The organism is Alkalicoccus urumqiensis, assembly GCF_002993335.1.
Lineage (GTDB): Bacteria > Bacillota > Bacilli > Bacillales > Salisediminibacteriaceae > Alkalicoccus > Alkalicoccus urumqiensis.
This window is the reverse complement of sequence record NZ_PVNS01000010.1, coordinates 57,672-113,191: the sequence shown is the minus strand read 5'-3', so window position 1 is coordinate 113,191 and position 55,520 is coordinate 57,672. Positions and strand designations below refer to the sequence as shown.

Genomic DNA, 55,520 nt, shown 5'->3' with positions numbered 1-55,520 from the left:
GAAAAGGATACAGCAAAAGCGAACGAACTGTTCGTGGAAGCGACCAGCAAGATCGACAAAGCAGTAAACAAAGGGCTGATGCACAAAAATGCAGCTGCCCGCAGAAAGTCGAAGCTGCAGAAATCTCTGGATTCTCTGTCTGCATAAGACGCAAGTTCCGCTCCGGTCATGACCGGAGCGGTTTTTTACTGTCAAAATCGCTTCGTTAAACAGACGCGTGCCTTTCCTCTCAGAGCCCTGCTTCTCTGCGGTTTCTGGATAAAAGAAACCACTCCACTCCAAACTGTTCCTCTACCCCACCTGTTTTTATCCGGAAATCCAGCTCAGCGAGTTCATCAAGAATGCGCAGGAGGTAGCTGCTTTCAAACGATCGGGCCTGCCTGGCTGCCAGCTTTACCGGGTAAGGATGCAGCTTCAGCCTGGAAGCGATCATTTTTTCTCCGTATCCCTGCTGCATAAGCTGCTTGACCTGATAAAGGATCCGGAACTGGCGTACCATCAGTGCTGTGATTTTCAGCGGCGATTCTTTTTGTTTCAACAAATCATGATAGATGCGTACAGCTGTTGTCACATCCTGCTTCACGACGGCATCAACAAGTGCAAAAATATCCTGCTCAAGTGACCTTGCTGTAAGTTCTTCTACATGGCGCCGCTCGATCGGTCCGTCCCCAGCTCTTATCGCAAGCTTATTCAATTCGGATGACAGCACGAGCAGGTTGGTTCCTGCCAGTTCCAGAAGGCGCTGTGCTGCTCCCTGACCCAGGGAGGCTCCTTCTTCTTCCACGCGGCTTGTCATCCATCGCTGAAGTTCGCTTTCCTGAAGCGGCGAAGCATCGAGAACAGCGCCGTGCTTCCGCAGGAGCTTCACTGCTTTTTTCCGCTCATCCGGTTTTTCTGCCGGGACCTGGACAATGAGTACAGTCTCCTCCGACGGTGATGCTGCGTAATCAGCCAGCTTCTGTACCGTGTGCTCTACCTGTTCTTTTCGTTTCTGCCCGGTCAGGAAATAAGCATTTTTTAAAATAACAACTTTTCTCGCTCCAAAAAAAGGAAATGTGTAGGCCTCTTCCACTGCGAGATCAACCGGTGTCTCCTCCATATCCAGACGAATGAGGTTCATTTCCTCCTCACCCTGTTCCAGCGAGTTCCGGATGATACGCTGAGTAATATCCTCCACCAAGTAAGACTCCGTCCCGTAAAGCAGATAAAGTGGTTTAATTTCGCCGCGTTTCAACTCTTTGACCCTTTCCAGGTATGACATACCCTGTTATCCTCCCTGTTTCTGAACGTTATAATCAATGCAGCTCATTCTTTCTCCAGCATACCACATATTTCGTTTCACACGGGAGCAGCCCCAGAGATTCCGTGTTTTTTTCAGTGGAATCAGACAGCGTGAGGATTCCGTTTGGAAGAGCATCAGGCTGGCGGCCGCCCTCGTTTTTTACTTTTTCGGCACAGATGAGGATGAGTGTGGATTTTTCTCGGTTCATCGATTATACTGATGGAAGATAGGAGGGATTTCGATGAATGAGTTCGAAAAGGACGTACAGTCCAACCGCAACGATGCGATCGACAGCGGCATCGGGTTTGTGGCTTCCTTTGTATTTTTTATGCTCATTTTCTCGGTAGCGCAGGCTGTGGATCTATTTTTCTAAAACGTGCGCTTCCCGGAAGGGCGGACTGTCTGCAGCTGCAGACAGTCTTTTTTATAGAAAGAATGTATAAAATCTGAATGCTGTTTTACATAGGTACGTCAAGAACTGCAGCAGTTAAAACTATTGTTAATTTCATCGTTACTTTCTATTGATATAGCTTCTCCGCTTTGCGAACTCCCTCCAAAAAGCGTACGGCGCAGGTTCAGGCAGAAAGCAGTAACCCATTCAATAAACCTCACTGTTCTTTTAAGGCCAGGCGGGCTCTGTGTGGTTTTTCTTCACGTTCAGGACCATTTTTTATTCTCCAGTGAAGCTGCAGCTGCTTCACTGGAGAAATTGTTCATACATCGCAGGCTTCCTGCTGTATCCCTGGAACTCCAGCTGTTCATCCAGCTGGAGCGTGAGGGTTCCCGATTCATCCGTGCGGTAGACCGTAATCCCTCTCTCAAAAAAGCGCCGGAGAACTTCCTCATCCGGATGGCCGTACCGGTTATCCCTGCCGGCTGAAATAACCACAGCTTCTGGCAGTGCTGCGTCAAGAAAGCCTTTTGTGGAGGAAGAACTGCTGCCGTGATGGGCTGCCTTCAACACGTCGACTTCCGGAATTCTTCCGGCTTCGACAAGAGCGGCTTCTGCTTCTTCCTCAATATCTCCGGTCAGCAGCACACGTTTGCCTTTATGCTGAATCAGTGTAAGGATGGATTGGTTATTTACATTCTCAAACAGTCTGTCAGGTGGCAGCAGCTGAAGCAGCCCGGCCTGCATGTCTTTATCCACGGGATAAACAGCTGTCCCCTCTCCTGCCATTTCAGCCGTCATTTCAGAAAGAAATGCCCCCGCCGGAGCCTCCGGTATGTACAACGCATCGATCCGAACGAGTCTGCTTAAGCAGCGGAGACTTCCGTAGTGGTCCACGTGGTCATGCGTAATGATAACTCCATGAAGCACAGCGGCACCCCGGCCTTTCAAAAACGGGGCGGTATTTCTGTGGCAGTATGTATCATCCAGTTCGGGTTCGTCTCCCCCGTAGCGCACTCTTCCTCCGGTATCCACCAGATAGTTTTTTCCGCTCTCTCTATCCTCAATGAAAACGGCATCTCCCTGACCCACATCCAGAAAATGAATGTACAGGTTATTATCCCATGGCCGGATCATCCCCGCTGTCAAGATAATGAATAACAGCACAAGAGACAGCACCCGAATCTTTTGACGTTGAAAGGTTTGGAAGACAAATACCACCGCAGCTGCGGATACCGGAGCCAGAAGCCCCGGAAAACCGATCGTCCACATCGTTCCTGGAATCCTCTCCAGAAGATCCAGCCAAATTGTCAGAGAATGGAGCACCGCTTCCATAACCGGAAACAGAACAGGCCCTGCCGGCGGAAGCAGCGCAGAGACAGCTGAGAACGGCAGCAGCACAAGCCCCACTGCCGGCACGAACAAAAGGTTTGCTGCAGCGGATAAAAGTGGAATTTCATAAAAATGGTATAAATATACAGGCAGCGCACCTGCCTGTGCCGTGACAGAAACAAGAATCAGTGTTTTTAGAGGCCCTTTCTCTTTAAAAAAGGGGCGGGATAGCAGAAGAACAGCACTTGTCAAAAAGGAGAGCTGAAAGCCGACAGATGTCACCAGAAACGGTTCAAAGCAGAGCATGCCGATTCCGGCAGCGCCGAGAAGATCCATTCCATCAAATTTTCTGCCTGCAAACAGGTAGATCAAGGCTGCAGCTGCCGCCATAGAGCCTGCCCTTATGACAGATGGCGCTTCGCCGGCCAATATAATATAAACCGGCAGAAACATAACTGCTGCGAGTGCCGCTGTCTGTTTTGTAAAACCGATACGAAGCAGAATAAACCAGAACATGCCGGTAAGAAGACCGACATGCATACCGGAGACTGCCAGGAGGTGAATAACACCGAACTGCTGGTAGCGGTTAAGCTCTTCAGCATCTATGCTTTCTCTCGATCCATAGATCAACGCCTTCACCCATGCCTCCGGACGACTGCCGCCCAGAGCTTCCAGCGCATTCAAGCGGAACGCACGGAATGCATTCACGCCTCTGCCCCCGCCGCTGCAGTCCGCGGCGCTCGTGAATACAGCCCCCGAGACACCGTCCCTCCTGTCTGCGGCTGCCTGGTTGTACCCATAAGGAGCCTGCGGCTCAGCTTCTGTTGATTCGGCGCCTTCTATCGTGCAGTAGGCTCCCGGCTCCGGTTCCACATCAGATATTATGCGGAACCGGCCGGTTTCGGTATCGAGGAGAAAGGAATACTCTTTCGGCACACCTGAAACGTAGCCCGTCAACGTTTCAGGCACTTTTTCAGGAGGTGCTTCATCCAGCCAGCAGACTGCAGTCCATAATAGAGCTCCTGCTAAAAACGCCCACCGGCATGGCAGGAGCAGAACGGCTCCGAGAATGAGGAAGGCTGCAGGTTGCGGCTGATGCCAGGCCCACGAGGCGGCCAGAGACCCGGTAAATGCATAAAAAAAAGGATACATCCTATCCGCTCCTTTACTAAGCCGGGATGTATCCTTACTATTTCCGATTTACCGCTGCAGAACGACCTGAAATAAACGTTCTGCTTTTTTTCTCGCTTCGTCCAGCTTTTTCTTTTCCACGCCTTCTTCTTCCAACAGCGAAATCATTTCTTCTGCAAACGCACGCTTTTCTGAAGGGTTTGTGTCCATCATCATCTCTTCCAGTTCCACCTGTTCGGTCTCGACTCCCGCTTCCTGGAATAAATTTTCTGCAAAAGGATGGTTTTTATAATCAGCAGCGTAATAGAGCTTTTTTATACCTGCCTGAATGATCGATTTACAGCAGTTTAAACATGGAAAGTGGGTGACGTACATTTCCGCTCCATCCGTCGCAACACCGAACTTAGCGCACTGCATGATGGCATTTACTTCTGCATGAATGGTCCGGACGCAGTGGCCGTCCACGAGATAGCAGCCTTCCTCTGAGCAGTGGCTTCCACCGGAAATAGAACCGTTGTATCCTCCGGCTATGATACGTTTATCTCTCACTATTGTTGCGCCGACCATCAGCCGGGTACAGGTGCTCCGTAGAGCAAGCAGGTGGCTCTGGGCCATAAAATACTGGTGCCATGCAATTCGTTCCACGTTATTTCCTCCCTGGCCATCCTGGGGATGCTGTTTTAACCAGTGTAGAATGCCCGTGCCGTTCCGTCAACCGGTTCACGGATGCCTGAGTGAGGGCCGGAGCTGCTCGAGTGTCTTTTCACCGATCCCGGGAACATCGACAAGTGCATCCACCGATGAAAAGGGGCCGTTTTCCTCCCGGTACTGGACGATCGCGGACGCTTTAGACGGACCAATACCGGGAAGCGATTCCCATGCTGCTTCATCTGCCTGATTTATTATCACGACTCCATCATCCGCTTCTTCCCCCTCTTCACTGCCGCTCTCAGACTCTCCGGCAGCAGGCACGGTAATCTGCATTTCATCCTGAATGCGCTGAGCCAGGTTGATTCTGCCGGCATCTGCTTCTGCAGTAAGTCCGCCGGCAAGCTGAATGATATCCTCCACTCTGGCACCGGTCTCTGCTGCATAGACGCCGGGGGACACAACCTCTCCATGAATGTAGACTGCGGCATTACCGGCTGCCGTTTCCTCTGCACCTGTTTCCTCCGAATTCTCCTCCGCTGCATCCGCTTCCGGCCTGTCTAAAGATGCATAGTCCTCCTCTCCCGCAGGAAACAGCACATAAAGAAGCAGAAGCGCTGCAGGGATGAGCAGATAATATCCCTTCTCTTTTATAAAAAGCACAAGACGATCCATTTTTCCCCTCCAGGTATCAAATGATGACTTATTACACAAAAAAAGCCGCCTGCCGGGTCATCCGGCAGACAGCATCGTTCGTTATTATACGTTCTGAGAAAAGTTGGTTAAATTATGAAGTTACCATCAGTATAAACGAACACACGTACGGTGTAAAGCATTAATTCGGTTTTCTTGCATAAAAAAGGAGGCGGTCCGCCTCTTCTGCATGCTGGACGAGACCGAAATCTGCTGTCACTTCCGCGTGTTGAAAGCCGGCGTCCTTCAGCCAGGAAATGTACTTTTCCTGAGGAAAGGTCCGCTGCATCAGTGTTTCTTCTTCTCTCCGGAAACGTCCGTCCGCTTCTTCGACAAAGAACGTCAACTGATGATGGACACTGTAGGGCACCTCACCCGCTTCAGCGAACCAGAGATAAGCGAGATCTCCTCTGTCCTCTCCGTAGAGTTCATCCTGGAACAATTCCTCCATCTTTTTGGTGGAATGAACGTCGAAAAGGAACACTCCGCCGGGACGGAGTGCGTCAAACACGCGGGAGAACGCCTTCCTGACTGCTTCTCCGTCCGGCAGGTAATTAAGCCCGTCGCAGAAAAGCGTCACACCATCCAGATCCTGAAATCCTTCCAGTTCGGTCATGTCCTGCCGGTAAAACGACACCCTGCTGTTCCGCGCCCTTGCTTTCTGCTCAGCTTCGGAAAGCATATCGAAAGAGAGATCTACGCCATCCATCCGGAGGCCCGCCTCTTCGAGCTGGAGAGTCAACTCACCGGTGCCGCAGGCGAGATCAAGTACCCGGCTTCCCGGAGGCAGGTAGCGGAGCGCATACGCCTGCCACAGATCATAAGGAGCATCCTGCATGAGTTCATCGTAGATGGAAGCGAAATGCTTCATATCAGCCTGTGATCTCTTCTGTACGCAGTACTGGAGCATCTCCCCAGAGTTTTTCAAGCTGATAGTAGTCACGGTCTTCCTTATGAAAGACGTGGACGACTACGTCACCGAGGTCAATAAGAACCCATCTGGCTTCTCTCATGCCTTCCACACGCTTCACATCGACACCCGCTTCTTCTGCTTTATCTTTAATTTCCCTTGCGATTGCCTCTACCTGCGTTTCAGACGTTCCGTGGCAGATAACAAAATAATCAGCAATGGATGAGACACCTTTCATATTTAGTGCTGTCAGTTGACTCGCATTTTTTTCCTCCGCGGCTCGTACCGCGATATCCAGCATTTTTTCTCCAGTCATTCAAAGACCATCCTTTCAATATACATTATTTCTCAACGGACCGTTCCAGGAAGCAGATCATTGTAGGCTGCGAGCGTATCGGGATAGACAGGCAGACGCTTCGCCGTCAAAAATTGGATTGTCTGGGCAAGTGCTGTGCAGCACGCTTTATCCAGGCTGGATTCCGCTTCTGCTCTTGCAGTCTCCGCTCCATCAAACGTCCGTCCAGGTTCGATATAGTCGGCGAGAAAAACAATTTTTTCTTCCAGTGACATGCCTGCACGCCCGGTAGTATGGGAAGCAATCATTTGCAGGACCGCTTCATCCTCCAGCCCGTGCTCGCGTTTTAACAGCTCCGCTCCACAGAAGGAGTGCAGAAGTTCATTTCCAAAACCACCGAGCCCTTCGGGAACCGTGCCCTGACCTTCAAGTGCACGCATTTCCTCAGGCTCTCTATACTTAGCATAGTCGTGAAGCCAGGAGGCAAGCCGGATTTTTCCGCGGTCTCCGCCATAGCGCGTGCACAGCTCATCTGCTGTTTCCACCACGCGTTCCGTATGTTCATAGCGGCGTTTTTTCAGTGCCGGCCGGACGATGGCCGCTGCTTCTGCTTCAGTCCACATACAGCTGATGCTCCTTTATATACTCATTCACTTCTTTCGTGACAAGAAAAGAGTTCCAGCGGCCGTCACGGCGCCGGTTTCGAAGGTCCGTGCTTGAAATATGCAGCTCGATATCCTCCAGAATCCTGAGGCTGGAAAACCCCTCTTCCGCCCCATGAATATTCGTATCCGGACGGGAAACGACAATAAATGGGAGCTGTTGTTTCAAATGTTCCGGGGATTTCCACCGATGAAAATGCTCGAGGCTGTCCCCGCCCATAATAAAGGAAAAAGAGTGCTCCGGATACTTCTCCATCAGCGACGTGATTGTATTGGCGGTATAAGAAGGACCTTCTGTGCTGATTTCCTCCAAGCATAGCTCATACCACGGAGACAGTCGAGCCATGTGCTCGACCATCGCGAGACGATGGTTTTCCGCTGCGGAAGCAGGCTCCTTGTGCGGCGGAATTTTATTCGGCATCCACCAGACTTGATCCAGACCGCACTGAATCCGAGCTTCCTCTGCCATGACGAGGTGACCGATGTGCGGCGGGTCGAATGTGCCGCCTAAAATACCAATCCGCACCTTCTCACCTCCCGCGTTCAGGCAGTTCAATCTGCCGGTTATTCCGGGAAGGACGGTATAGAATAATGGTGTTTCCGATGATCTGGACGAGATTGGACTTTGTGCCCGCGGTCAGCTGTTCTGCCGTATTCTCGTTCTCCTCCATATTGTTCTGAAGCACGCTTACTTTAATCAATTCGTGAGCTTCCAGCGCATCATCTGCCTGTTTAATGACATTCTCATTTATCCCGCCTTTTCCAACCTGAAGAATCGGCTTCAGGCTGTGGGCTTCTTTTCGAAGGTATCGTTTTTGTTTTCCAGTAAGCATAAATGTTGTTCCTCCATATCGTTAAGTGCGTAATGCGTTCTTTACAGCGTTCTCCATAATCTCGGCCGGAGCAGTCCGGCCAAACCAGAATTCAAATGCAGCTGCTCCCTGGTGAACAAACATACCAAGACCGTTTTGAAAGCGGCATCCTGCTTTTTCTGCATCCTGTAAGAGAGCTGTTTTCCAGGGATTATAAATCATGTCGCTGACGAAAATACCGGGATGAAGCCCGGTAGTATCAATCGGCCGGACATCGATCCCTGGGCTCATTCCGGCGGCAGTGGACTGAACAAGCAGCTGAAACTGATCCAGAGACGAAGCAGCTTCCTCCAGTGTCATGACTTCTGCGTTTGTTTCTTCGGCAAGGAGCGCTGCCTTTTCCGGCGTCCGGTTGGCAATGACCAGCCTGCCGCAGCCTTTTTCCCGGAGTGTATGCGCGGCAGCCCGTGCCGCACCTCCGGCTCCAATTAAAAGAACGTCTTCGCCGCGGGGTTCTTTTCCATAATCCTGAACGAGGGAGCGGTACCAGCCTTCTCCATCGGTATTGGTTCCATACAGCCTTCCGCCTTCCTGACGGATCGTGTTGACAGCCCCGATTTTCCGTGCACGTTCGTCGACTTCATCCAACAGCTCCATCACGGCTACTTTATGCGGAATCGTTACATTTACTCCGGTAAAGTTCAGCGCCTTCAATCCTTCAAGCGCCTCCGGAAGATTTTCTTTTTCCACACGTAGAGGCAGATACCCTGCATCCATTTCGAGATGTGCGAAAGCGGCTTCGTGCATAACAGGGGAAAGACTGTGGGCGATTGGATCCCCCAGCACAGCAAGTGCCATTTTCATCAGATCACTCTCCTAAATAATCGATTCGCGGATGGTAACTCCGATCCCGTCAGGAGCATGGGTGCGTACTGTAACAGGACCTCCCTGAACCGTTACCCAGCCGAGCCCGGCAAAGACGATATCCGTTTTCTCAGAAGGAATCCGCCACTCCTGCATCTTCATTCCCCCGAGAGTCTCTGCATCTGCAGGCGGTGAGAGCATGGTACCGGCATGGTCGGCATAAAGCTGATCTGCTTTTTCAGTCTTCGTGCGGTGAAGAGGAATTTCATTCGACGCATACACGATAAATGATGCATCTTCTCCGGCGTGGAAATCTACCCGGCCCAGGCCGGCAAGGAACAGCGTCTGACCTGCTGAGAGCTGATACACTTTCGGTTTAATTTCCCGCTGCGGTGTAATCTGCTTTAATTCTTTCGGTGTCACGAAGTGGGCAGCCTGCTGCGGATTAATAATTCCCGGCGTGTCATAAAGCTCGGCGGTTTCATCGAGCGGAATGTTAATCATGGCAAGCGTCGTTCCCGGAATAGTCGAAGTCGTAATACGCGGTGTCTCACTTTCACCAAACTGGTCGATCAGTGTATTGATAAACGTTGATTTTCCGACATTGGTCGTACCGATAACATATACATCTCTTCCTCTGCGGAGCGAGTCTATAAGCGCTGCTGCTTCTTCAATGGAATCTTTCGATGAAGCACTGATGAGGGACGTCTCCACCGGCTTCAGTCCATACTCCTTCGCCCGGCGTTTCATCCAGTTGATGACTTTGTTCTTCTTGACGGATTTTGGAAGCAGATCTGCTTTATTCCCTAAAAGCAGTACCGGGTTGTTCCCTGCAAAGCGGGGAAGTCCCTCCAGCCAGCTTCCGTCGAAATCAACAATGTCTACGATGTTAACGAGAAGGGCATCCTTTGTATTCAATTCGTTAAGCATACGCAGAAAATCGTCATCTGAAAGCGAGATATCCGGTACTTCATTATAGTGCTTCAGCCGGTAGCAGCGCTGGCAGATGACGACCTCGCGCTCCAGTGCTGCCGGCGGCGCATAGCCGATCTCCTGTTTATTTTGTGTCTGTATTTCCACTCCGCATCCGGAGCAGACTATTTTTTCTCCCATTCTATTAACCCCCTGCGTCTCATTGCCTGAAAAACCCGCCGTTCAATCGACCGGTTAAATTTCGTTAAAATTCCGTCTGTTTCTGCTACCGGAACGACAAGTATCGTATGAAAACCGGCCCTGTTCCCGCCGAGAATATCGGTGAGCAGCTGATCTCCAATAACGACCGTCTCTCCATGTTTCAGCCCCATCAGCTTACAGGCTGCTTTAAATGCCTTGCTGAACGGCTTTTTGGCACTGTGTATGAACGTAATATTATGCGGTGATGCAAATGCATGCACGCGCTTTTCGTTATTATTAGAAACGATAACGACTTCAAAACCTTCTTCTGAAAGTTCTTCAAGCCACTGAAGCAGTTCTTCAGTAGCTTCTTTTCTGTGCCACTCCACGAGCGTATTATCCAAGTCTGTAATCACACCTTTAATTCCAAGACGCTTTAATTCCTGAATATCGATCTCGTAGATGGAAGGCACATACTGATTCGGAATAAACTTTTTCAGCATCCGTATGCTCCCTTCTCCTGTTATTATCCTGAACAGCGGATAATAGACGACTGAAATTAGAATACACTATTTCTCTTCCTGCGTAAACGGAGGTTCCGTGCAATCTATCCTACTACTACCACTGTTTCCTGTAGTCTAACACCCCTTTTTTCAGCCAGCAGGTCTCTGCTTGTTTTCCGCAGACGATTCATTTAATAGGAAAGAAGCCAGACAGATACCACCGAATTCTGTCCGTTCACAAACGTTTCTCTGTGAACTCTGTCAAGAACAAATTTCAAAAAAATTATTCCGCGTTCTTTCATATTTATTTATTCAGGAGAATCCCGTCGTAGAAATGGCTCAATAATGCAATAGACCAAGATTTATATTATAATCAACGTGGACCGTGCGGCGGGGATGTCTTTGAAAGAGTGCCTCACAGCTTCGTCACGATGAGAGAAAAGGGCCGTCCAGCATCCGGATGTTTGGACGGCCTGCCTCGTGATTACCGCTGTGTCACGGGCTTTTTGAAAGGCACCCCACGCTTGACTGGATCCGGCTTAGGAAAGCGACGTTCTCCTAAGCCGGATCCGCCAGTAATTTACTGCAGGGAGGTACTCGTCTTGTCTTTGTTCCATTTTGTTGTACTCGCGCCATTCCTAATGGCGGTGATACTTCCATTCTTTTATTACAAGTTCCGCAGTATACATACCGGCTGGTTTCTGCTGCCGCTGCCGCTGGTGCTGTTTTTGTATATTGCTACGTACATTCCGTTCGGCGGCGGTGGGATGGAGCCGGTCATCTACTCGGTCCCGTGGGTGCCTTCTCTCGGCATTGACTTCACCGTCTACATCGACGGACTGAGCCTGCTGTTCGGGCTTTTGATCACGGGTATTGGAACGCTCGTCGTTCTTTATTCAATTTACTACATTGCCAATAAACAAGATGAGCCGCTGCAGAATTTCTATGTGTACCTGCTCATGTTTATGGGGGCAATGCTCGGGGTTGTCTTTTCCGACAACCTGATTGTTCTTTATGTCTTCTGGGAGCTGACAAGTCTGTCTTCCTCCCTTCTGATCGCGTACTGGTTCCACAAGGAAAAATCACGGTACGGTGCTCAGAAATCCATGCTGATTACCGTAAGCGGCGGTTTCGCCATGCTTGCCGGTTTCGCCATGCTTTACGTCATCGCCGGCAGCACGTTCAGCATTCAGGAAATGATCTCCCAGGCGGGGACAATGGTTCAGGATCCACTGATTCTGCCGGCCATGCTGCTCGTTCTAGCAGGAGCATTCACCAAATCTGCGCAGTTCCCGTTCCATATCTGGCTTCCGGATGCGATGGAAGCACCGACTCCGGTCAGTGCGTATCTCCATTCAGCCACGATGGTAAAAGCAGGTATCTACCTTGTCGCACGGACCACACCGATTTTCGGGCTGACACAGCAGTGGTTCTGGATTCTCGTCATTTTCGGCCTCGTCACACTGACGTGGGGATCTATATCCGCTGTGCGCCAGACCGATCTGAAAGGTATACTCGCTTTTTCCACCGTCAGTCAGCTCGGTTTGATTATGTCGCTTCTCGGTATGGCATCTGCGGCGCTGCATTTTGAGTATGTGGATCAGGATACGATGTATGTGACAGCTGCGATGGCTGCTGTTTTCCATCTCATTAACCATGCGACCTTTAAGGGAAGTCTCTTTATGGCGGTCGGTATTATTGACCATGAAACCGGCACCCGTGATGTCCGCCTCCTCGGTGGACTGATGACGATCATGCCGGTGACATTTACAATCAGCCTTATCGGACTTGCTGCCATGGCAGGACTTCCGCCGTTTAACGGCTTTCTAAGTAAAGAATTGTTCTTTACTGCATCCTTGAATGCAGCTTCGTTCGATATTTTCAATCTGCAGACGCTCGGGTTCATTATTCCAGTGTTTGCCTGGATTGCCAGCGTATTTACGTTTGTCTACAGCATGATGATGTTTCTCCGTACATTTACCGGAGCTTTCAAGCCGGACAATTACGAGAAGCATGTTCATGAAGCACCATGGGGCCTTCTCATTTCCCCGATTGTGCTCGGTTCACTCGTCATCCTGTTCGGCCTGTTTCCAAACATGCTCGCCTACACGATTATCGAACCGGCGATGCAGTCGATACTGCCTGGACTTACATCCGTCGGCGATCAATTTTATGTCAATATTTATCACTGGCACGGTATCAATGCAGAATTACTGATGACCATCGGTGTAGTGCTCTTTGGTCTTGCTGTCGCGCTGACGCTGCCGAAACTTTATGGTGCCGGCTTCTTCCAGCGTGAACGTGACCCGCTGAATGCTGTGTATGATACAGGGCTCGATCAGCTTGTCGTGCAGTCGCAGAATATTACGAAAGCTCAGATGACCGGACGTCTGAGGGACTACATGCTTTATATGGGTGTCTTCATTGCCGGACTCGGTCTTTTCACGCTGTTCCGCTATGATGCCCTTGCTATCAGTCTGGAAGGCCAGGGCGGTATTCCTATCTACGTCTGGCTGGTAACTGGTGTACTGCTTGCATGTACACTTGCACTGCCATTCGTCTCCGGACGGATGACGAACCTGATTCTTCTCGGCGCTGTAGGCTTTTTGATCGCGCTGCTGTTCGTTATTCTGCGTGCACCGGATCTGGCGCTTACCCAGCTTCTTGTTGAAACGGTAATGGTTGTGCTGATTCTGTTAAGTTTCCGTCATCTGCCGGAAATGACCAAAGAGTCCAAACGGCTGCTCTCCACCAGCGCGAAAGCAGTGGTCTCTATTGCAGTCGGTACATTTGTTACGCTGACAGCTCTTTCTGTGCATGCGTACCGGAGTGGAGCGGACATTACGCCGATCTCTGATTATTTCGTAGAAAATTCCAAAACACTTGCCGGCGGCTACAATATGGTCAACGTGATCCTTGTAGATTTCCGGGGACTGGATACGCTCCTTGAAGTACTTGTACTCGGTGTTGCCGCCCTCGGTATTGTGACGATGATTAAACTTCGTATGCGGGGAGGAGAAGATGTATGAAGACGAACTTTGTCATGCTCCATACGGTCACACGGATCGTCAGCTTCATTATATTATCCTTCTCCGTCTATTTGTTTTTCGCCGGGCATAATGCGCCGGGCGGAGGATTTATCGGCGGTCTGATGATGGCGGGCGCTCTCGTGCTTCTCTATGTATCGTTTGACATGGACCGCATCAAAAAAGTGCTGCCGATCGACTACACCCAGATGATCGGTCTCGGTCTGATTATTGCGATCCTGACCGGCTTGAACAGTCTGGTTTTCGGTGATCCGTTTCTTACGCAGTACTTTGACTACTTCCAGTGGCCGTTTATGGGCGAAGTTGAACTGACGACAGCACTTCCGTTTGACCTTGGCATCTTTCTTGTCGTTGTCGGCGTCGCCCTGCTGTCGATACTAACTATTGCAGAGGATGTTTCTTAATGGAGATACTGATGATATTAACCGGCGGGATTATTATTACCGTCGCAGTCTACCTGTTAATGACCCGAAGCATTCTCCGCGTGGTGTTCGGCATTATCATGCTGTCCCACGGCGTACACCTTCTCATTCTGACGCTTGCCGGGCTGGAGGAAGGTGCTCCGCCTCTCTTGACGGAAAATGCCGACGCCTACACCGATCCGCTGCCGCAGGCACTCATTCTGACAGCGATTGTTATCAGTTTTGGTGTCACGGCGTTTCTACTCGTGCTTGCCTACCAGACCAACAAAGCACACGACTCCGATGACCTAGAAGAATTGCGAGGGAATGCCGATGAGTAACCTTTTACTACTGCCCGTCCTCGTTCCGTTTCTCGCGGGGGCGGTGCTGATTTTACTGCGTAACCATCCGCTGATTCAGCGGGTGTCAAGTGCTGTCATTATGACAGTTATGCTCCTGATTTCGATTCAGCTGCTTTATACGATTACGACCGGCGGCATTTTAACGGTGGAGCTCGGAAACTGGTCTCCGCCATTTGGAATCGTTCTCGTCGGAGACATGTTCGCTTCGATGATGGTGCTTCTGACGAGCATCGTCGGACTTGCCTGTCTGTTCTTTTCGTTTCAGACGATGGCACGTATCCGCGAAAAGTTTTTCTTTTACCCGTTTTACTTTTTCCTGCTGACAGGAGTAAACGGTTCCTTTTTAACGGGCGACTTGTTTAACCTTTTCGTCTTTTTCGAAGTCATGCTGATATCGTCATTTATTCTCATTGTCTTCGGCGGAACCCCCTACCAGCTGCGGGAATCCTATAAATACGTTGTCATTAACGTATTCGCTTCCGGCCTGTTCCTCGTGGCAATCGCCTTTATTTACGGAGCAACCGGGACGCTGAACATGGCGCACATCGCTGTTCAGGTTGCGGAGATGGAGCAGCAGGGTGTGATTAACGTTGCAGCCATACTGCTTCTGATCGTATTCGGCATGAAGGGCGCGCTCTTCCCGCTCTATTTCTGGCTTCCGAAGTCTTACTACGGACCGCCGGCCGCGATTGCAGCCCTTTTCGGCGGACTGCTGACAAAAGTCGGAATTTATGCGATCATCCGCACATTTACGCTGATTTTTGTTCACGACACGGCTTTTACACACAACATTATTCTCGCACTTGCCGGACTGACGATGTTCTTCGGTGTACTCGGAGCCGTTTCCCAGTTTGACTTTAAGCGGATTCTCTCCTACCACATTATCAGTCAGGTCGGTTATATGGTCATGGGGCTCGGTCTTTTTACGCCGCTTGCACTTGCCGGCGCTATCTACTACATCGCCCACCATATTATCGTGAAATCGGCGCTCTTCCTGTTTGCAGGTGCGACACAGAAAATAACCGGTACGACAGACTTAAAGAAAATGAGCGGTCTTTTGAAAACACACCCTGCTCTTGCATGGCTCTTTTTCATTTCCGCCATCTCTCTTGCAGGTATACCGCCGCTCAGCGGATTTTTCAGTAAGTTTGCGCTCATCCTGTCCGGTGTCGAAGAAGGAAGATACATCATCGTCGCCGTCAGTCTTCTCGTTGGTCTGTTGACACTGTTCTCCATGATGAAGATTTTTATCTACGTTTTCTGGGGCGGACCGTCACTGAAGCGGAGCGACTATGCGCACATTAAGCTGCTTCCGCTTCTGGCACCAATTATTCCGCTTGTCGCGCTGACCATCACACTCGGACTGTTTGCAGAACCGATCTTCGTCTTCTCAGAAGGTGTTGCAGCCGAAATTCTGGATCCGTCGATTTACATCGACGCCGTATTGGAGGAATGACGTCATGCAGTTTCAAATTCTGATCAATATCGTCATCGCCTTTATCTGGATGTTCCTGCAGAATGATTTCAGCGGTGTGACGTTCATTATCGGCTACATCGTCGGTCTTTTGATGCTGTTTTTCCTGCGTCGTTTCCTCCGCTTTGACTTTTACTTCCGCCGGGTGTGGGCCTTTATCAAGTTGATGGCCCTCTTCGCCTACAAGCTGGTGGAAGCCAATTGGGATGTCATTAAGATTATCCTGCGGCCGAAGCTGGATATCGAGCCTGGAATTATAGCTGTGCCGACGAAACTGAAGTCTGACTGGGAGAGGACACTGCTTGCCAATCTGATTTCACTTACGCCTGGTACACTGACCATGAACTTCTCGGAAGATGGCAGCACCCTTTTTATCCATGCGATTCATGTACCTGATAAAGAAAAGGCCATCAAAGAGATTCACGATACGTTTGAAAAAGCCATCCGGGAGGTGACCGAATAATGGTGATGATCGCTGCTTATACGACGCTGGTACTTCTTGCACTGGCGATTCTCGCCTGTGTTATCCGCCTTTTTCTCGGTCCCTCCGCAGCGGACCGTGTCGTGGCGCTTGATACAATCGGGATCAACCTGATCGGCTTTATCGGCCTCATGATGCTGATACAGGAAACCATCCTGTATGCCGAGGCGCTGCTGATCATCGCGATTCTCGCTTTTATCAGTACCGTGAGCTTCGCGAAATTCCTGGAAGGAGGGAATGTCATTGGTAATCGAAATACTGATTAGCATCTTCCTCCTTATCGGCGGACTGCTTAGTCTCGTGGGAGGTGTCGGCATCCTGCGGTTTCCGGATGTCTACGGACGTCTTCATGCTGCTACAAAGAGTGCAACGCTCGGCGTTATTGGTATTCTAACCGGCGTGTTCCTTTTCTTTCTCATACTGGAGCACATCTTTATCGGGAAAATTCTTCTCGGAATCATTTTCGTCTTTCTGACCGCACCGGTCGGGGCATTTATGATTTCCAGAACCGCCTACATTCAAGGAACAAAAATGTGGGAACGCACAAAGCAGGATGACTTAAAAAAATATATTGAAACCGGCGAAACTCCTAAAGACAAGCGTTCTTAAAAGGATTGAACCGGATACAGAAAGACCGCTTCCCTATGCTGGAAAGCGGTCTTTCAATGCTCTAATTCCGGTTTTCTCCAGGCTTCTTACTAAAGTGGCCGATCGTTTCCCCCTGCTTTACGTGATCTCCTTCATTCACCTTCCAGCTCATCCGCTCCGGCTCAAACAGTAGAATGACCGTGGAGCCGAACGCAAAGCGGGCAAATTCCCCACCTTTTACAAGGGAATCCTCCATGTGCGTATATTCCACCGTATTGACATTCAGTGCGCCAACCTTCACGACAGCGCACCGTCCGGCAGCTGTCTCCAGCTCCGTAATCAGCCGGTAATTGGAAGCGAGCGGCTGGATACCGAACCGGAGACCCAGGTCATTTACCGGCTCGGAATACTCCCCTAATGCATAGCGGCGGACAACAGATCCGGTTAACGGTGCATGGATCCGGTGATAGTCGGACGGCGCAAGGTACAGAACGATAAAAGCGCCTCCGCTGTACCGGCTGACACTGTCCGATACAGAAAGCAGCGTCTGGATGTCATGAACTTTCCCTTTCACTGAAAACTGCACATCTTCATCCAATGTTCCTACTGCTGTCACGGCCCCATCCACCGGGCTTGCACACGCCTGACTGATGCCTGTCACCGGCCTCGGTTCGTGAAGACGTCTGCTGAAAAATTCCTGCAGTGAAGCATAATCCCGCCACGGCTTTTCGGCTTCTGCCAGCGGAATTTGATACGTTTTGGCAAAGGAAGGAATGAGCCATCTGCTCAGCGGAGAGGCTGCTGAACGCTTCAAAATGGCTGTATACAGCGGTTGATGGGTGAGGTCCATCAGTAATTGATAGGTTGTTTTTTTCAAACTGGACGCTCCTTTTCCTGTGATATACTCAAAGTGTAGCACGAGTTGATGGATGAAGGCGGGATTTTATGCAAATCATTCTTTCTCATAATAATGCGGATTTTGATGCTTGTGCGTCCATGATTGCGGCGGGGCTGCTTTATCCGGAGGCCAAGGCGGTTCTGCCGCAGCGGACGACGTCGGAGGTGGAACATTTTTTGACGATTTACCGGGATGTATTTCCGTTTCTTCGTCCGCATGAGTGTCCGTGGGAGGATGTGTCGGAAGTGATTCTGGTGGATACGGATACGGTGGATGCTCAGGTGCCGGAGCTCCCTGAAGAAACGGTGATGCACGTGATCGATCATCACAGCGGGGAAAAACCGGATTTCCCGGTGCTTGGTGAATACCGTCGTGAACCGGTGGGAGCGTGTGTCACACTTTTGACAGAATCACTCCAGGAAAAAGAAATATCGATCTCCCCGCTTGAAGCGACGGCTCTCGCGCTGGGGCTTTATTCGGATACAGAGTCTTTTACGCTTCCCGGTACGACACCGCGAGACCTCTCTGCCGGAGCATTTCTTCTGGAAAACGGCGCTAACCTGGAGGTCGTCGATCAGTTTCGGGAGGTGCCGCTGACGGCAGAGCAGCAGGCGCTGTTTCAGGACCTTCTTGAACACAGCCGTCCGATCACGATTCAGGGGGTGGAGCTGCTTCTGTGCCGCTCAGAGCAGGAGTTTTATACGGGACACCTCGCTCACATCACGCGGAAGCTGCTGCAGATCTCCGGCGTGGACGGCGTAATTGCCGCAGCCCGGATGGGAAAGAAAATCTTTCTTACGTCCCGGGCGCAGGCGCCTCAGATCGATTTCCGTCCGCTGATGGAGGGATTCTCGGGCGGCGGACATGCCCAGGCGGCCTCCGCCACGATCCGGGACTGGACGTTTGCGCGCGTGTTGGAAGAGGTGGAGAAGAAGCTTCCTGCTATCGTTTCTCCGATGCTTACTGCACGGACGCTGATGTCGTCTCCTGCCAGAGTCATAGCCCCGGATACGTCTGTGGAGCAGGCTTCCAAAATGCTGTACCGTTATGGGCATACCGGTTTTCCGGTCGTCGAGGAGGAGAAGCTGATCGGTGTTATTTCCAGGCGGGATGTGGACAAGGCGCTTCATCACGGGCTGGGTCATGCGCCGGTGAAAGGATTTATGCAGCGTACACCTGTCACGACGAGTCCGGAGGCGACGCTTGAGACCGTCCGTTCCCTCATGATTGAAAAACAGGTCGGACGCCTCCCGGTGCTGGAGAATGAGAAACTGATCGGCATTGTTTCAAGAACGGACGTCATTCAGGCAATGCACGGCCGGATGCCGACGGAAGCAGCACCCCGGATGCCGGTGAAGCGGCAGGTGACAAAAACGCTTGAACGTGTGCTTCCGGCGGACGCCATCCACCTTCTCCGCACGATTGGGGAAACCGCTGCAGCTTCCTCACTCCAGCTTTATCTCATCGGAGGGATCGTCCGGGATATTTTTCTTGGCAGAGCGAATGAAGATCTCGATGTTGTGATTGAGGGTGACGCGATTTCGTTTGCAGAAATTCTTCGGGGACAATTCGGTGGACGTGTCCGGCCGCATGAAACGTTCCGCACCGCCACCTGGGTAACGCCTGAGCATGTCCATGTTGATCTGACGAGTGCCCGTACGGAATACTATGATTTTCCAGCAGCACTCCCTAGTGTGGAGCTGTCTACGCTGAAGGAAGATCTGTTCCGGCGCGATTTTACGATGAACACGCTGGCCGTCTCCCTGCATCCTGATACATTCGGCGAGCTGACCGATTATTTCAACGGCCTTCAGGATATCTGGGATAAGCGGATCCGGGTATTGTATAACTTAAGTTTTGTGGAAGATCCGACCCGGATTCTCCGGGCTGTACGCTTTGAAACGAGATTCTCTTTTCAGATGGACACGCAGACAAAGTTTCTGGCAGGTGAGGCAGCACCGCTGCTTCAGTCCGTTTCCGGCGAACGTCTCGCTTCGGAATTATCCCGGCTGTTTACGGAAGCCGATCCACGTGCGGCTTTCCAGAGTTTCAGCAGACTCCATCTGGAGGAGCATCTCCTCGGCTCCCCTGTTTCACTTGAGGAAGCAAAAAGACGGCTCGGCGCTCTTACGCGTCTCGAACGTATTTTTGACGAGCGGAGCGGATGGCTCAGCAGAATCCTCCTTTACTGCAGCCGGACAGAGCTGGATTCTCTCGAAAAGCTGGCGGTGTATAAAGCGGAGGAGCAGCTGCTGGCCTGCTGGAAACGCTGGCTTTCACCCGGCCAGGAAAACACACTCGCCGGATTCCACCGGCGCTTTCATGATTACCGGATCGGCTGGATTCTTCCCGCTGTTTGTCTAATGGAGCCGGAAGAGCGGCATGCAGCCCTCGATTACCTGCGCCGCCGTGTCCGGGTAAAAGAATGGATCCGTGGTCAGCACCTGATCGATGCCGGCAGGAAGCCGGGCCCTTCCTTTTCAGCTATTCTGGAAGAAGCACATATCAGGCAGCTCCGGCATCCGGAAGTGCCGACCGGTCTGATTGTCGAAGAGCTTCTGGAAATCAGCTGACCGGCAGTCTTTACAACTGCCGGTTGTAACGGATCACAGAGAAAACAGGCACCCCCGTGATGGGAGTGCCTGCTATTGTTTTTCCACGATATCCAATATGCGGAGGTCTGCTTCATCCTTCAGATTGATAATCGTCGTGCCGGAAAGAATAACCGGCGACTCGATCGCTTCCATCGGAATCCGGAGGATATGCCCGGTTCTGCCGTCAGACAGCAGCACATCCGCCCCTACGTAGGCTTTCAGCATATGGGAGACAAACGGATAGCCGAAAACACCGCAGAGCCTGCCGCTGTATAACTCGTCGGCTATCAGCTGCAGCGCAGAAAGCGGGGACCGCCGCTGCTGATACGGCCGGTCTGATGAAACAGCGTCATACACGTCTGCCACCCCGGTTATACGGGCAGCAGGCGGCAGATCTTTTGCTTTCCGGCCGAACGGATAGCCGGATCCATCCAGTCGTTCATGATGCAGCAGCGTGCCGTCCAGGATAAGGGAAGAATAGCCTTTCGGCTCTAATAATTCCACACCATACTCCGGGTGGCGCTTAATTTCTGCGAATTCTTCATCGGTCAGCGATCCTTTTTTCTGAATGATGTGTTTTGGAATACGGAGTTTTCCGATATCATGAAGCAGCCCGGCACGGCCGAATTCCAGAACATCTTCTTCATTGTAGCCGTTAATCCTGGCAATGAGCGCGCACCAGAGGCCGACATGAATGCTGTGGCGGTACGTGTACATATCATGGCCGCGGATCTGCTGAAGAACCAGGTAGACGCGCTGGTGGCTCAATGCATCCTGAACGAGTGTGTCAAAACTTTTGACAGTCTCTTCCGCATCGGGCGTCTCCCCTCTCCCGACCTCCTCAAAAAGCGTTTCGAGTGAAGAAAAAACAGTCTGGTAGTGCGTACTGAACAACGGTGCTTCTTCATGAAATTTCCACTCCAGCTGATCGCTCATCGGAGACCAGCCTTCCACCCGCACCTGATTGATTCCGTGTTTTAATAGTAATTCCAGATGTCTTGCGTGCAGAATAGTACCTGACCGGAGCAGGACGGTACCGCCTGCGGAAACGATATCTTCTGCCAGTGAACGGTCAAGCACCTGTACGGCACCATAGCGGATGTCACACACTTCCATAGTCGCGTTCCCTCATTTCCACGATTCTACCAATTAGTATACCTCATTTTTCCGTTCCCTGCCAGAATGGAAGCGCCTCCCTTTTGATTCCCTATCCCGGTTGTGATAAATTAGCGTTACAGGTGCTTTCTGCCTAGTTGACGAAAAGGAGCTGGATACAATGAGTGTACATATTGGAGCCAATCAAGGAGATATTGCAGAAGCGATTCTGCTTCCAGGAGATCCGCTGCGCGCACAGTATATCGCAGAAAACTTTCTGGAGGATGCGGTAAAATATAACGATGTCCGCGGCATGTACGGGTTTACAGGCACGTACAAAGGAAAGCGCGTATCGGTACAGGGCACCGGCATGGGCGTTCCGTCCATTTCTATTTACGCGCATGAACTGATTAATGAGTTCGGTGTGAAAAAGCTGATCCGTGTCGGCACGTGCGGAGCTATTCAAAAAGACGTGAAAGTACGCGACGTCATCCTCGGTATGAGTGCCACGACGAATTCCGGCGTGAATCAGCATGAGTTCAAGGGAATTGATTTCGCCCCGACCGCTGACTTCTCTCTCTTGAAAAAAGCGTATGACGGCGCTGTGGCACAGGGATTGTCTGTGAACGTCGGCAACGTCTTCACAAGCGACATTTTCTACAATGAAGACAAAGACCTGATCCCGATGCTCGCGCGTCACCAGGTGCTTGCAGTTGAAATGGAATCTTCCGCCCTGTACACGCTCGCGGCAAGATTCGGCGTGCAGGCGCTGTCGGTATTGACGGTCAGTGACCATATCATTACAGGCGAAGAGACTTCTTCCCAGGAGCGCCAGGAAACGTTCAACGAGATGGTTCACGTGGCTCTTGCTGCAGCAGTTGCAGACGACGTTTGATCCTTTTACCTGCAGGGAATAGGCAAACCGACGAAGGAGGGTTTTGAATATGGATTATGTAACGCTGAATAACGGAGTGAAAATGCCGCAGCTGGGCTTTGGAGTCTGGCAGGTCGGCGATGATGAAGCAACAGAAGCGGTAAAAGAGGCGGTAAAAGCCGGTTACCGCTCGATTGACACAGCCATGATATATAAAAACGAAAACGGGGTCGGCCGCGCGCTGAAAGAAGTGGACGTTCCGCGTGAAGATCTTTTCATCACAACAAAGGTGTGGAACTCCGACCAGGGGTATGACAACACACTCCGGGCGTTTGATGAATCACTTGAGCGGCTCGGTCTCGATTACGTAGACCTCTACCTGATCCACTGGCCGACGCCGGAATTCGATGATTACGTTGAGACGTTTAAAGCGATGGAGAAACTCTATCATGACGGAAAAGTGAAAGCGATCGGTGTGTGCAACTTTGACGCTGATCATCTCCAGCGCCTGCTGGATGAGTGTGACGTAAAGCCGGTGCTGAACCAGGTGGAGTGCCATCCATTTCTCGCACAGGATGAACTGAAGACGTTCTGTCATGAGAATGACATTTATGTCGAGGCATGGAGTCCTCTGATGCAGGGCGGCGAAGTGCTGAATCACCCGGTCGTGAAGAATATTGCTGACGACCACGGTAAAACCGGTGCCCAGGTTATTCTCCGCTGGCACCTGCAGAATAAAACGATCGTCATTCCAAAGTCCGTGACACCGTCCCGGATTAAAGAAAACATCGATGTTTTTGATTTCGAACTTACAGACGACGAGATGGAAATCATCCACAACCTCGACCGCGGTATCCGCAAAGGACCGAAACCGGCCGAAATGAATAAACGCTGACAGCGATGAAAAAGGCAGCCGGGAAAAGCTCCCGGCTGCCTTTTTCTCACGATCTGTTTTTCTGTTCCTTTCCGCGTGTATCCACAGTTCCGCGGTGCAGCTCCAGCAGCAGGTAAAAAATCCCGCCGAGGAGAGCATTCATAATGATATCCGGGTGGAAAAATAATTCGATGCCTGCCTGCTCCTGATAAATCAGAAACGTCAGCAGCGCCGGAACAAACATAAATAACAATAGACTGTAATGCATCACTGGCTCCTTTCTACTGCACTATTCCTTCCAGAATTATACCAAAAAAAAAAAAAAACGAAAGGAAGAACCGCTTTGCCTATTAGTAACTGGGGACGAACAGCTTCGATACTGCTGATCCTTTTTCTATCCGCAGGATTCTTTATAATCATACTTCCGCTCGGAATGCCTGAGGTCGTACAGGCAGCCCTTCTCACGCTTCTTTCGTCCGGCGGTTTCGCCACCGCTTTTGCAGCCTGGTATGCTGACGGGAAAAGCATGTACCTCGTTGCCGGAACGGCGGGGAGTGCTTTACTTCTTGCAGCAGCCGTTCTTCTATTCTCCCCATTCATATAATCCGGTTCCGCTTGTACAGATTTCCCTGCAAAAAACTGCCTGCAGGGCCCGGGGCCGCACAGACAGTTTCGGTCGTTTGTATGGAATTACCGCTGCCTTGAAGCTGAAGCAGCGGACACCATACGGCTGTAAGCATCCTGCTCGTCTTCAAATTCTTCATAGTGAATGAGTTCCGCCCTGCCGTCTTCATGAAAAAGTACCGTGCCGGCCCCTTCTACGGTGGCGTTCCCACGGAGACGGATGCGCCAGCTCCTTTCTTCCCCGAGCACAACGGTCTGCACCATCCCGCCGCGGTTAATAACCGTGATGACGTCCCCGGCAGGAACATGCCCATGCAGCACTGCTGTCAGTGTAGAGGCAGACATCGCCGTTCCGCACGCATTCGTCAGGCCGACACCGCGTTCATAGGTACGTACAAAAATCGTGTGATCATCAAGAATTTGAACGAAGCTGACATTCGTGCCGTTAGGCATCAGCTCCGAAGCTTCATTCGCTCTCCGGCCGACTTCCTCTACTTCCTCATCATCGACCGCATCGACAATGGTGACGAGATGCGGATTCGGTACGCTCAGCGCTGTAAACCGGCGCTCACTTTTCAGTTCTGGAAGTACCTCCCCGCGTACATCTTTCTCCCGGTTGATCGGTACCTCCTGCGGCACAAGGGAGACCGGCTCAATCGCTACTTCATACGTTTGGACACCATCGAACACATCCGGAACTTTGGCACAGTTCAGATCGGCTTTCATCGTCTCCATGACGAGCTCTTCCCGGCCCAATTTTTCAGCGGCATAACGTGCTGCACAGCGCAGACCGTTGCCGCACATTTCTGCTTCACTGCCGTCGCTGTTGAACATGCGCATCTGTGCGTCCCCCGACGTGCTCGGCAGAACAGCAAGAAGCCCATCTGAGCCGATGGCACCGTCCCGGCGGGAAAGCTCCCGGGAAATATCCCGGAGCTGCTCTTCCGAAAGCGCTGTGCCTTCCATTTCATCAATTAATACAAAATCATTCTTCGACCCATGCACTTTTATAAATTCCAGCTGCACGAACAGACACCCCTCTCATTTCTTCTCCATTAATCATAGAGGGTGGGCCTGTTCTATGCAACACCTTCCCCTTTTTCGAAATGGAATGTGTTCATTTCCTCCTGAAGACGGTCTGCCATGTAGCTGAGCCTTTCCGCGGAAGCATGCACTTCTTCCATCGAAGCAAGCTGCTCTTCAGCGGAAGCGGCAATATTCTGCGTATGCCCGGCGGTCGTTTCCGCCACAGCCTCTGTCGAAGACACAGCCTCCCGTCCTTTCTGCACTCTATTTTCCATTTGACCGACCGCTTCCGTGACATCCTGCACGGCACTGTTTGTCTGCTCAATTTTCCTCCGGATCCGCTCGAAACTTCCCCCTGCTTCTTCGACGGCAGCTGCTCCGGAAGCAACCGTGCTTCGATTTTGAGCCATTTCTTTTTCAGATTCAGAAATAACTGCCCTGATATCCTCAATCATCGTCTCGATTTCCCCCGCAGAGGCACTCGACTGTTCTGCAAGCTTTCGTACTTCTTCTGCCACTACGGCAAATCCTTTTCCATGCTCGCCGGCCCGGGCAGCTTCAATGGCCGCATTTAATGCCAGGAGGTTCGTCTGTTCCGAAACCGACGTGATCATTTGTATAATTTCCCCGATACTGCTCGATTTTTCCACCAAAGCCTCAAGCTTTCCTTCCAGCACTTCGGTCTGATGCTGAACCTGCTCCATCTCTTTGACGCTCCGATGAATGACTTCGGTCCCCTTCCCTGCTTCGTTTTTCATCTCATCAGCCGTCGTGTTCATGTCACTGATCCGGCTTGCCATCGTTTTTAGATGCTGTTCGGTATCCGTCATCATTTCTGATGTATCTTTTGTAAAATGAAGCTGCTTCTCCGAATCTCCAGCCACCGTCTGAATCGCCTCCGCAATCGCATTCGTCGCATCACTCGTTTCGCTGGAGCTTGCAGACAGCTGAGCAGATGAAGAAGCGACTTCCGAGGAAGCTTCGCTTACCTTGCCGAGAAGCCGCTGCAGCTGCTCTCTCATTTGATGATACGATTCTGCCACGACCCCAATCTCATCTTTCGTTTCCACCGGCAGTTCCTTTGTGAAATCTCCGCGTCCCGCCGCTTCCATTACACTGCTCAGTCCTTTCAGACGTCGTTTTAACGAACGCATAAAGAAGTAAGTCACCAGTGCCGCTGCGAGAAAAACGCCTGCGAGAACGAGAAGAAATACTGTCATTATAGAAGTGACCGTTTCCTGAACCTGTCCTTCCGATGCCCCGACATACCAGATGCCGATAATATCCCCTGCTTCATTTTCCAGTGGACGATAGGCGGTCTGATAAGGAGTTCCGACGACATCTGCTTCTCCGTAGAACGTCTCCCCCTGATTCAGCACCACTTCAGCCACTTCGTCAGAAACCTGTGTACCTACTGCTCGTTCTCCTTCTACTTCAACATTTGTCGCGACTCGTGTATCCTGCTGGAAAACGGTTACGGTTCCGTCAATCCAGCTGCCGATTTCATCGATTAACTCGAAATTCTCATTCAGCCGGATATCCCCTTTATACAGCTCCCCATTTTGCACCTGCCACTCCCCGTCCAGTGCTTCATCCAGGTAGGCGTATGTAGTGGCCAGATCCCCGGCTGCTTTCTCAGCAGCCTGAGATTTGATGCCTTCCGTCACCTGAACATACACAACCAGGGCAAGCAGTCCTGCTGTCACTGTCAGAATAGAGAATACGAGCATATTGATTTTTCCGGTAATACTCCATTTGCTTCCCACGTGAAAATCCCCCTAAAGAAATACGTCTTTAGATAGTTTAATGCACAGATAGTCTTAAAGTAAATCCTATATTTAGGAATAACGATGTGTTTATAAAAAAGTCCCAAATAAATAACTCCATTTCTTAGAACACTTGTCTGCTCCATTTTATTTACATATTATGGTATAATTTATATAGATGATAACGATCTCTGAAAGGAGAAAAATCATGTTCGATGCTCATTTCCACATCATCGATCCCAGGTTTCCGCTGCAGCTGAATCAAGGCTACCTGCCCCCTGCGTTCACAGCTGCAGCTTATCAACAGAAGGCGTCCAGACTCGGTATAACCGGAGGCGTCTGTGTATCCGGCTCTTTTCAGGGAACCGACACATCCTATCTTGTGGAAGCGCTGAAAACACTCGGTCCTGCTTACTGCGGAGTGGCGGAACTGCCGGAAAACTATACAGCCGAAGAGATCCTGAAGCTTCATGAAAACGGCGTCCGCGGACATAGAATAAACCTGCACCGGGGTGGAAAAAAGGATCTGCAGACGATAAAACGTACAGCAGAATTTGTATATGATGTCTGCGGATGGCATACGGAGTTTTATATCTCTTCTGCTTCACTGCCTCCACTTTTCGATTTTCTCCGGGATCTGCCTGCAGTAACGATCGATCATCTCGGACTGACGCAGGAGGGTTTTTGTTCACTCCTTTCACTTGCGGAGACAGGCGTCCGTGTGAAGGCCAGCGGTTTCGGCAGACTGAACATGAACCCGGCTGCTGCGATGAGAGACATTTACGAAAGGCATCCTGATGTATTGATGTTCGGAACGGATCTGCCGTCCACGAGAGCACCGAGACCATTTCATAAGGACGACGTGCGGCTGATCGAAACGTCTTTTTCGCCGGAAGCGTCGAAAAAGATTTTAAAGAAGAATGCAGAGATGTGGTATGGAATGAAGAGAGGAGTGTTGTAAATGATCCGTGGGATTCATCATGTACAAATTACGATATCGCCGGGGAAGGAAAAGGAAGCGGAAGCGTTTTATTGTGACATACTTAGGTTGAAGAAAGTGGAGAAACCGAAGGCGCTGCAGGGCAGGGGCGGCTTCTGGCTTGCTGCCGGGGAGCTGGAGATTCACGTCGGCACAGAGGACGGTGTAGACCGGTATGCAACGAAAGGACATGTAGCGTATGAAGTAACGGACCTGGAAGGATGGCAGGATCGGCTTGAGAAAGCCGGAACGACCGTGATCTCTTCCGTTCCGATTCCAGGATTTGACCGGTTTGAGTGCCGCGACCCGTTTGGGAACCGCCTGGAGCTGATTCAGCCCCGGAAGGACTAGATTCCGCTTTGCTTTACGCACAGAAAAAAGGAGGCTCCAGCGCACCGGTGCCTCCTTTCTCAGTCTTTACTTTTTCCGGTCCAATACGTCCCAGGCCGTTTCCGAAATGAGATCAAGCTCTTTTTGATGCAGTTCAAAGTTCATGCTGTGCGCATTTGCTTCCGCCTGCTCCACCCTCGAAGCTCCGGGAATAACGAAAAACTGCTCCTGGTGGAAATGGATCATCCAATTGAGGACGATTTCAGACACGCTGACCTGATATTGATCGGCGTAATGCTCGAGCACATCGATGAGGGGCTGGGAACGTTCGAGTCCTTCTTTCTTAAACCATCCAAGCCATTTCCGCGGTCCTTTTGATAATTTAATCCGGTCCGGATCGTGGTGGAACTTCCCTGTTAACAGACCTTGTTCAAGCGGCGAGTAAGCAATTATGGCGATGCTCCGCTTCCGGGCTTCTTCGAGCAGACCGTTTGTTTCAATGCTTCGGTCCAGCAGGCTGTATTTCACCTGGTTGGACGCGAGCGGGATATCGTATTCGGCCAGAACATCGTGCGCTTCGATCATCTTTTTTACGCTGAAATTACTGACACCGACAGCACCGATGTGACCATCACGGTAAAGTTTTGCCATTTTCTCCATCTGGCGCCGCACGCTGGAATAAGAGAACGGCTGATGTATTTGATAGAGGCTGATCGGCCGCTGATTCAGCGCGTCCTTCCGCGCTTCAATCGTGTTTACCAGTGAATCCGCATTCCGGAGCATCGGCCACCATTTTGTCGCGATAAGCGCGTCTTCAAAAGGGACGTCCAGCTTGTCCAGTGAGGCTGCAAGCGCCTGTTCCGATGCCCCTTTGCCGTAGACCTCTGCTGTGTCAAACCAGTTGATGCCGCCTTCCAATGACGTTTTCACGATCGATGTCATTGTTTCGTCCTCGATGCTGTCCCAATATTTCCCAACAGCTCCCTGGCCTTTACTGAACTGCCAGCAGCCGAGTCCGACCGGGGACAGACGAATGCCTGTTTTCCCCAGTTCACGATAATACCCTTTCTCCATAACCGACCCCTCCTCCTATGTACTTCTACCTCTATACCCTCCGGCAGATGAGGGGAAACACGTCTTCCTTCCAGCTTCTTCCGGTACTTAATCCCGATATTTTATAAATAAAAGACCTAATACTTATAGACAAACCTTCACACGTTTGTTTTACTATTAATATGGTATATAAAACCATTTATATTATATTAAGGGGGATTACTAATGAAAAAGTTACTTAAATGGGGTCTTTATGCATTTTTAGGACTCATAGCCTTAGCAGTCGTGGCTGCTATCGTAGGTGATGAAGAAACACAAGAAACAGCGGAAGATACTTCTGCAGCTGAAGAGACAGTAGAAGATTCAAACAGTAATTTGGAAGAGCCTGAGGAGTCCGCTGAATCTGATAATACTACTTCACCTGACGAGAATTCGGAGAACACAAATGAAGGAACGAATAATGCAGAGGAATCTAATGCAGTAGAATCTGTGGGTGTTGGTGAGCCGGCAGAAATTAACGATGTTGCATTTACAGTAAATAGTGTTGAAGAAGCCGAAGAACTTGGTGGCGGCGAGTTTATGGATCCTGCTACTACTTCAGGTAAATTTGTTATCCTGGATGTTACAGTATCGAACGATCGAGATGAAGCATTGACGATTGATTCCTCGTTTTTTAAACTGTATTCTTCTGAAGGAGCAGAATATGAACCAGCTCGAAGTGGAGAAGTAATAATGGCGATGACAGATGAAGACGATTTCTTTTTAGAACAAGTAAATCCCGGACTGGAAAAGTCAGGGAAAGTAGTATTTGAAACAGGGGCAGATGTAGATGTAGAAAGTTCAATTATGCAGGGGCAGACTGGCTTTTGGGGTACAGAAACGGTTGAAATTAATTTACAGTAGTTCTTAAAGCACATTAGTGAAAATGCTTCTACTGGGTGACTTGAACCAGTAGAAGCATTCTTTACATCTGGATATTCTTTCAACGAAAAATACGCTTAGTTTCCGAAAAGCGGTGCAAGCAGGAACATACCGACAAGCAGCCCGATCACGAAAATAAGGATGTAGTCGATGCGCATAGGTGCCTCCTTTCTGAATTATAGAGTTCTTATGTATTTCGCCACTGCTATCCTGGTTCCAATCTTTCCCTATACTGTATTGACATCGTCTGCCTTTTTCCGGCATGATAGTCTTACGACAATACGCACAGGAAAGGAATGATGGCTGTGTCTCTTAAATCGTTTTTATACAAGGCGCTCCGTATTTCCAATGACATTAATGCGGTCCGCCGCGGCCGGGTCGGCCGCCGTGTTGGACGACGGGTAACCGGGAAAGCGACAGGAAAAATGATGCGGAAACTATTTAAGTGAACATGTCCTTCCGGAAGCTGCTTTCCGGAGGGTTATTTTTTTGTCAGCACTTCATTTCCCGGTACGTGATACACCGGGTTACTGGAAGCATTTTCTGTATCCACTTCTGAATACACGCTCCAATCGCTCACTGCCTCCTCCCCCTCCAGAACGATTACTTTCCATTCCTCCCCGGTCTCGGGAGTCCACGATTCCGTCCCTCTCACGTCAGTACGCTGAAACGATTCGCTGCTTATCGTGTAAGGAGGCAGAATCGTTATTTCCTGCCCCTCTCCGGTTTTCATACAGCTGAGATGCAGCGTATTGTCCATCCACTCTGCTGAAGCGGCCTGACTCATCTGCTCCGGACGTGAACAGCCGATCAGCAGAACAGCGCCGCTTATGATACATAATTTTTTCAACTTTTTACCACCTTCCTGAAACTACTTTTCTAAGTATACGTAGATGGTAAAAAGGAGGTTTCAGCGCATGGTACAACTTAAGCGGCAGGCAGCATGGATTGTCCCTGCTTTTTTCCTGCTCATTCTGCTCGATGAACAGTACCAGCTGCCCTGGCTCTGGGTGCTCTTAAGTGCCGTTCTTGCTGCATCGGCGGCTGCAGCACTTCTTGGAAAGGAGCTTATTCCAAGCGATACATACAGCTTCTCCATCGGGGCTTTTCTCACCGGCGCCTGTCTCGGAATTCTCACCACCGGCGGAAGTATGACGCTTCTGGATGGGATCCGGGCAGTTTTTCTTCTTTGCTGGCTCTACTATATGGTACAGGGCTTAAAAAATCGTACATCTAAAAAAGCAGCTGAAAGAAGTAGGGTATAAGCGTGGCCAGCACAGCAATAATGGGTCCTACGACAAAAACACCGATGAGAAACGAGCGGATAATCAAGTTAAAAATGCTGCTTACCGTGGCTTTTTCTTCTTTCTCTTCCAGCGCTTCGACCGCATGTCTGAGTTTTCTCACTTCCTCAAGAAGCTTTTTGTTCCGTCTGGGAGTCCATCATCTTCCTCCTCGGCTCTTTTCAGCACAGCTTATCGAATATTCCTTAATTTGTAAATTACACGTCTTTACTCCCATGCCGATCGATGACAGGAAAGCATCCTGCGGGCAGGACATTTGTTTCTCTTATCCCGGCAGAGGTAAACTGAAAGTGTCCATCGTCTCTTGGCAGCAGGAAAATCCTCATGTAAAGGAATGAGACAGATGTTTGACTTTCTAATCATCGGGGGAGGCGTGGTAGGTACAGCACTCGCACGCCGGCTCTCCCACATGAAAGGCCGCACCGCCCTTCTGGAAAAAGGCTCACGCCTCTCCGGCGTACAGTCCACCCACAACAGCGCACTCGTCCACCCTCCTGCCATGATGCCGCCGGATAAAGGGACCCTTAAATCAACACTCGGCAGGGAAGGCAGTATGCTCCACCGGAAGCTTGCAGACGCTTTTGACGTTCCCGTTTTTCAAAACGGCGCGATCGTTACAGCACGGTCACCGGAAGAATTCAGCGGCCTCCAGCATCTTCAGAAAGCTGGTGAAAAAGAAGGCATTCACACGATGAAACTGCTCCAAAAAGAGGAGCTTGCCGCACTGGAACCGAATCTTCATCCTTCGCTTCATGGAGGACTTTTAATGCCGGAGGCGATGAGTGCAGATACGGCGCTTTTAACGAGCCGTCTCGCAGCCAATGCGGAAAAAAATGGGGCCCGGATTTTCATGAATGCGGATGTTGCCGCCATTCGAAACGCCGGATCAGTATTTGACGTGGAAACAGCCGATGGCAGGCAGTTTCAAAGCCGCTTTGTCATCAATGCTGCAGGCGCCGCCTCCGCCAGGATTGCTTCGCTGATCGAAAACGAGCTTCCGTTTACTCCTGTCCCGCGGCGGGGGGAATATATTGTACTCGGAAAAGCGGCGGAAGGTTTTATGCATCATATTATCTATCCCCTCCCGACAAAAGTCACGAAAGGTATTCTAATCATCCCGCAGCCGGACGGCACGATCCGTCTCGGCCCGACGGATACAAAACAGACGATGTTTCATCATGCCCTTCCGACAGAAGCAGGTATACGTGAGATAAAAGAAGAAGTCAGCCGCCTTGCGCAGAATATCCCCTATGAACACACGGAAAGATATTACGCCGGTGTAAGATCCAGTCTGGCAGATCTGGACTTTTATATTCAGCCTTCCCGATCACACAAACGGCTGATTCATTTAGCCGGTCTCGACTCTCCCGGTGTCACGGCTTCCCCCGCCATTGCAGAATATGTCGCAGGGAGCCTTTTACCAAAGATCGAAACAATCGAAGAGAAAGCAGCTCCGGACCGCTTCGGATATTAAAAAACACGTATCAGCTTTATCGCTGATACGTGTTTTCTGTTTCCCTGAATGTCCGGTAGATTGTATACACAAATGCAGCTGCATAGATAAGCCACAATACCGGCAGATATGGTTTTATTTTTTCGGCTCTGGATGCCCCGATGCCTGCGCCCAGAAGGACAAGCGCCGTTTTCCACACTGCAAAATCCACCACCGAAAACTCCTTCACTCCCTGCATAATGCGGCCTACGAAGTTTTTCATCATGCTCCCTCCTCCCGCTTTCGTTTCTACTCTATACCCGTTTCCGATAGACCCAACCAGGAAGAAGGAACTTTTTCCACATTCCTCGAATAATGGTAGGGAGACAAGGAGGAGATACTATGACGAATGAGGAACTGACAGCCATATTACAAAAGCGATTTGAAGAAAACAACCACCGCCATCCAGCGCTTGAATGGAGCGGAATCGAGGCCCGGATCGCCGCAGACTCCCGTGCAGCGGAGGTACTCCGGGAAATGGAAGCGACCGGCGGAGAGCCGGATGTGTTGCAGTTTGATCCTGATAAAGAAACATATCTATTCGTCGATTTCGCCAGGGAAACGCCAAAAGGACGCCGGAGTGTCTGCTACGACGACACGGCGCTTGAAGCGCGGAAAAAATACAAGCCTAAAACGAGCGCACTTACTCAGGCAGAACAAATCGGTATTCAGCTTCTCGATGAGGATCTTTACCGTCAGCTGCAGGAGGTGGAGCCGGTGGATATGAAAACATCCAGCTGGATTCTCACACCACAGCCGATCCGTGAAAAAGGTGGTGCACTTTTCGGCGACCGCCGATACGATCAGGTGTTTATCTATCATAACGGAGCTGATTCCTATTTCGGAGCGCGCGGTTTCCGTGGATTCATCGAAATCTAACGACGTGCAGCCATCTGCTCAATCGATCTTTCGAAACCCCGGACTTTTCCAGATCAGCAGTAGACCGAGAAGCAGTCCGCTGGATGCAGCAGCAGTCAGGATGAATGAAATCGGCAGAGAGAGAGCAACAAGCAGGGCAATCAAACCGAAGGCAATTGGTTCGAATCCGCCTGCTGCCAGGGAAATAATACTCATCACCCGGCCGAGCTTATCTTTGTCCGTATTCTCCTGCACCATTGTCACTGCAGGCAGGTAGACGAACATCGCCATAAAACCAGTGAGCGCCGTCAAGATAATCATGATCGGCAGTGATTCGGCAAAGCTGAATAAAAGAAACAGGCTGAAACTGGCGGTTAAAGAGAGGAACACGAGCCGTCCACGCCGCTTCTGCAGGTTCCAGATTACGAGAATGACGCTTGCGAGAAATGTGCCGGCTGCAAGCCCACCTTCAAACAGACTGAGTTCAAACGGCGATCCACCTAATGACTGAACGAGAATCGGGAAGCTTATGATAAGCGGCCCGATCATAAACAAGTTAATGATGACGATCGTATACGTACCGGTGCGGTGGACATCCGAGTCCCAGACATACCGAAGTCCTTCTTTTAAATCCGCCATCGCCGTTCCCGGCGCTTTCCGTTCCGGCTTTTTATCACCGATGAAAGGTGGAAAAACGAGCACCGTGGAGACAGCGATTAATACTGCGGAAGCAGTAAATGTGAGCGTGAAATCACCCACGGTTAAAAGAATACCTGCAAGAAGCGGACCGGCGATAAACATTAACTCCGTGGACCCCTGAAACAGCGAGTTTGCCCGCTGCAGTTCAGCATCCCGGACAATAGTCGGAATCATCGACGAGACCGCCGGAAAGAAAAAGGCATCGAGAAAACCAAAAATGAGTGCGATCAAAATCAGTGTGAAGGCAGTCAGCGATCCAGTGGAAAATAATACAATCATCGCCACCATAACAAGCACCTGACAGGCATTGGTGACAAACATGATCAAGGATTTTTTGATTTTATCTGCCAGAATCCCTCCGTAAATCATCATAATGACCCGCGGGATGGAGACGGCCATCAGAACAATCCCCAGCAGGGCCTCCTGCTGCAGTTCATCCACGACAAACCACGAGACAGACAGAAAGAAGACGGAAAATCCGAGCATGACGGTCAATCCGGAAAACCAGACGAGCAGAAACGCCCGGTTTCTTAGTAATGTCGGCTGTGTTTCTGCAGTGTCCACCCTTCCACGCTCCTCTCCTTCGTCAAGTCTCCCCACTTCCAAAGCCGCTTGAAAAAGCGCCTGCAGAGAGTGGCTCTACAGACGCTGAAACCGTGCTGAACAGTCATTTGTCTTTCTTCTTTTTTCCAAAAGGAATATCATTCTGCGCAGCAAAACGGCCTGCTTCCGCCTCGATTCCTTCCGGCTGGAAGCGGGCCAGGCGGAGATTTACTCCCTTATACGTATGAACCTTCACCAGCCGGACCGTCCAGCTGGCACGCTCGATGGAGATGGAACGAATGTCCTCCGGTTTTTTCACCGTTTGGAACAGGCGGAAACGCCAAAGAAAGGTGGAAAAAGTAAGCTTGTTCCGCTCGATGGTGCACGTATAACGTACGAATAATACGAGAATCAGCATTACGATGACCGCAGTCTGAAGAGGTGTCCATCCTATCATATCACTGAACAGCTGCGGCAGCAGCTGAATAGTGAGAAGCAGGATCACCGGAATCCTTGGTACCTGTGCAGAAAACAATACAACCCCTCCAACTGGACGCTGAATGTGCGTTATTTTCTCTCAGTCTACCATAAACCATTTTCTTCCACACGTCGTTTCCGTACATTTCATCGATCGTCCTAGCCTGCAGACATCGTCTGCCCCTTCAATAGCAGCTGATTGGAAACGTTGGATAAGTTCGTCGTCGAGTCGGCGAGCTCACGGACGGATGAAACAATTTGATCCACTTCCTCTTTGTTCGACTGAAAATGACTGCTGTAGCTTTCCATTTCATCCCGGACACTGGAAAAACTCGACTTAACATTTACCATATTTTCGTCGGATTCCGCCGTGGCCCGGTTCATCGTCTGAAGCGAGGTGACGAGCTGATCCGTATTGGTCGTGCTTTCCAGAGCGAGAGCAATAATCGACTGCGTGATTGTCTTCGAATTTTCGGCCAGTTTTCGCACTTCATCTGCGACGACAGCAAATCCTTTTCCGGCTTCACCGGCACGTGCCGCTTCGATGGATGCATTCAGTGCAAGAAGATTCGTCTGTTCTGCAATATTTTCGATCTGGCCTGTCATTTCAGAAATGCTTTTTGAGATGCGCTGCATCTCCTCCACCATACCGGTGCCGGCATTAACCTGTTCGCGGAGCACGCCGAAAGAGGCGGTCATCTTTTCAATATTCTCGCCGCTCTGCTTCGTGAGCGCCAGAACATTTTGACTCCGCTCCATTGTGCTTCCGGTAGCCGCTCCCATCTTTTCCGCCCGCGAAGCCGTTTCTCCGAGTGATGCTTCGTTTTCATCCACCATCGCTGCAAGTTCCTGACTAAGAGCACCGAGCTCCTGCTGAAGATTCTGCTGCTCCTGATGAATGGCATTTAGTTCGTCCATTTTACTGTTCAGATATGTTTCTACAACGAGCTGGGAGTCAAAATTCATCACGTCAGTAATAGATACCAGAATATCGGAGAGCTTCTCTGCATCATTAATATAGAGAGAAACGACCTGCGGGATAAGCAGGCTGTTGAAAGCCTGATAGGTGGCGAGAAACCAGGCAACCGGCAGTTCTGCGCCTTTATGTGTTGCACCGATCCGCTGCCGCACCTGAACATATTTTTCATCGATGGTGCCTTCAAACAGCGTCGTCAGGTACATAGCAAACACACCTTTCAGCCTTTCCCGGGTGGAATGCTCCTCTGCGATCTGACGAAGTTCTTCGACGGTGTAAACGTGTTCAAGAACTGTATCGAGAAAATCGTCCTTAATCTCAAGTATGTACGGCTTCACTTCCTGAAGCAGTGCAAGCTTTTCTTTCGTTACATTCATGTAGCGCAGCCGCTCCGTAAGCTGACTGCTCTCCAGACGGATCCGGCTTCCTTCTGCATAAGCCAGTGCAGGTTCATAACGAGTAACAGGGGCGGGGCGGAACGAAAATATTCCCATCATTCATGTCTCCTTCTAATTCTTTTTACTTAGTTTTATTATACCCCATTTTTTAAAAATACACTCACACCTAAGAAAAAAGAATCAGCATTCCCGAATTACTGGATATTATTCCCACATACCTATTTTCAGTTCCTTCGCTTTCTGCTCGACCTCATTGAGCTCTCTTTCATAGCGGTCGTCCGGCGGATACACGTTCATCTCAGCGAAACCGAGGGCCAGCAGCAGTTCCTGATACATTGTGCCATCTTCCAGATACACGTACGCAAGCGTCCGGCCATATGGATCCACCGGCGTTTCATCCGGCTCCAGATAGACTGTTTCACCAAGAAGTGTTTCCTCTGCGAACCGGGATGCTTCGTCTCCCCAGGACTCGGGCTTGCAGGAAGGCGGATCATGGGCGTGGCATATCTCCGGCGCATCAATCATGTAGGGTCGGATTCGTTCTTCCCCGCTTCCTTCGATAACCGCATCAAACGTATCGCCGTCTACGATATGTGTAACTACAGCCGTACGAACCTCCTCCTGCTCCATCCGCTCTTCATATGTATTCAGCTCAAAAGGCGGTTCGTAGCTGCGTTTTTCCTCCTCTCCGCTTTGACACCCTGTCAGAATGACAGCAGCGAGAATGATTCTTCCGTTCATGCACTTCGACCTCCATTCATTCTGCGGTGCACAAAACGGGCTTTCCTCTATGTGAGAAAAGCCCGTTTCCTAAGCGTTATCAGCAGCAGTCGGATGCTCCGTTATTCATAACGAGGCCGCCGCCGTCGTCCGTCTGCTGAAATGCAAGCTCCAGTTCTTTTGTGTGTTCGTGAACGTGTTTATCAAACGCTACTTTCACACCGTTTACTTCTTCAATCACATCATCTTCTGCCGGCGCATCCAGCGCCAGTCCCAGCTGGGGGCCTCCTCAGCCCATACCTGCTGCGAAAATTTTGATGTTGCCTGCATTGTGCTCCTGCATCAGTTCTTCAATATACCCTTTTGCCTGATTCGTGATCTGCATTCTCTCACCCCGTTTTTCTAAGTTCTCGAATCGTATTGTATCAGGTTCTCCAGAGGAACACAATCGGACTGCTTACTCTGCTGCAAGTCCCTCCGCGAACGTTTCCGCGTTGTGACGGATCATGTCCAGATACGTTTCTGCACCGGAACCTTCCTGGCCGACCGCATCGGTGTACACCTCACCGGCAATTTCGACGTCTGAGCTGTCCGCGACGGACTCCATGAACCGGGGGTCTACTGTTGTTTCAACAAATACAGCCGGCACTTCCCGCTCCCGGATCAAATCAATCGTGCGGTTAATCTGTCCTGTTGTCCCTTCTTCATGGGAGTTCAGTTCCCAGATGCCTGCTGTTTCCATCTCATATTGCTCCCCAAAATATTTGAACGCGTTCTCCGTGACGACAATCAGACGACGCTCCTCCGGCAGCTCTGCAAACATTTCTTCAATGTCTGCATCCAGAGCGCTGATTTCTTCCAGGTAGGCTTCCGCGTTTGCTTCATATGTTTCTGCACCTTCCGGATCCCGCTCACTTAAATCGTCCCGGATGTTTTCCACGTACGTTTCGACGTTGGCCGGGTTCAGCCAGACATGCGGGTCTACTTCCGAATCACTGCCTTCCAGATAGATCGGTTCGACTCCTTGTGTCACCTCGACGATTTCCGTATCCGACGTATTTTCCACCATCCGTTCGATCCATTCTTCTAAATTCATGCCATTTGTATAGAAAACATCGGCATCAGAGACGAGTTGAAAATTGCTCGGTACCGGTTCGTACTCATGGGGCTCCTCACCGATCGGTACGACGTAATCCACGGTTCCACGCTCTCCCATCACTTCCGCTGTTATATCTGCGAGGACAGAGAAACTGACGGCGACAGACAAACCGTCTTCTGTCCCGGCTCCGCTTTCCGTCTCTGAATCGTTGCTGCTTTCTGTTTCGTTATCTGCTTCCGGACGGTCTTCCATGCCACAGGCTGCAAGAAAAAATACCGTACTTCCTAACCAAAGCCGCTTCACATCTCATCTTCCTCTCTTTTGACCAACGTAATAATTGTTTCCTCCGGGAAACATTTTTGTTATAGCCCATATTATAAGTGCCTCCACATCATTTGTAAAGAATGAAACGATTTTTCCGCTGATTCGTAACAAAAGACAGCTTATTTACAAAGGAGGAGGAAATAGGTATGCCGACTTGTCCATACTGCTGTACAACGTGGTCCTACAAAGAAACATGGAAAGCGATGTGGTCGTTTCATAAGCTGAAATGTCCGCACTGCGGGGAAAAATCGTTTCATTCCAGAAAATCCCGCCTCAAAACCGGATCCGCCTCCATGTATGGTGCACTTTTCCCTCTTGTCAGTATTATTCCCGTTACACTGCTTTTGACCGGCCCGCTTTTCTTTCTCGGTGTAGTCGTCGTTTTTGCCTATATGCCGAAATTAATCGAACTGAGCCGCGAAGAAGAACCTCTCATTTAGAGTAAAAGGAGGTAAATAGAATGACCGGTGCTGTTCTGCTGCTGATCGTCTTTTTTCTTATTCACGTCCTTTTTCAGAATTGGTATGTTACCTCCATGAATGTTCCACTGCGGGACGATCAACAGGTGCTCTCTTCATTCGTCTGGAAAGTAGACAGACTCCTTTCATTCTCCTTATTTGCATCAGTTATCGTGATCATTCAGGCTTTTTCGTCTTTTTACGTGTGGATGTTTTCTGCCCTCAGCCTGATCCTTTTCCTCCGCGCACTGTTTCTCTTCCACGCTTCGCCCCGGTCCGTAAACTGGAAATTCCGGGCTGCTTCCGCTGTCTGGTACAGCCTGGGAGCTTTTGTGTACATAGGGTTGTTTTGATTTCTTCTACGATACAAACAAGAAAAAACTGCGGCCGGTATGCTTATACCAGCCGCAGCTTTTTCGCAGAAAGCGGTTCCTGCCTTTACTTTTTTCCTTCTTTTTGACACTGCGTTCTTCTTAATTCTGCTCCAGGAACACGACCGCTTCATACGGGCGGAGCGTCAGCTGATTTCCGTCCCGCAGCGTGTCACTGTAGTTTCGGATGAGTACTTCCCCGGCTTCTGCCGGTACGGCTGCTTCCTGATCGGAAAAACTGCAGTAGACCGTCAGCCGTTCGCCGTCGAGAACACGTTCATAGGCGAAGACATCCGGGTGATCTTCGAGCAGTACATCGAAGGATCCGTACACGATCACGTCGTGTGTGTGACGAAGATGAATGAGCCGGCGGTAAAAATGGTAGACCGAATTCGGATCTGCCACGGCGCTCTGCGCGTTAATCTCCTCAAAATTTGGATTCACCGCAAGCCACGGCTCACCGTCCGTAAAGCCGGCGTGTTTCTCTGCATTCCACTGCATCGGGGTGCGGGCATTGTCGCGGCCTTTGACATAAATCTGCTCCATCAGCTGTTCGTGCGGCACCCCTTCATTCCGCATCTCTGCATACATGTTCCGCGTTTCAATATCCTGATAGCTTTCAATCGAATGAAAGCGGACATTGGTCATGCCGAGCTCCTCCCCCTGATAAACATATGGGGTGCCGCGCATCATATGCAGCAGCACAGCCAGCATTTTCGCAGAGCGGACGCGGTGCCTGCCGCTGTCATTGCCGAACCGCGATACCATACGAGGCTGGTCATGGTTGTTTAAATAGAGGCTGTTCCAGCCCTCTTTTTCCAGCGCCTTCTGCCATTTTACGAGATTGTCGCGGAGCGCCGGCATGGAAAACGGGCGGAGGTCCCATTTTCCTCCGGGTCCTGAATCCAGATCCACATGCTCGAACTGGAACACCATGTCCAGCTCCTGCCTGTCCGGACTCGTATAACGGATGGCTTCTTTCTCATCCACGCCGGGCATTTCCCCGACCGTCATGACGTCGCGCCCTTTCAGCACACGCTCATGCATCTCATGCATAAATTCATGAATTCTCGGTCCGTTCATGAAATGCTCACCGCCGAAAACGACAGGCATGTTATCCGGATTAGCCGCATCCGGCAGTTCCGGCTCTTTGGAGATGAAATTAATGACATCCATGCGGAAACCGTCGACACCCTGATCCAGCCACCAGGTCATCATGTCGTAGACTTCATTTCGGACCTGTTCGTTTTCCCAGTTTAAGTCCGGCTGCTTTTTCGAAAAAATATGCAGGTAATACTCCCCGGTTTTCTCGTCAAACTCCCAGGCCGGACCGCTGAACGCCGAGGCCCAGTTATTCGGGGCCGAACCGTCCGCACGAGCCGGGCGCCAGATATAGTAATCGCGGTAGGGGTTCTCTCTGCTTGAACGGGATTCCACAAACCACGGATGTTCATCGGAGGAATGGTTGACGACGAGATCCATCACGAGCTTCATGCCGCGGCGGTGAATTTCCTCTGTCATCTTCTTCCAGTCTTCCATCGTACCGAATTCGTCCATAATCTCCCGGTAGTTGCGGATGTCATAGCCATTGTCGTCATTCGGCGAATCATACACCGGACTCAGCCAGATGACATCGATGCCGAGTTCTTTTAAGTAATCGAGTTTTTCGATAATACCAGGAATGTCACCGATCCCGTCTCCGTTGCTGTCATTGAAACTGCGGGGATAAACCTGATAGACGACGCTCTCTTTCCACCAACGCTTCTGCTCCATGACTCTGCCTCCTTCATTCAACTACCGCTCAGAATAGCACAGCTTCTGCCTTACTACAATTCCCAGCTGTTTATTTCGAATTACGAAGAATTCTGCTACGATAGAAGAATGACAAGGAAAGGATGATACCGTATGCAAAAAACTGCTGTAACGAAACAGGATTTAACGAGCTATCACCTGCTCCAGCATCCTGCTTACTCGCCTGATGGAACCAGGTTTGCTTTTATCCGCCGAAGAATTGAAGACGATGGCTACTCCAGCCAGCTATTCGTTCAGGAGGAAGGGGAGCTGCTTCCGCGGCAGTGGACGTTCGGTTCCGGCGAAGCGGCCTCTCCTGCTTTTTCTCCGGACGGCAAATGGATTGCCTACACGTATAAAAAGGACGGGAAACCGCAGCTGTACCGGATTCCGGTACACGGCGGGGAAGCTGAAAAACTGACGGATCTGCCCGGGGGCTGCTCCGCTCCGTTCTGGCATCCCGATTCCGGCAGTGTCCTGTTCACCACTTCTGTCGTACCGGACACCGGCGAAATGGACGACCGGGAAGAAACCGACCCTCTCGTTATTACGTCCGTCCGGCATAAATCGGATGCCGCCGGCTTTTTAACCAATGATCGGCGCCAGCTCGCCCGCTATGATTTTGCTGCGGCTTCTCCTACGATTCTAACTCAGTCCGACCACGATTTAACGCTTATGGACTGGAATGGAACATCGATTCTCTATCTCGCCAATAGAGAAGACGCGCCGCGTGTCGGGCAGGACGTTTACCTCTATCATCCAGAAGAGGAGAAAGAAGAGCTGCTTCTCCGCGGAGGCTTCTCCGGAGCGTCGTTTTCGCCGGATGGCCGGTCCGTGGCTGCCACCGGATCGGATCAGGCGTTTGACGGGGCCACGCAGGATGATATCTGGCTGGTGGATCTTCAGACGCAGCAGTCGATAAATTTGACGGCAGAAGTCGATATGCCGTTCAGCGATGCGATGATTGCCGATGTGCAGCCGGTCGGCGGTTCAACGCCTGTGTGGGCACCTGACAGCCGCTCTGTATTCGTTCGTGCGAGTCACCACGGGGAGACGAATGTTTACCAGATTCCGCTCGAGGGGCCGATGGAGCCTGTGACAACGGGAGCGCACCATGTTTTTTCCCATGTGGTGAATCCATCATCCGGACAACTCACGTGCGGTATCGCTTCTCCTGTGCATCCGGGTGAATGGTACGATGTGGAAAATGGACGTCCTGAGGCGAAAACGGACTTTCACAGCCGTTATGTGGAAGAAACGGAACTGGCAGAGCCGACAGAACACTGGGTGGAACGGGATGACGGCACACTGGTCCACGGATGGCTTCTGTCAAACGGTACTTCCGGGCGGCCGGGCATTCTGGAAATCCACGGTGGTCCGCATGCAATGTACGGTGCGGCATTTTTCCATGAACTGCAGCTGCTGGCTGCAGAAGGGTATGCGGTGTTTTATGCCAATCCAAGAGGAAGCCACGGCTATGGCCAGGCTTTTGTCAATGCGGTAAGAGGAGACTACGGAGGAGAGGACTATCAGGATCTGATGGCGTTTACCGACAGTATTCTCCGTGAACATCCGTGGGTGGATGCGTCCCGTCTCGGTGTGACGGGTGGAAGCTACGGCGGTTTTATGACTAATTGGATCACAGCGCACACCGACCGGTTTAAAGCAGCTGCGACGCTACGCTGTATTTCCAACTGGACGAGTTTTTACGGCGTCAGTGACATCGGCTGGTTCTTTACCGACTGGGAAATCGGAACGACGTTTCTGGAGGATCCGGATACACTCTGGCATCATTCTCCGCTGAAATATGTCCGGCAGATAAAAACGCCGATGCTCATACTGCACGGTGAGCAGGACCTGCGCTGCCCGATTGAACAGGCGGAACAGCTCTTTACTGCATTGAAAATGGATGGACGGGATGTGCGGTTCGTCCGCTTTCCGAAAGCGAACCACGAGCTGTCAAGAAGCGGCCCGCCGGCCCTGCGCCGCGCCCGGCTGCGTGAACTGACAGACTGGTTTACGGAAAAACTGTAACGGTTAAAAAGAAGCAGGAGCCTGAGGGCCCCTGCTTCTTTTATGTTTATTCAAATAAGCCGAGTTCGCGGAATGAGTTAACCGCAGCCTCATCCGGCTCGTTGGAAAAGTCCAGTTCAATCGTATCTCCCGGCTGCAGGGAAAGCGCAAGCACGCCGAGTAGGCTTTTAGCATCAACGACCCAGTGGTCTTTCTTGATTAACACATCTCCTTCGTAGGCACTCATACGGTTAACAAATGTGCTGGCAGTTTCTGCAAAGATCGGTTTTTTGACAGTAAGATTCACCAAATCGCCTCCAATAGATTGTTTGTATCAGTATACCATTACATTCGTGGGCTTTACTATGGTTATCTGGTAAAATAATCATCACAGACGAAAGCAGGGATATGTATGCAGAAATTACCAGAATCCATCTATGCTCATTTTGAACGCAGGCAGGCTGATATTATGAATGCGGCCAATTACCACCGTTTTGCTATTTTCGTGCCGGTCGTTCACCTGGAGGAAGGCCTTCACTTTCTATTCGAAGTCCGCTCTCCGCACGTCCCGCAGCCGGGAGACGTCTGTTTTCCGGGTGGCCGCGTCGATCAAACGGACCGCTCGATGGCGGACGCTGCGGTCCGGGAGCTCGTGGAAGAGACCGGTATTGATAGAGAGGACGCTTCGATTCTCGGCGAATTGGATTACATCGTTTCTCCGGCAGGAAGCATTATTCATCCGTTTTTCGGTGAAATCCGCTCAGGTGCGTCGTTTTCGCCCGATCCCGGGGAAGTGGAAGAGTTGTTTTTTCTTCCGGTAAGGGATCTGCTGACGCTGGAGCCGGAGACGCACAAGATTGCCCTTCAGGTGCAGCCTCCGGACGATTTTCCGTATCATTTAATCCCTAACGGGGAAAACTATCCATTCCGCGGCGGGTCGATGGAGGAGAAGTTTTACCAGCTGAACGGCCGCACCGTGTGGGGGCTGACGGCGCGTATTTTAATGCACACGCTGGACGAGCTCCGGCGCGGCGGTCAGGCGTGACGGCGGATGTCTTCGAGCATCAGCATGACCATCTCCGCAGAGTTCACGGAAGCCGTTTCTAAAAAGGAGTCGTAGGATATACGGGCGTCCTGTCCAGCGATATCGGAGAGGGCGCGGATGACGACAAATGGACATTCGAACTGGTGGCACACATGGGCGATTGCACCGGCTTCCATTTCGGATGCATATGGATCGTTGAATTTCTCGCGGATGAGGGCGGTCTGGGCGTCGCTGGAGATAAAGGAATCGCCGGAGACGATCAGGCCTTCGACAGAACGGACTCCGGTTTCTGCTGCACACTCTTTGGCACGCTGTACGAGCCACTCATCCGGCTCATACGCAGCAGGCATGCGCGGCACCTGGCCGAACTCATAGCCGAATACGGTCGCGTCGACGTCGTTGTACCGCACTTCACTGGATACGACGATATCGCCGACAGTAAGCTCCTGGTGAAATCCTCCTGCTGATCCGGTATTAATGACGTAATCAGGAAAATAAAGCTGATGCAGAAGCGTCGTGCTGATCGCAGCGTTCACTTTGCCGATCCCTGATTTGCAGAGAATAATCGTCACACCGCGGAGCGTTCCTTCAATAAACTCACTTCCTGCAATCACGCGCTCTTCCTTATCAGACATTTCCCGTTTTAAAAGCTCTACTTCTTCTTCCATTGCGCCAATAATTCCAACTCTCATACTGTCATTCCTTTCTTTTTTACGCATAATTGTGATGTGTATGTAGTGTTCCCGAAGCCGGTTTTCCACTCTTTTTCTATCGGATACCGTTTTCTATCTTATCGCAGACGCTCCGGTCCGGCAAGCGCCCTTTACCGGAAGCCGGTGCAGGCATATAATGAATGGGAGAATGATGATACAGGAGGCAACGGATATGATTTTGCAGCCAGATTCCATCCGGGACAAAATAGAATTTTTCGAAGCGAATACGCTGGCCGGACTGGAAAAACAGATTCAGGAAAAAATTGATGATAACCAGGCACTTCTGCTGGAGGTTCATCACGTGCAGTATCAGCATGTGACCGACCGCAACGGCAGAATGCACGTAAGCGCCGTCGTACACTTTAAACAGCGTCCGAAAAATAATGGACGGACCGCGGAGTAGAAAAAGCAGGAGGTGATCTGATTATTGATCACCTCCTGCTTTTTCACTATAAAGTATGTAGAACGCCTCTGCTTCCTGCCAGCATTATTTCTGCTGTTTCCACTCATTTCGGAGCAGGCTGTACATAAGCGAATCTCTCCTGCCGTCCGGAAGCTGCAGGACTTCCCGGAGCCGCCCTTCATACTGAAAGCCGTTTTTCTCCAGCACGCGGCTCGATGCCTTATTATCAGGTGCACACGTAGCCTGAATCCGCCATGCATGGTGATGCTGAAATCCATAGTCCGTAATTGTTTCCGCTGCAGTGGACCCTATGTTTCTACCCCAGTAGTCCGGATGAAGAATATAGGATATTTCGCCTGTTTGGTCTTCGGGGGAAACAAGTTTGAATTCACAGACGCCGATCATTTTCTGCTTCAGAAGAACCGCAAAGACAAAGCGGTTTTTCCCTGCCTGAACAGCTTCCTCTGTAAACCGGCGGCTGTCTTCCTCCGTGTTCGGCCCCCATGGCTGATGGCGGCATACTTCAGGAAGCGACGCATAGGCATGCACCGATGCCCAGTCCTCCATTTCAAGCGGCCTTAAGGTAATCATATAACTCCACCTCCCGGTCTGTTTCTACACTCAGCAATATCTCTCCTACGAAAAAAGCCGGCATTATCTGCCGGCAGTTTTCTCTCTTATCGGTAAGGATTGCTGTTCAGCTGTTCTGCATCGACAGGCATCCAGCCTTCGTTTTCCACCCATTCGATGCGCACCTGGTACGGCTGATCCGGGTCTCCGTCGGAAGACTGTACGGTACCGACGGCAGACTGCATCGTACCGCCATTTTCTATACGGTATACATTCATGTTCCCTGCGTTAATGCCGGCACCGTAGGCGATAGCTCGCTCCATTTCTTCCCAGTTTACGCTGTCCCGGTCAAATTTGGAGCTGTCGAGTGCAAACGGCTCGGACTGCTGTGTGCCGATAGGCTCCCACTCGTCTTCATTCATGGCGTATACGCCGCCGTTTTCTTCGTTCTCATCGGCATCTTCTTCATTATTGTTTTCTTCGTTATTGGCGGAGCTGTCGTTCTCCTCGTTCCCCTCATTCTCTTCTTCTCTTGCTTCGTTATTGTTTTCTTCTGTGCTTTCTTCTTCATTTTCTTCCGGCTCATTCATGTTGAGATTTTCTGAAGCCCCGGATTCGTTTTCTTCTTCTTCTTCTGCAGTGCCTGTATTTACAGAAATATTTCCGGTATCTGCGTCCGTATTTGTGTTCGTATTTTCTTCTGCAGCATTTTCCTCCGATGCTGTCTCCTGCTCCGCAGGTTCTTGATTTGAAGCGGTTTCCCCGCCTCCGCCGCCGCCAAGAAACAGAGTAGCACTTACGACAACAATCATCAGAGCTACGACACCAATTGCGATGTTTAGTACCGTATCCATCTTGCGTTTCTTCCGCTGGTCACTGCGCTGTGGAATTCGACTGCTCACAACAACATCCTCCTTTAGCATCCCGTCTGAGTATAGGTATTATTATATGCGATTCTCTTCTTATTTTCGAATGGATTCCGAAAAATTTGTCCGTCTTCTGCTTTCATTGAAGTGCCGTCTTTTATATAGACGATCTCTTTTTGTTTTTGTTACACGATACGAACCTTTTATTCTTGACCCTTTATGTAGTCACCGGCAGAGACGATAGGCTATTCCCTCTTCCTTCTTTCGCAAAACCTTCATGGCTTTGTCTTTATATATATTCGTTCCTATCTCTAAAACTCCTTCTTTTCTTTTGACGGTTTGTCAAATTAAGTGCAACAGTTCTTCCTGAAAAGCTTCGTGTGCTGATTTCCATTTGAGGCATTTTCTTGGCCTTCGGTTAATAAGAGCTAACGCTTCTCCCAGTTCATCATCCGATATCTTCGCTAAGTCTGTTTTTTAGGGAAGAATTCTCGAAGGAGTCCATTCGCATTTTCATTACTCCCTCGCTGCCAGGACGAGTAAGGATCAGCGAAATATACGTCCAAAGCAAGGTCTTCCTCAATGGTCTTATAACACGAAAATTCTTTCCCGCGATCGACCGTGGCCGTTTGAAACGCTTCCTGGGGAAGGTGTTTTTCAAGAAGGCGAATCGCCACCTCCATGGACGCAGCTGTGCGGTCCGGCATCTTCATGGCGTGATACCAGCGGGTTTTCCGTTCGACAAAGGTGGCCAGGCAACCTTTACTGTTTCCACGGCTGGATACGACACTATCGAGTTCCCAGTGACCAAATGTAGACCGTTTCCGAACTTCTTTGGGTCGTTCACTAATGGACGTTCCAACGTTGAATCGTCCACGGGTTTCCTTCGGTTTCTGTCGTTTCCCTTTTTGTCTTAGAACCGTCAGGTCCCCTTCATTCAGTTTCCCCTCGTACATCCAACGGTACAGGGTTTTAAAACTCAGAACTCCTTGGAAGAGACGCCCAGCAATTTGTTCCGGCGACCACGTAGCCTCTAACTTTTCGTTGATCCTCTCGGCAATGTCGGCTGACCACTTGCCGATACGGCCACATCTCGTCCGCCGACGGATATAGGTTTGATGAGCTTTTTCCGATTGATAGGTGTCTCCGGATTGATTCCGTGTAATCTCCCTGGAAATCGTGGATGGGCTGCGTTCCAACCGTTTGGCAATCTCCCGAAGGGATATCCCTTCTGCCTTCAAGGTTTCTATACGTGCACGGTCAAATGTGGTAAGGTGTTGATAACTCATGGCAAGACCTCCGTGTGATGTTTGGTGTGGTAATCAACATTATACACGAGGCTGTCATGGGTTATTTTTTTCACCCTAAAGTTCAGGTGTTGCACTTAATATTACAATTCGTCTTTTAAAAATACCCTCCCGCAGTTCATTTACACAACAAACCAGGATGGACAGCGTATTTTCATACGAAAAAAACCGCCCGGAGGCGGTTTATGCGCTGCTGTATTAATTGATCTCCAGAATTTCTACTTCCATGTCCCCGCCCGGCGTGGAAACAGAAACTTTCTCACCAGGTGCACGGCCGAGAAGGCTTTTTGCCATCGGCGAGTCGTTGGAAATTTTCCCTTCCAGCGGGTCTGCCTCTGCGCGTCCGACGATTGTATACTCTTCCTCATCCCCATCCGGCAGCTCTTTGATTTTGACGGTTTTACCTACCTGCACCGCAGAAGTATCGCCATCTTCTTCAATAATTTCAGCGTTGCGGATCATCTGTTCCAGCTGCTGGATGCGGCCTTCCACGAAAGCCTGCTCCTCCTTGGCAGAATCATACTCCGAGTTCTCGGATAAGTCGCCGAAGCTGCGGGCAATTTTAATGCGCTCCACTACTTCTTTGCGGCGCTCCGTTTTCATATATTCTACTTCTTCTTCCAGCTTTTTACGTCCTTCTTCGGTCATATAATGTTTTTCATCTGTCATTATTGTCTCTCTCCTTCATCATATAAAGTGGCAGGCAGCGTTTTCAAAATCAGCGTACGTCTTCTTCCCGTCGACTATTTACGAAAACGGGTCCGCTTCATTGGAAACGGCCCGTAAGCTTAAAAAGAGGTCATAATAAAACGGGTAAACGCCCAAACTGCCTCCGGACCGGAGACGTCTGAGCGCAGTTATCGCTGGTCATTTACTTCGAACCTGCAGGTATACGTGCTATTATAAAGAAAAATCAGTGAAATGCCAACTGATTTACAGCATCGATTTTTCTTCCAGGATCGTTTTGATCTTCGTTACCATCAAATCGATCGCCACCTGATTGTGCCCGCCTTCCGGCACGATAATATCTGCGTACCGCTTTGTCGGTTCAATGAACTGCAGGTGCATCGGCCGTACTACAGCAGTGTACTGGTCTATGACGGAATCGATCGTTCTGCCGCGTTCATTAATATCGCGCAGCAGACGGCGTATAATCCGCATATCGGAATCCGTATCGACAAACAGCTTTATATCCATCATTTCCCGGAGCCTGTCGTCTTCTAAAATCATGATGCCCTCGAGAATGATCACGTCCCGCGGCTCCACGTGAATCGTTTCTTCGGCACGGGTATGATTCGCATAGTCGTATACCGGCTTCTCCACAGCTCTCCCTTCCCCGAGCAGGTGCAGATGCTCTAATAGAAGATCGTTGTCAAAAGCTAGTGGATGGTCATAATTTGTCTTCAGCCGCTCTTCCATCGGCAGGTGCGTCTGATTTCTGTAGTAGGCATCCTGTTCGATCATGAGGATCGATTCCGCAGGAAATTGACGATAGACTTCATGAGCCACCGTCGTTTTCCCTGAGCCGGAGCCGCCGGCGACACCGATAATGATAGGTTTTTTCTGCATAATCACTAAATCCTTTCCGTCCATCATCTCCCGCCGTCGGGGATTATTTTTTTCGGGATACCATCAGGCCGTCTCCTACCGGGAGCAGCGTGGAATCAAACCGGGGGTCCTGCATCATCATTTCATTAAATGCCTGCAGGCGCTTCGTCATACTGCGGATTCTGCGGCTTTCCGGCATCTGCTCTTCAGCCACGAACCCTTTAAACAGCACATTGTCCGACAGAATCAGACCGCCGTGCTGAAGAAGCGGCTCGTACATTTGAAAGTACTTCTCATACTGGCCTTTTGCCGCATCGATAAACAGTACATCAAACGGAGCATAAGCAGCAGCCCGGGGAGCGGCTTCCAGCGCATCGGCTTCGAGCAGTGTCACACGCTCTTCTGTCCCGCTCCGCTCAAACACAGCCCGGGCCGTTTCCGCACGCTCTGCATCGCGCTCAATGGTTACAAGATGAGCATCCGGTAGTGCCGACAGCATGCGGAGACCGGAATAGCCGATGGCTGTTCCGATCTCCAGTATACGTGAAGGTTTATGAATACCAAGTAGCGTCACGAGCGTATGCATCCCCTCCGGGTCCATGATCGGAATTCCTTCTGCGCGGGCTTTTTCTTCCAATTCACGGAGAAGGCCGACTTGTTCCGGAAGCAGCGAATGCAGGTAGTCGGACGTCTTTGTCTGCTGATGGTCCATCATCTCTTCCTCTCTCTTCTTTCATATAGCCGCGAAATAGTGTACCACGGTACATGAGGCACTGTAAAGCTCCGCTTTACTGGTAGCGGCCGACGTCTTCATTGTGCTCCGCGAGCGTTTCATTAAAGTACGAGTCTCCGTTCGGAGAGTGGTAGAAGTATAGATAGTTGTGATCCTCCGGTGAAGCGGCAGCCTGGATGGAGGCCGCTCCCGGGTTGCTGATCGGACCGATCGGCAGCCCGCCATTCTGGTACGTGTTGTACGGGCTGTCTATTTCCAGATCCTCATTCAATACACGTGACTTTCGCTCTCCGTGGGCATATACGGCCGTCGGGTCCATCTGAAGCTGCATCGAAACGTCCAGCCTGTTATCAATGACACCGGAAACCGTCTCCCGTTCATCATCGCCGGCACTTTCCGCCTCAATAATCGATGCTTTTGTAAGAAGCTCATGAGGAGACGTTTCACTTTCCGGTCCTATCGCAGCACTCACTTCTTCCTGCATCCGGTCAAGCATTGCTGTCATGATTTCCTGAGCAGTGACATCTTCTTCCGTAAAATCATACCGTGCCGGGAATAAATACCCTTCCAGCGGATAACGGATATCCTCATCCAATACTTCCTCTGAGAGCATCGGATAGCGGTTAATCATCTGCACGACAAAATCCTGATTTCTCGCAGTTTCCATAAATTCGACAGCAGTCACTTCAGTCTCCGCTGCAATACGGTGGGCCATTTCCTCTATCCACCAGCCTTCCGGAATCGTGAAGGATAAGACAAATTCTTCATACACACGGCCTTCTTTCAGCTGTGCGATGATGTCGTCCGCCCCCATGGAAGGAGACAATTCATACGTTCCTGCCTGAAAGCCGCTTTCTGACTGGAACCGCACATACAGCCGGAACATCATGGCGCTGTCAATGACACCTTCTTCTTCCAGCAGTTCTGCGATCGAATCTACATTGGAGCCGATCGGCACTTCAACTTCGATCGTTTCTGAACTTGCTTCTTCCTTTGGGCCGAGGGACGCGGTGACATACTGGTAGGAACCAAAAGCCACCGCTGTCAGCGTGAGCAGCACTACAGCAAAAATGGTAAAGACAATTTTCCGCACTGCTCCTGCTTCCCTTTTCCGCCTCTCTATTTTCTGCCGGTATTTCTCCCGTTTCATCTCTTTTTTCTGTTCTTTCGTTAAGTCGCTCAAACTCCCCCACTCCTTCCCAACAAATATTATACATCAAACCGGATCAAATCGCAGTGGGTCCATCGTGATTCTTCCCATGAATACCTGAAATGTTACCCACTTCTCCACAATTTATCCATTGATCCGCCCTTCCTGCGGATGATCAAAAAAAGACAGAAGCGCTGGGCTTCTGTCCGGCTCCCGGTGCGGGAGGTTATTCTACTTCATCTTCTTCTCCGCTGAATGTATTCAGCAGTTCTTCCACCATGTCCCACTCTTCTTCGGTATCGATCGGGAAGAGGGAGAGTTCTTCATTTTCATTTTCTTCATAGCGGAATGCGTGTACTTCGACTTCTTCCGTATCATCGGTCTGGCTGCCTTCCGGAGCAAGAACCATGTACGACTTTTCAGTACTGTCTACATCGAATGTAAACAAAATTTCGAATAGGTGCTCATCGCCGTTTTCGTCCGGAATGACGATTTTATTGTCATCCCCTGGCTGTTTGATTTCAATTTCTGACATATTTTAGCCTCCTTACATATTGGACTGACGGTCCAGATAACTCTGCAGAATCATCACTGCCGCCATTTTATCGATTACTTTTTTACGTTTTTTCCGGCTGACGTCGGCGCTGACGAGCATCCGCTCCGCAGCCATCGTGGTAAGCCGTTCATCCCACATTTCGACCGGAAGTCCGGTCTGTTCGCGGAAAGTTTCTGCGAAAGCCTCGCACAGCTCTCCGGAGGGACCGATCGTTCCGTTCATGTTTTTTGGCAGGCCGACCACTGCCGAGCTGATCTCATGCTCTTTAATCAGCGCTTTGAGCTCGGCCATGTCGGATTCTATATCGGTGCGGTGAATCGTCTTGACCCCCTGCGCCGTCCAGCCGAGGGCATCGCTGACTGCCACACCGATCGTTTTTGTTCCGACATCCAGTCCGATTACTTTCATTCTGACTCCTTCTGCTCCCGGTCCAGGTAGGACCGGACCAGCTCTTCAATTATTTCATCGCGCTCCATCTTCCGGATCAGCGTCCGGGCATCATTGTGCCTCGGAATATATGCTGGATCTCCTGACAGGAGATAGCCGACGATCTGATTGATAGGGTTATATCCCTTTTCCTCCAGCGATCCGTGGACACTGAGCAGGACGTCACGTACCTGCTTATCCATCGAATCGTCCTCATTGAAATTAAACTTCATTGTTTTATCCATGGGACTTCAATCACTCCTGCCTTCCTTGGAATGGAAATGTTTACTGTCTATCTCTATTCTAGTACGTTTCCACGGGCTTGTATAGGAAAGCGCGCTGATTTCTTTTCCCGAGTGTTCTGCCAGGCTTATCCTTCACGGAGAATGTGCGGTACCGCATTCAGTGCTTCGTCGACAAGCTCCGGCTTTTTCCCGCCGGCCTGGGCCATATCCGGACGGCCGCCTCCGCCGCCTCCGCAGCGTGAAGCTACTTCTTTCACGATATTTCCTGCGTGGTACCCTTCACTGATCAGATCTTTCGATACACCGGCGACAATACTCACCTTTGGTCCATTCACCGAAGCAAGGACAAGGATGCCGGAGTCCATTTTCTCTTTCAGTGAGTCAGCCAGGCTGCGGAGGGCATTCATGTCCTGAGCGTTAACTTTTTTATACAGTACGCGCACACCATTGATTTCTTCTGCTTCGTCCAGAAGACTGCCTGCCTGCAGCTGACCGATTTTCGCTGTCAGCGATTCGTTTTCTTTTTCCTTGTCTCTCAGCTGCTGCTGCAGCTGCTGGACACGTTCCGGCACGTCATCCACCGATGCTTTAACCAGCTGCGCCGTCTGCTTCAGCTTTTCCACACGGGCATTCAGGAACTCGTATGCCTTCTGTCCGCTGACAGCCTCAATTCTGCGGACTCCTGCACCGATGCCGCCTTCTGAAACGAGCTTGAACAGTCCGATTTCCGCCGTGGAACGGACGTGACAGCCCCCGCACAGCTCCAGGCTGTAATCGCTCAGTTTAACCACGCGGACATCACTCGCGTATTTCTCGCCGAACAGAGCCATCGCACCCATTTCTTTTGCCTGGTCCAGTGACGTCTCAAAGATGTCAACCGGGATCGCCGCCCAGACTTTTTCGTTAACGATCCGTTCAATTTCTTCCATCTCTGTCTCTGTTACCTGCCCGAAATGTGAGAAATCAAAACGCAGACGATTCGGCTCTACGAGAGAGCCGGCCTGATTGACATGGTCGCCCAGAACGTCTTTGAGTGCCTGGTGCAGAAGGTGGGTCGCCGTATGGTTTTTCACGACCGCCTGACGGACCTCTCCGGATACAGCTGCTGTTACTTCCTGGCCGCTGTGAAGCGTTCCCTTTTCAATCAGTACTGTATGCAGGTGCTGCCCGTTCGGCGCTTTCTGCACATCCTGTACGCGCACGAGCAGTTGATCCGCTTCGATCGTACCGATATCTGCCACCTGACCGCCGCTTTCCGCGTAGAATGGGGTTTTCTCGAGCATCAGCTGAACGGTTTCCCCTGCCTGGGCGACGTCGGTCTGCTCTTTGTCACGCACAACTGCGGCGACGTTCGTTGTTACCTCCAGCTGATCATAGCCGACGAACGTGGAAGGCGTGGTAATCGCACCGAGAACTTCATCCTGCTGCTGCATGGATCCTGATTCCTGACGTGCTGCGCGCGCACGGGCCCGCTGCTTTTCCATTTCTTCTCTGAAGCCTTCGGAATCGGCTTTGAGGCCCGCATCTTCCACATATTCCTCCGTCAGATCCGCCGGAAATCCGTACGTGTCGTACAGCTTGAAAATCGCTTCCCCGGAAACCGTCGTGCGCCCTTCTTTTTTCGCTTCCTCCATGACTTTGTGGAGCATAGCCAGGCCGTCCTGAAGCGTTTCGTGAAAACGTTCCTCTTCGTTTCTCATGACTTTTTGAATAAACTCCGAGCGCCCTTCTACTTCCGGATAAAATTCATGCATGACTTCGGCGACCACCGGTACGAGACGGTACATAAACGGTTCGTGAATGTTGAGTACCTTCGCATAGCGGACGGCACGGCGCAGCAGACGGCGGAGAACGTAGCCGCGGCCTTCGTTGGATGGAAGCGCCCCGTCACCGACGGCAAATGTCACGGTACGGACGTGGTCGGCAATGACTTTAAATGCCGTGTCCTTCTCCGCTGAACTGCCGTAATCTTCTCCGGAAATCGACGCGGTTTCCCGGATAATCGGCATGAACAGATCCGTGTCGAAGTTCGTTTTCGCATCCTGAATGACCGAAACCATCCGTTCCAGACCCATTCCGGTATCAATGTTTTTCTTTGGAAGCGGTGTGTAGCTTCCATCCGGATTGTGATTGAACTGGGAGAAAACGAGGTTCCAGATTTCCAGGTGACGCTCGTTCTCACCACCCGGATACATTTCCGGATCGTCCGGGTCATCCCCGTAGGCCGGGCCGCGGTCGTAGAAAATTTCGGTGTTCGGCCCGCATGGACCTTCTCCGATATCCCAGAAGTTTTCTTCCAGACGGATGATCCGCTCTTCCGGAAGACCGATCATGTCATGCCAGAGCTTGTACGCTTCTTCATCCTCCGGATAAATGGTGACGGCAAGCTTTTCCGGATCGAATCCAATCCAG

General features: G+C 50.7%; 65 protein-coding genes and 2 pseudogenes (2 of these 67 cut by a window edge). 25 read left to right on the top strand and 42 right to left on the bottom strand.

What is annotated here, in order from left to right; genetic code table 11:
• On the top strand, positions 1-147 hold the 3' portion of the coding sequence (gene rpsT / locus C6I21_RS11585; protein ID WP_105959644.1) for a 30S ribosomal protein S20. 120 nt of this gene lie to the left of the window's left edge; 147 of the gene's 267 nt are visible here — the last part of the coding sequence; the start codon falls outside the window, past its left edge; its stop codon occupies positions 145-147.
• Between the two features lie 82 nt (positions 148-229).
• Here rpsT and holA read toward each other — a convergent pair whose 3' ends face one another.
• Positions 230-1,261, bottom strand: a complete 1,032-nt coding sequence (gene holA, locus C6I21_RS11580; protein ID WP_105959643.1) for a DNA polymerase III subunit delta — start codon at positions 1,259-1,261, stop codon at positions 230-232.
• A gap of 262 nt (positions 1,262-1,523) precedes the next feature.
• On the opposite strand from holA, the gene C6I21_RS11570 reads away from it, so the two are divergent.
• Positions 1,524-1,655 carry a YqzM family protein gene (locus C6I21_RS11570; protein ID WP_105959641.1) on the top strand — a complete coding sequence of 44 codons (132 nt, stop codon included), beginning with the start codon at positions 1,524-1,526 and terminating at the stop codon, positions 1,653-1,655.
• Positions 1,656-1,979: 324 nt separating this feature from the next.
• On the opposite strand, the gene C6I21_RS11565 is transcribed toward C6I21_RS11570, so the two are convergent.
• From C6I21_RS11565 to C6I21_RS11515, 11 genes are all read right to left on the bottom strand, one after another.
• Positions 1,980-4,157 carry a DNA internalization-related competence protein ComEC/Rec2 gene (locus C6I21_RS11565; RefSeq protein WP_105959640.1) on the bottom strand — a complete coding sequence of 726 codons (2,178 nt, stop codon included), beginning with the start codon at positions 4,155-4,157 and terminating at the stop codon, positions 1,980-1,982.
• A 48-nt stretch (positions 4,158-4,205) separates the two neighbouring features.
• Complete coding sequence (locus C6I21_RS11560) at positions 4,206-4,781, bottom strand: ComE operon protein 2 (RefSeq protein WP_105959639.1); 576 nt, start codon at positions 4,779-4,781, stop codon at positions 4,206-4,208.
• Positions 4,782-4,856: 75 nt separating this feature from the next.
• Positions 4,857-5,459, bottom strand: coding sequence for a helix-hairpin-helix domain-containing protein (locus C6I21_RS11555; protein ID WP_105959638.1), 603 nt, complete (start codon positions 5,457-5,459; stop codon positions 4,857-4,859).
• A 160-nt stretch (positions 5,460-5,619) separates the two neighbouring features.
• Entirely contained in the window at positions 5,620-6,348 is a 729-nt protein-coding gene (locus tag C6I21_RS11550; RefSeq protein WP_105959637.1) for a class I SAM-dependent DNA methyltransferase, read from the bottom strand.
• Position 6,349: 1 nt separating this feature from the next.
• Positions 6,350-6,703: a ribosome silencing factor gene (gene rsfS / locus C6I21_RS11545; protein WP_105959636.1), complete on the bottom strand. Its 354-nt coding sequence runs from the start codon at positions 6,701-6,703 to the stop codon at positions 6,350-6,352.
• A gap of 32 nt (positions 6,704-6,735) precedes the next feature.
• A complete protein-coding gene (gene yqeK / locus C6I21_RS11540) occupies positions 6,736-7,305 on the bottom strand; it encodes a bis(5'-nucleosyl)-tetraphosphatase (symmetrical) YqeK (RefSeq protein WP_105959635.1) in 570 nt (189 codons plus the stop codon).
• Complete coding sequence (gene nadD, locus C6I21_RS11535) at positions 7,295-7,870, bottom strand: nicotinate (nicotinamide) nucleotide adenylyltransferase (RefSeq protein WP_105959634.1); 576 nt, start codon at positions 7,868-7,870, stop codon at positions 7,295-7,297. Before nadD ends, yqeK begins: the two co-directional genes overlap by 11 nt.
• Before the next feature lie 4 nt (positions 7,871-7,874).
• The gene (yhbY, locus tag C6I21_RS11530; RefSeq protein WP_105959633.1) at positions 7,875-8,177 is read right to left on the bottom strand and encodes a ribosome assembly RNA-binding protein YhbY; all 303 of its coding nucleotides are present in this window, start codon (positions 8,175-8,177) and stop codon (positions 7,875-7,877) included.
• Between the two features lie 21 nt (positions 8,178-8,198).
• Complete coding sequence (gene aroE, locus C6I21_RS11525; protein WP_105959632.1) at positions 8,199-9,020, bottom strand: shikimate dehydrogenase; 822 nt, start codon at positions 9,018-9,020, stop codon at positions 8,199-8,201.
• A 12-nt stretch (positions 9,021-9,032) separates the two neighbouring features.
• Positions 9,033-10,133 carry a ribosome biogenesis GTPase YqeH gene (yqeH, locus tag C6I21_RS11520; RefSeq protein ID WP_105959631.1) on the bottom strand — a complete coding sequence of 367 codons (1,101 nt, stop codon included), beginning with the start codon at positions 10,131-10,133 and terminating at the stop codon, positions 9,033-9,035.
• A complete protein-coding gene (locus C6I21_RS11515; protein WP_280953453.1) occupies positions 10,118-10,642 on the bottom strand; it encodes a YqeG family HAD IIIA-type phosphatase in 525 nt (174 codons plus the stop codon). Before C6I21_RS11515 ends, yqeH begins: the two co-directional genes overlap by 16 nt.
• 596 nt (positions 10,643-11,238) lie before the next feature.
• Between C6I21_RS11515 and C6I21_RS11510 the strand changes: the two genes are divergently transcribed.
• From C6I21_RS11510 to mnhG, 7 genes are read left to right on the top strand one after another with little or no spacing between them, the layout of a single operon-like run.
• Positions 11,239-13,665 carry a Na+/H+ antiporter subunit A gene (locus tag C6I21_RS11510; protein WP_105959629.1) on the top strand — a complete coding sequence of 809 codons (2,427 nt, stop codon included), beginning with the start codon at positions 11,239-11,241 and terminating at the stop codon, positions 13,663-13,665.
• Positions 13,662-14,087 carry a Na(+)/H(+) antiporter subunit B gene (locus C6I21_RS11505; RefSeq protein WP_105959628.1) on the top strand — a complete coding sequence of 142 codons (426 nt, stop codon included), beginning with the start codon at positions 13,662-13,664 and terminating at the stop codon, positions 14,085-14,087. The genes C6I21_RS11510 and C6I21_RS11505 overlap by 4 nt, the downstream gene beginning before the upstream one ends.
• Positions 14,087-14,425, top strand: coding sequence for a Na(+)/H(+) antiporter subunit C (locus C6I21_RS11500; protein WP_105959627.1), 339 nt, complete (start codon positions 14,087-14,089; stop codon positions 14,423-14,425). Before C6I21_RS11505 ends, C6I21_RS11500 begins: the two co-directional genes overlap by 1 nt.
• A complete protein-coding gene (locus C6I21_RS11495; protein ID WP_105959706.1) occupies positions 14,418-15,902 on the top strand; it encodes a Na+/H+ antiporter subunit D in 1,485 nt (494 codons plus the stop codon). Before C6I21_RS11500 ends, C6I21_RS11495 begins: the two co-directional genes overlap by 8 nt.
• A 4-nt stretch (positions 15,903-15,906) precedes the next feature.
• The gene (locus C6I21_RS11490) at positions 15,907-16,383 is read left to right on the top strand and encodes a Na+/H+ antiporter subunit E (RefSeq protein WP_105959626.1); all 477 of its coding nucleotides are present in this window, start codon (positions 15,907-15,909) and stop codon (positions 16,381-16,383) included.
• Positions 16,383-16,667 (top strand): Na(+)/H(+) antiporter subunit F1, encoded by a 285-nt coding sequence (locus C6I21_RS11485; protein ID WP_105959625.1) that lies wholly within the window; start codon positions 16,383-16,385, stop codon positions 16,665-16,667. Before C6I21_RS11490 ends, C6I21_RS11485 begins: the two co-directional genes overlap by 1 nt.
• Positions 16,639-17,010, top strand: a complete 372-nt coding sequence (gene mnhG / locus C6I21_RS11480; RefSeq protein WP_105959624.1) for a monovalent cation/H(+) antiporter subunit G — start codon at positions 16,639-16,641, stop codon at positions 17,008-17,010. Before C6I21_RS11485 ends, mnhG begins: the two co-directional genes overlap by 29 nt.
• 61 nt (positions 17,011-17,071) lie before the next feature.
• Here mnhG and asd read toward each other — a convergent pair whose 3' ends face one another.
• On the bottom strand, positions 17,072-17,866 hold the full coding sequence (asd, locus tag C6I21_RS11475) for an archaetidylserine decarboxylase (protein WP_105959623.1): 795 nt from the start codon (positions 17,864-17,866) through the stop codon (positions 17,072-17,074).
• A gap of 68 nt (positions 17,867-17,934) precedes the next feature.
• On the opposite strand from asd, the gene C6I21_RS11470 reads away from it, so the two are divergent.
• Positions 17,935-20,460: a CBS domain-containing protein gene (locus tag C6I21_RS11470; RefSeq protein ID WP_105959622.1), complete on the top strand. Its 2,526-nt coding sequence runs from the start codon at positions 17,935-17,937 to the stop codon at positions 20,458-20,460.
• A 72-nt stretch (positions 20,461-20,532) separates the two neighbouring features.
• Here the strand turns inward: C6I21_RS11470 and C6I21_RS11465 are convergent, their stop codons facing one another.
• The gene (locus C6I21_RS11465) at positions 20,533-21,597 is read right to left on the bottom strand and encodes an HD-GYP domain-containing protein (RefSeq protein WP_105959621.1); all 1,065 of its coding nucleotides are present in this window, start codon (positions 21,595-21,597) and stop codon (positions 20,533-20,535) included.
• A 160-nt stretch (positions 21,598-21,757) separates the two neighbouring features.
• On the opposite strand from C6I21_RS11465, the gene deoD reads away from it, so the two are divergent.
• Both deoD and C6I21_RS11455 read left to right on the top strand, forming a co-directional pair.
• The gene (deoD, locus tag C6I21_RS11460; protein WP_105959620.1) at positions 21,758-22,471 is read left to right on the top strand and encodes a purine-nucleoside phosphorylase; all 714 of its coding nucleotides are present in this window, start codon (positions 21,758-21,760) and stop codon (positions 22,469-22,471) included.
• A gap of 49 nt (positions 22,472-22,520) precedes the next feature.
• A complete protein-coding gene (locus C6I21_RS11455; protein ID WP_105959619.1) occupies positions 22,521-23,345 on the top strand; it encodes an aldo/keto reductase in 825 nt (274 codons plus the stop codon).
• A 46-nt stretch (positions 23,346-23,391) separates the two neighbouring features.
• Here C6I21_RS11455 and C6I21_RS16210 read toward each other — a convergent pair whose 3' ends face one another.
• Complete coding sequence (locus C6I21_RS16210) at positions 23,392-23,595, bottom strand: hypothetical protein (RefSeq protein ID WP_181186224.1); 204 nt, start codon at positions 23,593-23,595, stop codon at positions 23,392-23,394.
• A gap of 162 nt (positions 23,596-23,757) precedes the next feature.
• Between C6I21_RS16210 and C6I21_RS16570 the strand changes: the two genes are divergently transcribed.
• The gene (locus C6I21_RS16570; protein WP_181186223.1) at positions 23,758-23,928 is read left to right on the top strand and encodes a hypothetical protein; all 171 of its coding nucleotides are present in this window, start codon (positions 23,758-23,760) and stop codon (positions 23,926-23,928) included.
• An 86-nt stretch (positions 23,929-24,014) separates the two neighbouring features.
• Here the strand turns inward: C6I21_RS16570 and dapF are convergent, their stop codons facing one another.
• Entirely contained in the window at positions 24,015-24,974 is a 960-nt protein-coding gene (gene dapF / locus C6I21_RS11445) for a diaminopimelate epimerase (RefSeq protein WP_181186222.1), read from the bottom strand.
• 53 nt (positions 24,975-25,027) lie between these two features.
• Positions 25,028-26,740, bottom strand: a complete 1,713-nt coding sequence (locus C6I21_RS11440) for a methyl-accepting chemotaxis protein (RefSeq protein WP_105959616.1) — start codon at positions 26,738-26,740, stop codon at positions 25,028-25,030.
• A gap of 208 nt (positions 26,741-26,948) precedes the next feature.
• Here C6I21_RS11440 and C6I21_RS11435 point away from each other — a divergent pair, with 208 nt between their 5' ends.
• Both C6I21_RS11435 and C6I21_RS11430 read left to right on the top strand, forming a co-directional pair.
• Positions 26,949-27,701, top strand: coding sequence for an amidohydrolase family protein (locus C6I21_RS11435; protein ID WP_245411621.1), 753 nt, complete (start codon positions 26,949-26,951; stop codon positions 27,699-27,701).
• On the top strand, positions 27,702-28,070 hold the full coding sequence (locus C6I21_RS11430) for a VOC family protein (RefSeq protein ID WP_105959614.1): 369 nt from the start codon (positions 27,702-27,704) through the stop codon (positions 28,068-28,070).
• Between the two features lie 66 nt (positions 28,071-28,136).
• Here C6I21_RS11430 and C6I21_RS11425 read toward each other — a convergent pair whose 3' ends face one another.
• A complete protein-coding gene (locus C6I21_RS11425; protein ID WP_105959613.1) occupies positions 28,137-29,123 on the bottom strand; it encodes an aldo/keto reductase in 987 nt (328 codons plus the stop codon).
• A gap of 204 nt (positions 29,124-29,327) precedes the next feature.
• On the opposite strand from C6I21_RS11425, the gene C6I21_RS11420 reads away from it, so the two are divergent.
• Both C6I21_RS11420 and C6I21_RS16565 read left to right on the top strand, forming a co-directional pair.
• Positions 29,328-30,005, top strand: coding sequence for a DUF4352 domain-containing protein (locus C6I21_RS11420; RefSeq protein WP_105959612.1), 678 nt, complete (start codon positions 29,328-29,330; stop codon positions 30,003-30,005).
• A gap of 314 nt (positions 30,006-30,319) precedes the next feature.
• Complete coding sequence (locus C6I21_RS16565; RefSeq protein ID WP_181186221.1) at positions 30,320-30,472, top strand: hypothetical protein; 153 nt, start codon at positions 30,320-30,322, stop codon at positions 30,470-30,472.
• Positions 30,473-30,504: 32 nt separating this feature from the next.
• Here C6I21_RS16565 and C6I21_RS11415 read toward each other — a convergent pair whose 3' ends face one another.
• Complete coding sequence (locus tag C6I21_RS11415; RefSeq protein ID WP_105959611.1) at positions 30,505-30,873, bottom strand: hypothetical protein; 369 nt, start codon at positions 30,871-30,873, stop codon at positions 30,505-30,507.
• 67 nt (positions 30,874-30,940) lie between these two features.
• On the opposite strand from C6I21_RS11415, the gene C6I21_RS11410 reads away from it, so the two are divergent.
• Complete coding sequence (locus C6I21_RS11410; RefSeq protein WP_105959610.1) at positions 30,941-31,288, top strand: hypothetical protein; 348 nt, start codon at positions 30,941-30,943, stop codon at positions 31,286-31,288.
• Here the strand turns inward: C6I21_RS11410 and C6I21_RS16560 are convergent.
• A complete protein-coding gene (locus C6I21_RS16560; protein WP_181186220.1) occupies positions 31,257-31,430 on the bottom strand; it encodes a hypothetical protein in 174 nt (57 codons plus the stop codon). The two genes, C6I21_RS11410 and C6I21_RS16560, sit on opposite strands and share 32 nt — an antisense overlap.
• Positions 31,431-31,661: 231 nt before the next feature.
• Between C6I21_RS16560 and C6I21_RS11405 the strand changes: the two genes are divergently transcribed.
• Positions 31,662-32,801 (top strand): NAD(P)/FAD-dependent oxidoreductase, encoded by a 1,140-nt coding sequence (locus C6I21_RS11405; RefSeq protein WP_105959609.1) that lies wholly within the window; start codon positions 31,662-31,664, stop codon positions 32,799-32,801.
• A gap of 16 nt (positions 32,802-32,817) precedes the next feature.
• Here C6I21_RS11405 and C6I21_RS11400 read toward each other — a convergent pair whose 3' ends face one another.
• Positions 32,818-33,045: a hypothetical protein gene (locus tag C6I21_RS11400; protein WP_142393258.1), complete on the bottom strand. Its 228-nt coding sequence runs from the start codon at positions 33,043-33,045 to the stop codon at positions 32,818-32,820.
• Between the two features lie 116 nt (positions 33,046-33,161).
• On the opposite strand from C6I21_RS11400, the gene C6I21_RS11395 reads away from it, so the two are divergent.
• Positions 33,162-33,698 carry a DUF4256 domain-containing protein gene (locus tag C6I21_RS11395; RefSeq protein ID WP_245411620.1) on the top strand — a complete coding sequence of 179 codons (537 nt, stop codon included), beginning with the start codon at positions 33,162-33,164 and terminating at the stop codon, positions 33,696-33,698.
• A gap of 18 nt (positions 33,699-33,716) precedes the next feature.
• Here the strand turns inward: C6I21_RS11395 and C6I21_RS11390 are convergent, their stop codons facing one another.
• From C6I21_RS11390 to C6I21_RS11370, 7 genes and pseudogenes are all read right to left on the bottom strand, one after another.
• Entirely contained in the window at positions 33,717-34,940 is a 1,224-nt protein-coding gene (locus tag C6I21_RS11390) for an MFS transporter (protein ID WP_105959606.1), read from the bottom strand.
• 103 nt (positions 34,941-35,043) lie between these two features.
• Entirely contained in the window at positions 35,044-35,454 is a 411-nt protein-coding gene (locus C6I21_RS11385; protein WP_105959605.1) for a hypothetical protein, read from the bottom strand.
• A gap of 101 nt (positions 35,455-35,555) precedes the next feature.
• Positions 35,556-36,095 (bottom strand): methyl-accepting chemotaxis protein, encoded by a 540-nt coding sequence (locus C6I21_RS16900; RefSeq protein ID WP_425352505.1) that lies wholly within the window; start codon positions 36,093-36,095, stop codon positions 35,556-35,558.
• Between the two features lie 231 nt (positions 36,096-36,326).
• Positions 36,327-36,866 (bottom strand): annotated as a pseudogene (locus C6I21_RS16895) (protoglobin domain-containing protein); the annotation flags it as partial.
• Positions 36,867-36,974: 108 nt separating this feature from the next.
• Positions 36,975-37,511: a thermonuclease family protein gene (locus C6I21_RS11375; RefSeq protein ID WP_105959603.1), complete on the bottom strand. Its 537-nt coding sequence runs from the start codon at positions 37,509-37,511 to the stop codon at positions 36,975-36,977.
• A gap of 79 nt (positions 37,512-37,590) precedes the next feature.
• On the bottom strand, positions 37,591-37,731 hold the full coding sequence (locus C6I21_RS16555) for a hypothetical protein (protein WP_181186219.1): 141 nt from the start codon (positions 37,729-37,731) through the stop codon (positions 37,591-37,593).
• A 216-nt stretch (positions 37,732-37,947) separates the two neighbouring features.
• The gene (locus C6I21_RS11370; RefSeq protein WP_245411619.1) at positions 37,948-38,892 is read right to left on the bottom strand and encodes a metal ABC transporter substrate-binding protein; all 945 of its coding nucleotides are present in this window, start codon (positions 38,890-38,892) and stop codon (positions 37,948-37,950) included.
• 167 nt (positions 38,893-39,059) lie between these two features.
• Here C6I21_RS11370 and C6I21_RS11365 point away from each other — a divergent pair, with 167 nt between their 5' ends.
• Both C6I21_RS11365 and C6I21_RS11360 read left to right on the top strand, forming a co-directional pair.
• Positions 39,060-39,353, top strand: coding sequence for a TIGR04104 family putative zinc finger protein (locus C6I21_RS11365; protein WP_105959602.1), 294 nt, complete (start codon positions 39,060-39,062; stop codon positions 39,351-39,353).
• Positions 39,354-39,373: 20 nt separating this feature from the next.
• Positions 39,374-39,724 carry a hypothetical protein gene (locus C6I21_RS11360; protein ID WP_105959601.1) on the top strand — a complete coding sequence of 117 codons (351 nt, stop codon included), beginning with the start codon at positions 39,374-39,376 and terminating at the stop codon, positions 39,722-39,724.
• Between the two features lie 120 nt (positions 39,725-39,844).
• Here C6I21_RS11360 and C6I21_RS11355 read toward each other — a convergent pair whose 3' ends face one another.
• Entirely contained in the window at positions 39,845-41,515 is a 1,671-nt protein-coding gene (locus C6I21_RS11355; protein ID WP_105959600.1) for an alpha-glucosidase, read from the bottom strand.
• A 132-nt stretch (positions 41,516-41,647) separates the two neighbouring features.
• On the opposite strand from C6I21_RS11355, the gene C6I21_RS11350 reads away from it, so the two are divergent.
• The gene (locus C6I21_RS11350; protein WP_105959599.1) at positions 41,648-43,567 is read left to right on the top strand and encodes a S9 family peptidase; all 1,920 of its coding nucleotides are present in this window, start codon (positions 41,648-41,650) and stop codon (positions 43,565-43,567) included.
• A gap of 46 nt (positions 43,568-43,613) precedes the next feature.
• Here the strand turns inward: C6I21_RS11350 and C6I21_RS11345 are convergent, their stop codons facing one another.
• Positions 43,614-43,853 (bottom strand): HPr family phosphocarrier protein, encoded by a 240-nt coding sequence (locus C6I21_RS11345; protein WP_105959598.1) that lies wholly within the window; start codon positions 43,851-43,853, stop codon positions 43,614-43,616.
• 105 nt (positions 43,854-43,958) lie between these two features.
• Here C6I21_RS11345 and C6I21_RS11340 point away from each other — a divergent pair, with 105 nt between their 5' ends.
• Positions 43,959-44,591, top strand: a complete 633-nt coding sequence (locus tag C6I21_RS11340; RefSeq protein WP_105959597.1) for an NUDIX hydrolase — start codon at positions 43,959-43,961, stop codon at positions 44,589-44,591.
• Here C6I21_RS11340 and mtnN read toward each other — a convergent pair.
• A complete protein-coding gene (mtnN, locus tag C6I21_RS11335; RefSeq protein ID WP_105959596.1) occupies positions 44,582-45,283 on the bottom strand; it encodes a 5'-methylthioadenosine/S-adenosylhomocysteine nucleosidase in 702 nt (233 codons plus the stop codon). The genes C6I21_RS11340 and mtnN overlap by 10 nt on opposite strands.
• Before the next feature lie 193 nt (positions 45,284-45,476).
• Here mtnN and C6I21_RS11330 point away from each other — a divergent pair, with 193 nt between their 5' ends.
• A complete protein-coding gene (locus tag C6I21_RS11330; RefSeq protein ID WP_105959595.1) occupies positions 45,477-45,707 on the top strand; it encodes a DUF2536 family protein in 231 nt (76 codons plus the stop codon).
• A gap of 84 nt (positions 45,708-45,791) precedes the next feature.
• Here the strand turns inward: C6I21_RS11330 and C6I21_RS11325 are convergent, their stop codons facing one another.
• The 11 genes and pseudogenes from C6I21_RS11325 to alaS form a co-directional block, all read right to left on the bottom strand.
• Positions 45,792-46,298: a GNAT family N-acetyltransferase gene (locus C6I21_RS11325; RefSeq protein WP_105959594.1), complete on the bottom strand. Its 507-nt coding sequence runs from the start codon at positions 46,296-46,298 to the stop codon at positions 45,792-45,794.
• Positions 46,299-46,384: 86 nt separating this feature from the next.
• Entirely contained in the window at positions 46,385-47,179 is a 795-nt protein-coding gene (locus C6I21_RS11320; RefSeq protein ID WP_181186218.1) for a DUF1510 family protein, read from the bottom strand.
• A 306-nt stretch (positions 47,180-47,485) separates the two neighbouring features.
• Positions 47,486-48,432 (bottom strand): annotated as a pseudogene (locus tag C6I21_RS11315) (IS30 family transposase).
• 216 nt (positions 48,433-48,648) lie between these two features.
• Positions 48,649-49,119: a transcription elongation factor GreA gene (greA, locus tag C6I21_RS11310; protein WP_142393257.1), complete on the bottom strand. Its 471-nt coding sequence runs from the start codon at positions 49,117-49,119 to the stop codon at positions 48,649-48,651.
• A 264-nt stretch (positions 49,120-49,383) separates the two neighbouring features.
• Positions 49,384-50,043, bottom strand: coding sequence for a uridine kinase (gene udk, locus C6I21_RS11305; RefSeq protein WP_105959591.1), 660 nt, complete (start codon positions 50,041-50,043; stop codon positions 49,384-49,386).
• A 19-nt stretch (positions 50,044-50,062) separates the two neighbouring features.
• The gene (locus C6I21_RS11300; RefSeq protein WP_245411617.1) at positions 50,063-50,713 is read right to left on the bottom strand and encodes an O-methyltransferase; all 651 of its coding nucleotides are present in this window, start codon (positions 50,711-50,713) and stop codon (positions 50,063-50,065) included.
• 73 nt (positions 50,714-50,786) lie between these two features.
• Positions 50,787-51,914 (bottom strand): endolytic transglycosylase MltG, encoded by a 1,128-nt coding sequence (gene mltG / locus C6I21_RS11295; protein WP_245411616.1) that lies wholly within the window; start codon positions 51,912-51,914, stop codon positions 50,787-50,789.
• Between the two features lie 193 nt (positions 51,915-52,107).
• Positions 52,108-52,416: a DUF1292 domain-containing protein gene (locus C6I21_RS11290; RefSeq protein WP_105959589.1), complete on the bottom strand. Its 309-nt coding sequence runs from the start codon at positions 52,414-52,416 to the stop codon at positions 52,108-52,110.
• A gap of 12 nt (positions 52,417-52,428) precedes the next feature.
• Entirely contained in the window at positions 52,429-52,845 is a 417-nt protein-coding gene (gene ruvX, locus C6I21_RS11285; RefSeq protein WP_105959588.1) for a Holliday junction resolvase RuvX, read from the bottom strand.
• Complete coding sequence (locus C6I21_RS11280; protein WP_105959587.1) at positions 52,842-53,108, bottom strand: IreB family regulatory phosphoprotein; 267 nt, start codon at positions 53,106-53,108, stop codon at positions 52,842-52,844. The genes ruvX and C6I21_RS11280 overlap by 4 nt, the downstream gene beginning before the upstream one ends.
• Positions 53,109-53,233: 125 nt before the next feature.
• On the bottom strand, positions 53,234-55,520 hold the 3' portion of the coding sequence (alaS, locus tag C6I21_RS11275; RefSeq protein ID WP_105959586.1) for an alanine--tRNA ligase. 347 nt of this gene lie beyond the right edge of the window; only the last 2,287 of its 2,634 coding nucleotides appear in the window; its start codon lies beyond the right edge, outside the window — the gene reads right to left on this strand; it ends in the stop codon at positions 53,234-53,236.

Coding starts and splice junctions, on each gene's coding strand:
- C6I21_RS11465 (WP_105959621.1), bottom strand. CDS start 21,597: ATGGAAGTGTGTGACATCCGCTATGGTGCCGTACAGGTGCTTGACCGT.
- C6I21_RS11280 (WP_105959587.1), bottom strand. CDS start 53,108: ATGGATAAAACAATGAAGTTTAATTTCAATGAGGACGATTCGATGGAT.
- C6I21_RS11410 (WP_105959610.1), top strand. CDS start 30,941: ATGGTACAACTTAAGCGGCAGGCAGCATGGATTGTCCCTGCTTTTTTC.
- C6I21_RS11340 (WP_105959597.1), top strand. CDS start 43,959: ATGCAGAAATTACCAGAATCCATCTATGCTCATTTTGAACGCAGGCAG.
- C6I21_RS11435 (WP_245411621.1), top strand. CDS start 26,949: ATGTTCGATGCTCATTTCCACATCATCGATCCCAGGTTTCCGCTGCAG.
- C6I21_RS11455 (WP_105959619.1), top strand. CDS start 22,521: ATGGATTATGTAACGCTGAATAACGGAGTGAAAATGCCGCAGCTGGGC.
- C6I21_RS16570 (WP_181186223.1), top strand. CDS start 23,758: ATGCCTGAGGTCGTACAGGCAGCCCTTCTCACGCTTCTTTCGTCCGGC.
- deoD (WP_105959620.1), top strand. CDS start 21,758: ATGAGTGTACATATTGGAGCCAATCAAGGAGATATTGCAGAAGCGATT.
- C6I21_RS11365 (WP_105959602.1), top strand. CDS start 39,060: ATGCCGACTTGTCCATACTGCTGTACAACGTGGTCCTACAAAGAAACA.
- C6I21_RS11325 (WP_105959594.1), bottom strand. CDS start 46,298: ATGATTACCTTAAGGCCGCTTGAAATGGAGGACTGGGCATCGGTGCAT.
- udk (WP_105959591.1), bottom strand. CDS start 50,043: ATGGACGGAAAGGATTTAGTGATTATGCAGAAAAAACCTATCATTATC.
- C6I21_RS11565 (WP_105959640.1), bottom strand. CDS start 4,157: ATGTATCCTTTTTTTTATGCATTTACCGGGTCTCTGGCCGCCTCGTGG.
- C6I21_RS11395 (WP_245411620.1), top strand. CDS start 33,162: ATGACGAATGAGGAACTGACAGCCATATTACAAAAGCGATTTGAAGAA.
- C6I21_RS11400 (WP_142393258.1), bottom strand. CDS start 33,045: ATGATGAAAAACTTCGTAGGCCGCATTATGCAGGGAGTGAAGGAGTTT.
- C6I21_RS11350 (WP_105959599.1), top strand. CDS start 41,648: ATGCAAAAAACTGCTGTAACGAAACAGGATTTAACGAGCTATCACCTG.
- C6I21_RS11375 (WP_105959603.1), bottom strand. CDS start 37,511: ATGAACGGAAGAATCATTCTCGCTGCTGTCATTCTGACAGGGTGTCAA.
- C6I21_RS11490 (WP_105959626.1), top strand. CDS start 15,907: ATGCAGTTTCAAATTCTGATCAATATCGTCATCGCCTTTATCTGGATG.
- C6I21_RS16565 (WP_181186221.1), top strand. CDS start 30,320: ATGATGGCTGTGTCTCTTAAATCGTTTTTATACAAGGCGCTCCGTATT.
- C6I21_RS16900 (WP_425352505.1), bottom strand. CDS start 36,095: ATGACCGCCTCTTTCGGCGTGCTCCGCGAACAGGTTAATGCCGGCACC.
- C6I21_RS11550 (WP_105959637.1), bottom strand. CDS start 6,348: ATGAAGCATTTCGCTTCCATCTACGATGAACTCATGCAGGATGCTCCT.
- ruvX (WP_105959588.1), bottom strand. CDS start 52,845: ATGAAAGTAATCGGACTGGATGTCGGAACAAAAACGATCGGTGTGGCA.
- C6I21_RS11300 (WP_245411617.1), bottom strand. CDS start 50,713: ATGATGGACCATCAGCAGACAAAGACGTCCGACTACCTGCATTCGCTG.
- yqeK (WP_105959635.1), bottom strand. CDS start 7,305: ATGTGGACTGAAGCAGAAGCAGCGGCCATCGTCCGGCCGGCACTGAAA.
- C6I21_RS11470 (WP_105959622.1), top strand. CDS start 17,935: ATGCAAATCATTCTTTCTCATAATAATGCGGATTTTGATGCTTGTGCG.
- mtnN (WP_105959596.1), bottom strand. CDS start 45,283: ATGAGAGTTGGAATTATTGGCGCAATGGAAGAAGAAGTAGAGCTTTTA.
- C6I21_RS11420 (WP_105959612.1), top strand. CDS start 29,328: ATGAAAAAGTTACTTAAATGGGGTCTTTATGCATTTTTAGGACTCATA.
- yhbY (WP_105959633.1), bottom strand. CDS start 8,177: ATGCTTACTGGAAAACAAAAACGATACCTTCGAAAAGAAGCCCACAGC.
- C6I21_RS11360 (WP_105959601.1), top strand. CDS start 39,374: ATGACCGGTGCTGTTCTGCTGCTGATCGTCTTTTTTCTTATTCACGTC.
- rsfS (WP_105959636.1), bottom strand. CDS start 6,703: ATGACTGGAGAAAAAATGCTGGATATCGCGGTACGAGCCGCGGAGGAA.
- C6I21_RS11290 (WP_105959589.1), bottom strand. CDS start 52,416: ATGTCAGAAATTGAAATCAAACAGCCAGGGGATGACAATAAAATCGTC.
- C6I21_RS11570 (WP_105959641.1), top strand. CDS start 1,524: ATGAATGAGTTCGAAAAGGACGTACAGTCCAACCGCAACGATGCGATC.
- C6I21_RS11425 (WP_105959613.1), bottom strand. CDS start 29,123: ATGGAGAAAGGGTATTATCGTGAACTGGGGAAAACAGGCATTCGTCTG.
- C6I21_RS11330 (WP_105959595.1), top strand. CDS start 45,477: ATGATTTTGCAGCCAGATTCCATCCGGGACAAAATAGAATTTTTCGAA.
- aroE (WP_105959632.1), bottom strand. CDS start 9,020: ATGAAAATGGCACTTGCTGTGCTGGGGGATCCAATCGCCCACAGTCTT.
- C6I21_RS11430 (WP_105959614.1), top strand. CDS start 27,702: ATGATCCGTGGGATTCATCATGTACAAATTACGATATCGCCGGGGAAG.
- C6I21_RS11485 (WP_105959625.1), top strand. CDS start 16,383: ATGGTGATGATCGCTGCTTATACGACGCTGGTACTTCTTGCACTGGCG.
- C6I21_RS11555 (WP_105959638.1), bottom strand. CDS start 5,459: ATGGATCGTCTTGTGCTTTTTATAAAAGAGAAGGGATATTATCTGCTC.
- mnhG (WP_105959624.1), top strand. CDS start 16,639: ATGTCATTGGTAATCGAAATACTGATTAGCATCTTCCTCCTTATCGGC.
- yqeH (WP_105959631.1), bottom strand. CDS start 10,133: ATGGGAGAAAAAATAGTCTGCTCCGGATGCGGAGTGGAAATACAGACA.
- C6I21_RS11505 (WP_105959628.1), top strand. CDS start 13,662: ATGAAGACGAACTTTGTCATGCTCCATACGGTCACACGGATCGTCAGC.
- C6I21_RS11355 (WP_105959600.1), bottom strand. CDS start 41,515: ATGGAGCAGAAGCGTTGGTGGAAAGAGAGCGTCGTCTATCAGGTTTAT.
- C6I21_RS11405 (WP_105959609.1), top strand. CDS start 31,662: ATGAGACAGATGTTTGACTTTCTAATCATCGGGGGAGGCGTGGTAGGT.
- C6I21_RS11495 (WP_105959706.1), top strand. CDS start 14,418: ATGAGTAACCTTTTACTACTGCCCGTCCTCGTTCCGTTTCTCGCGGGG.
- greA (WP_142393257.1), bottom strand. CDS start 49,119: ATGACAGATGAAAAACATTATATGACCGAAGAAGGACGTAAAAAGCTG.
- C6I21_RS11500 (WP_105959627.1), top strand. CDS start 14,087: ATGGAGATACTGATGATATTAACCGGCGGGATTATTATTACCGTCGCA.
- holA (WP_105959643.1), bottom strand. CDS start 1,261: ATGTCATACCTGGAAAGGGTCAAAGAGTTGAAACGCGGCGAAATTAAA.